Here is a 57,671-nt window from a genome sequence, read left to right as displayed (position 1 = left end):
TCCTGAACAAGCTAAAGAATTAGGAATCACTGAAGAACAAGTCATTAAGAATGTTATGCTTAAGGATACAGTGGATGGAGAGTTCACTACCACGGACGACGTAGCGCAAACTGCTTTATTTTTTGCTTCTTTCGAATCAAATGCCCTTACAGGTCAATCGTTAATTGTTAGTCATGGGTGGTTCATGGAGTAAATTCTATGGCTCGGACGAATAAAGCTAAACCCCAAAAACAGCGGCATCACCATATTGCCTGCTGTTTTCAAGGCGGAGGCGCTTTAGGCGCCTATCAAGTAGGTGTTTTGCATGCTCTTGATGAAGCAGGTTATGATCCAACTTGGTTTGCTGGCACCTCAATAGGCGCGATTAATGCTGCAATTGCAGCTGGAAATCCACCTAAAGAACGTGTTGAAAAAATGTATCAATTTTGGGAGAGCATTGCCACACCTTCTTTTATCGAGAGTACCCTTCTTCCCAACGATGATGAGAGTCGAAAGGTTGAACATTTCTTATCCGCACAATTCGCATTGCTTTTTGGCCAGCCAGGTTTCTTTGCACCTCGCTTTCCTCCTCTTCTTATGGGGTATTATGATGCTCCCGATAGCTTAAGTTTTTACGATACTAGAAATTTAAAATCTACTTTAGAACAATTTATCGATTTTGATCGCCTCAATTCTAAAGAAACCCGGATAAGCGTTGGCGCTGTTGAAATCTGTTCGGGAGAAATGGTGTATTTTGATTCACAAGAGACAAAAATAAGGCCAGAGCATATTATGGCAAGTGGTGCATTGCCTCCTGGTTTTCCCGCTGTTGAAATTGATGGAGAATATTATTGGGATGGCGGGATTTCCAGTAATTCCCCAGCAACTTACGTATTATCGGTAAATCGATGTCCCCGAAACTTACTGTGTTTCGCGATTCATTTATTTGACTCTTATGGTTTGTATCCTACTTCATTAGATGCGGTAATGAAACGCAAAAAAGATATAGAATATTCAAGTCGTTTTGCCCAGGCAGTTGAAATGTATCAACAGATTCATGCGTTAAAAAATACCATTCATATTCTTTCACGCTATGTTCCTAAAGAGGAACGAGATAATCCAGAGCTAAAACTTTGTATTGCGCGTGGGCATCAATCTACGATTTCTTTGGTGCGCTTTTTATATGAACACGATGAAACCGAGTTTTCTTCAAAAGATTATGAGTTTTCCAGAAAAAGTATTTCGGAACGCATAAAAAATGGCTATCTTGATGGACAAAAAGCCATAAAAAAATCCCCTTGGGACCAGCGCGTATCACAAACAACGGGTATTGCTGTATACGACATGGCTCCCAATAAACATTTAAAAGAGGAGTCTGCAAATGAATGAAGCAGAGGTAATAACGAATGCTTTTGCCATGCCACTCATCAGTCCATCTTATGTTGAATATTCTCTTGAACAGGTTGACATTAAAGGGGCGTGGCAAGGACCAGCTCAGTTGCAATTAGCACATTATGCCTTGGCTCCGGTAGCTAATCTGCCCATACGACGTAGAGTAAGCGGTATACATTTATTAACGGCTCTCACCTTATGGTCGTGTTGTTCACGATTATCTTAAATAAAGAATTTGAACGATTTAAAAGGACTTGGAGATCGAATATAAATGTTAATTCTAATAGGCTATATAATTATATTACTCTGTGTTTTTGGCGGGTTCGCGCTCGCTGGGGGTCATCTTGCGGCGGTTTTTCAACCCATAGAATTGCTTATCATTGCCGGAGCAGCAATCGGATCGCTTATTGTTGCCAACAGTGCTACGGTGTTAAAATCATTGTTAAAAGCATTACCTAAAGTTTTTCGAGGTGAAAAATCAGTTAAGGAAAATTCCAGTGATCTATTAGGCTTATTATACAATCTGTTGAATAAGTCGCGGCAACAAGGACTGATGTCCTTAGAAACAGATATCGAAAACCCCGAAGAAAGTCCTATTTTTAATGCTTATCCTGCGCTCATGAAAAAGCATCATATCATTGAGTTCATTTGCGATTACTTAAGATTGATCATTACTTCGAACATACAACCTTTTCAGCTCGAAGCGTTAATTGATATGGAAATTGAAACGCATCATGAAGAAGAAATGATCCCGGCAAATGCCTTAGCAAAACTCGCTGATGCCATGCCTGCTTTCGGTATTGTTGCTGCAGTCCTTGGCGTGGTGCATACGATGGAATCGATCAATTTACCGCCGCCCGAACTAGGAGTACTCATTGCTCATGCTCTTGTAGGAACCTTTTTAGGTATTTTAATTGGTTATGGATTTGTCGGTCCTGTAGCTTCAGCAATGGAACATCATGCCAATCAGACTCAATTGATGCTGCATTGTGTAAAAGCCACAATATTAGCGAGTCTGCACAATAATCCACCTATTATTGCTGTTGAATTTGGCCGTAAAGTTTTGTTTTCTGCCCAACGCCCTTCCTTCACCCAACTCAATGAAGAAATTAAAAACTCCAAACCAGCAGCATCCTCATCCAGTTCTGGAGAAAATTCTGCTGCTGAAGCTACACCGAGCTAATGAGGTTAGAGTATGAATGAAAACAGCGGTAAAGGAAAAACTGGTCCAACCCCTATAATTCGAAAAATAAAAAGGAATAAGCACAAACTGCATGGGGGATCATGGAAAATTGCTTTTGCAGATTTTGTTACCGCAATGATGGCTTTCTTTTTGTTGATGTGGTTGATTGCTTCACTAAATAAAGCACAAAAAGATGGAATTTCCGAGTATTTTAAACAACCCATGAAAATAACTTTTTTTGGTGGTGAAAATGTGGGTAATCAGCAAATTAATCTTAAGGGCGGTGGGCCTAATCTCAAAGATACCAATGGGCAAGTTTCTAAAACCGAGCTCTCATCTGCACCAAATAAAAAACCGCAAAACATTCAGGTAATTCAATCCACTGAAAATGAGACGCAAAAACTCGAAGAATTAAAATCAAAAATTAATTTAAGTATCCAACAAGATCCTTCTCTTTCTGGTTTAAAAAATCAATTAATCATGGAAGTAGTAAAAAATGGGTTACGCATTCAATTAATCGATAATCAGAAAAAACCCATGTTCGACGTGGGTTCAGACATACTTAACCCGGGGATGGAACCGATGTTTACACAGATCGCCAATCTACTTAAGACAGTTCCCAATAAAATTACCATTGAAGGACATACCGATGCCCACCCTTACCATAACCCAGATGAATTAGAATATACCAACTGGGAACTCTCCACCCAGAGAGCCAATGCCGCCCGTCGTGCTTTGATTAAAGCAGGCTTGGATCCCGATAAAGTGATTCGTGTATCCGGTTTCGGATCAACTTTGCTTCTGAATACCAAAGACCCTTTCAGTCCAGAAAATCGACGAATCAGCATCATCGTCATTAAAAAAGGAGCTGAAAAAGAAATGATGAAGACGAAATAACCGCAGCAATGTAGCCTGGGTGAAGCGAAGCGGAACCCGGGTTACGGCTTCGCCTGCACCCGGGCTATATGTATCGATGTGCAACGAACTCTAAGCAACGGAGGCGTTCAGCATCCATCGCGCTTTTTCATGAGCAGCAATACGCTCACTAAGTAACGCTACCGTTCCTTCATCATCATGTTCCTGAGCAAGTTTTACTGCTTTGTTTAAATCTTTAACCAAAATCCCATGATCCTGAGCCAACTCGCTCACCATTTGATTCGCATTAATATTGGAATTGCCGTCTTCAATTGTTTTTAATTGATTCAATACAGTAAAGGTAGCAGGCGCCTTATGTCCCAAAATTAAAATTCGCTCTGCAATTTCATCCACCGCTTCTGCCAATGCTCTATATTGCATTTCAAACAATTCATGCAAGCTTTTAAACTGAGCTCCCTTAACATGCCAGTGATAATTTTGTGTTTTAAGATATAAGGCATAGGTATCGGCCAAAACCACTTCCAACTTTTTAATTATTGCTTCCATCATTACTCCTGACTTTATAATTCCCCATCATTGTGGACGATACATTGCAAAAATTCCAGGGCTTGTTCCCATTTCCGCTAGTCAATTGAATTTTTAATCAACGAATTAGGATTTATAATTAGTTTTTTATTCGGCAATTCTTCTGTGCTATACAACACTACCCCAATTGCCTGAAGGGCTTCATAATTCTTAACGACATTGCTTATTGTGTTAAAAGTTATTTTTTGTAACTATAAAGTTGGGGGTTCGTTAACTTATCGTTTGCTTGAGCCATCTTGCATCTAACTGATGAATTTCATCTTACAACGGAGTGTCTGGTATGCATCTTAGGTTAAAAAAAGTCGCGATCTTTTGTTTTTCGGCAGCAATACTCCCTGCTTACTCAGGTGATATGGGGCCTGTAACTTATAAAAAGAAGCAGGGTTTTTATGGAGTGGGACTTGCCACCTACAATGCATTTGATTTTAACCGAGCAGAGACTGCTTCCTTTTTTTCTCCAAATGCAATTACTCCACCAGCGGCTTCTATAGGCGATAATTGGGGATACTCCTTAGGAGTTGGTTATCGTTTCAATCCTTTTTTCCGAACAGATTTTCGAGTGCAAGGACTGCCAGACATTCATTTCTCAGTTACAGATGATGGAAATGAAACAGCTCATGGACGTATTAACACCTACACCTATATGATCAATGGCTATTTATCTTACCCCCTGAATCAACGAGTTGAGCCTTATCTCGGTGGCGGCGTAGGTGCAGCAACCTCAAAAACTAATACCATTTTTTGGCCCCTGGCGGTTCAACATGAATTTGGACGTACTATCACCCGCTTTGCATGGCAAGTTGGTGCAGGCAGTCTTTTTCGAGTGACGGAGCACTTAGACGTCGATATCAATTACAGTTATTTAACCATAGGTCAAACCACTAATAGCGGACAATACGATACCATAGCTTCAAACGGTGTCCCAGCCAATGGCGCTCCCACCAGGTTTTTGCGAGTCTACAGTAATCAATTGAGCTTTGGACTGAATTATCGCGTTTAGATTAATTGCTACTAATAACTCGTAATTAGACAAATCTAAGCTGCGTATATCCCATATATAAATCAGAAATCCAGTAATAAAAAACCCGCCATCAAGGCGGGTTTTTAAAGGAATAGGAACGAGAGAGGCTTACATCATGCCGCCCATGCCTCCCATACCGCCCATTCCGCCCATGCCGCCCATATCACCAGCAGCTTCATCTTTCTTTGGTAAATCAGCAATCATGCACTCAGTAGTCAGCATCAAACTTGCTACAGAAGCAGCATTTTGTAATGCCATGCGAGTTACTTTAGTAGGATCCAAAATACCCATGTCAACCATGTCACCAAACTCACCAGTGGCAGCATTGAAACCATAGTTGTCTTTGTTTTCAGATACTTTGTTTACAATGACAGAAGCTTCATAACCTGCGTTTGATACGATCTGGCGCATTGGCGCTTCAATAGCACGACGCAGAATGTTGATACCCATGTTTTGGTCGTCATTGTCGCCTTTCAAAGAATCCAGAGCTTTTTGTGCACGAATTAAAGCAACACCACCACCCGCTACAATACCTTCTTCTACTGCAGCACGAGTAGCATGTAATGCATCTTCAACACGAGCTTTCTTCTCTTTCATTTCCACTTCAGTAGCAGCACCCACTTTGATAACCGCAACACCGCCAGAAAGTTTAGCAACACGCTCTTGTAATTTCTCACGATCGTAATCAGAAGTAGTTTCTTCGATTTGAGCACGAATCTGAGCAATACGGCCATTGATTTCAGCAGCTTTACCTTCACCATCAATAATCGTGGTGTTTTCTTTGGTTACTACGATACGTTTTGCAGTACCCAAATCTTCTAAAGTAGCAGCTTCTAAGCTCTTACCAATTTCCTCAGAAATTACTTCGCCACGAGTCAGAATTGCGATGTCTTGCAACATTGCTTTACGACGATCACCAAAACCAGGAGCTTTAACAGCGCATACTTTAACGATACCACGCATGTTGTTTACAACCAGAGTTGCTAAAGCTTCACCTTCAACATCTTCAGCAATAATCAATAATGGACGGCCTGATTTTGCAACGCCTTCCAATACAGACAACATGTCACGAATGCTGGAGATTTTCTTGTCAACCAATAGAATATATGGATGCTCAAGCTCGCAAGTCATGTTTTGTTGGTTGTTGATGAAGTATGGAGAAATATAACCACGATCAAACTGCATCCCTTCAACAACAGATAATTCATTTTCAAGACCATTACCGTCTTCAACAGTAATAACGCCTTCTTTACCTACTTTATCCATTGCACTGGCAATAATAGAACCAATTGCTTCATCAGAGTTAGCAGAAATAGTACCTACTTGAGCAATTGCTTTATTGTCTTTGCAAGGCTTAGACATTGATTGTAATTTTTTGGTGATTGCAGTTACCGCTTTGTCAATACCGCGTTTCAAATCCATAGGATTCATGCCAGCAGCAATTGCTTTATAACCTTCAACCACAATCGCACGAGCCAATACAGTAGCGGTAGTAGTACCATCTCCAGCAGTATCAGAAGTTTTAGAAGCAACTTCTTTAACCATTTGAGCGCCCATATTCATGAAGCGTTGGTCAAATTCGATTTCTTTAGCTACAGACACACCGTCTTTAGTTACAGTAGGTGCACCATAAGCTTTTTCTAATACTACATTTCGTCCACGTGGACCCATGGTTACTTGTACTGCATCCGCTAATGCATTAACACCAGCTAACATTTGTAGACGCGCATCGTCACCAAAACGTAATTCTTTAGCCATTATCTCTCTCTCCTAATGAAACGATTACTTCTCAATTACACCCATGATGTCGTCTTCACGCATCACAACCACTTCTTTACCGTCGATTTTCACTTCGGTACCTGAGTATTTACCAAACAGAACGATATCACCCACTTTTACTGCCAAAGCACGAACGTCACCATTGTCTAATATCTTACCCGCACCAATAGCAATGATTTCACCGCGCATTGGTTTTTCAGTAGCGCTATCTGGAATAACAATACCACCCGCTGTGGTACGCTCTTCTTCCATACGACGAACAACAACTCGATCGTGTAAAGGACGAATTTTCATACTTTTATCTCCTGATTAATTAAACTTTAAAGTCAATTTGCAATGTTACTGACTGTCATATGGGGACAAGACAAAGAGTTTCAAGGGTAAAAATAAAAAAAAATTTTAGTTTTAATTTTATTCATACCCCATGATGTTCTGATATAGTTACATATATAAATTTACTCCTCTGTATTATAAAGGTTTTCAGAATGAGAAAATGGTTTTTACTATTATTTTGTTATATAACTACATTTGCTCTACATGCAAACCCACTTCCTGCTGCAGAAGTATTTCGTGTTAATGTAAACAAAATTGATCCCAATACTTTTACCATCAATTTCGAGGTAAAACCTAATTACTTTCTTTATAGTGATCGCATTAAATTAACAACAAATACAAACGGTACAATTCACTTAGGCCCTTTGCGTTTCCCACCGACAGAACACAAAGTTGACAAACAAGGACATAAGTATACTGTTTATCGCAACCAAGTTTCCATTCCTGTTGGAATTTTAGGGAATAATCCAGGACAAGCCTTAATTGATTTGCATTACCAGGGATGTTCTGATGATGGTTTTTGCTATGCCCCAGAAACGAAAACAATTCAGCTCACCATAGATGAAGGTTTGGCTTTAGCGGAAGTAAGTCTGGAGGGACCTTCAAGCACCCAGACAGCAGACACTGAAGAATCACAAAATGACAGCGTCACTAAAATCTTTTTAAGCCACAATTGGTTCCTGATTCTGCTTACCTTTTATGGTTTTGGTTTGCTTTTATCATTCACCCCATGCATTTTGCCCATGGTCCCTGTTTTATCCGGGATTATTATTGGGCATGGTAAGGAAATTACCACAAGCAAAGCCTTTTTTCTCTCATTAAGTTATGTACTGAGCATGTCCATTACCTATTCAATCATCGGTGCAGTAGTGGCCTTGCTTGGAGCCAATCTGCAAATTAGTATGCAATCTCCCTGGTCCATTGGGATATTTAGTCTAATTTTTATTCTATTAGGCTTATCCATGTTTGGATTTTATGAATTCAAATTACCGCATTCTTGGCAGGCGAAAATACACGGTTCCAGTAATCGACGAGGCGGCCACTATCTTGGGGCTGCAGTCATGGGCTGCTTATCTACTTTAATCCTTTCACCTTGTGTTACTGCTCCATTAATTGGAGTATTAACCTATATTGCCCAAAGTGGAAATGTTCTTTTAGGATGCCTGACTTTGTTCGTTTTAGGTTTGGGGATGGGCACACCATTACTTCTCATCGGTACTTCCGCAGGTAGATGGTTGCCGGAGACAGGCAGCTGGATGAATACCATCAAGGCACTGTTTGGCATTTTTTTTATTGCTGCTGCCATTGAGCTTATTTCTCGAATAGCCCCTCCATTAGTCAGCATGATCTTATGGGCATGCTTACTTATTTTTTCAGGAATTTACAGTGGTGCTCTTACGTATTCTGCAACGCATCGCGAAAAATTCAACCAAGGAGTGGGACTTATTCTACTCGTCTATGGATTCTTGATTTTGGTAGGTGCCAGCATGGGTGCAACAAATCCCTTGCAACCCTTAACAATCCAATCAGCAAACGCTGCCCCGGCTAAAACACAGAAAGAACAAAATTTAAGCACTATAAAGCAAGCAATCGCTAATGCTCAGGGCAAACCGGTAATGCTTGATTTTTATGCCGATTGGTGTACATCCTGCAAGGTGATGGATGCAACTACATTTAAAGATCCTCGTGTACAAGAGGCCTTAGCACGTTTTAGCGTAATTAAAATTGATGTCACAAAAAATAATGCTGACGATAAAGCGCTACTTAATTATTTCCATGTTGTAGCCCCACCCACTTTTATATTTTTAGATGCTCAAGGCAATGAGATCAAGGGGCTCAAACTGGTTGGTGAAATTTCTGCAAGTAAATTTTTAAACACTTTAAAAAAGATAGACTAGAAGTGAATCCATAGACTAAATTTTTTTTATGTTCTTAGATACGTTATGTTAAATTACTGGAACGCCACATATATAGTTCCATATTTTTTACTGCAAGAATATCAACGTAGAGTCCAAATGCGATAGAGCAGTATTGCCACATTGGGGGATCAATAGAATATTCTGACTAAGTTTAGATGTACATTGTCGATGGATTCCTGCTGCGCAGGGATGACAGTCTTTTAAGCAGCAGTCTAGACTGTAGAACAATTTTTTCCTGTTTAGGTTATGAGAAAAACTCTTAGGCATAAAACGCGGGTTGCAGGCACCCCCGGGCGAATTGTTCACCGTCTCTAAGATGATAAATATTGATTACTCTTGTAATGTGAATTATCCATAAATGAAAAAAATTACATCATTTCAAAGCTATTTTGCTTTAAGTTGTGTCATTCTTTTACTTGCCGGTCTCCAAACTGGCATCAGCCCTTTTCTAACAATTTATCTAAAAGCAGAATTGCAATGGGACCCTGGTCAGATTGGTATTACTCTAGGAATAATGAATTTTGCAAATATGCTCAATCAAATCCCTAGTGGATTACTTATTGATGCATACAAAATAAAACGCCTCTTATTGGTAGGAAGTTGTTTAATCTTTGCAATAAGTTGTTTTCTCATTGCCCAATTTCCTTATTTTCCAGCAATAATAAGCGCTCAAATTTTGATTGGTTTGGCAACGGCAATTATGCCCAAAGCAATCGTAGCCATAACACTTGGTTTAGTTGGAACAAGAAAATTTCCACAAAGAGAAAGCATTAATGAAACATTAGGTCATGCTGGCAATATAATTCTCGCCCTAATTGTTGGCGTATGCTCTTATTACAGCGGAAATATTTGGATTATCTACTCATATGGCCTTTTTTCCATTTTAGGCATCTTGCCAATTTTCCTGATTAAAGAAAAGGATATTGATCATGATATTGCACGCCAATTAGCACCTGTAGATTTGGATACTGAAAAAAAGGAAATTGTATCTCTTAAACAAATCTTACTCTCGCGCACCAATATTATTTTCCTAATTTCTGTTTTTTTATTTCATTTTTCTAGTGCAGCACAATTGACACTGATTGGCTTGATTTTTGTGCAAGTCAGCACAAAAGCATGCTCCATTTTTATGGCAAATAGTATAATAATATCCCATATAGTCATGATGTTCGTTTCAATTCTCTTAGTATATTTCATTAAAAATATTCCGCGTAAGCCTTTATTTTTACTTGCATTTCTGTGTGTTTTTATACGGGCAATTTTGTTTACCTTTTCCCACAACCCCTATTTTATTATTGCACTACAGATTTTGGATGGGATAAGTGGCGGTATTTTTGGTGTAATTGGCATTGTAATGGTTTCAGAACTTGCGACACATTCCGGCCGGTTTAATTTTATGCTTGGATTGATGGTTCTTTGCCAAGGTTTGGCCTATGCAATTAGTAATTTTGCCAGCGGATACATTGTAAAATTATATAATTATAATATGGGCTTTTATACTTTGGCTTTCTTTGCACTGATTGGCCTGATTCTTTTTTTATCTTTGATGCCCGAAACTTTAAAAAGAAATTAATTTAGAGCCTGGAGACAATATCCTGAAAATACAACAAACAATGTTGACCATCCCATGGTTCTATTTGTTCGGTATAAAAGCCGCCATTTTAGCCTCACATTCAGAGGCGATGGCTTGGAGATTGAATTAAAAAATAATGCATTTCACGTTTGGTGTATCGTCACTTGTATTGACGGTCTGTAGGTATTCCCGTACTTCAGATAATTGCTCCGCCCAATCAAGATAGGCTCTTAGGGGAGCATAGAGGCTTTTTGTGGATCCAAATGGTTGGTTGGGATCGACAAGTTCATCGGGTTTGCGCAAATCAGCTACCCTCGTATTATCATTAATCACTTGCTTGCTTTCTAAGAATTTGATGAGCAAATAAAACGAAAGCGAGCTTGGCCTGTAATGTCCGCTGCTATTGCTTATGTGTGTAATAATTCCATCGTTTACTACCCACATACCTGCGCATCGGACACTTTTCCCCGCACTCAATGAAGAATGATGGAATTTCCCAGCTTGATGAGGATGGGTAAGAAACTGATTTTCATTATCAATGCACCATACAAATGCTGTTGATCCATATGCCGTACCCATTTTAAAGCTGTAATTTTTCATTTGTCTTGAATTTAATTTCTCAGTTTCTTCATCGCTATTTTGGGGATTTGAAACAATATAATTTTGCCCATCAATATTTTTAAATGTCGCAATATGTGCAGCCTTCAAATTATAATCAATCAAACTAATTTCGTACTTTTCTTTAGAAACTCGATTTTGGGTTAATACCTCATGATCTTCCAGCCATAGAAAGAATGAAGTAGTCTCATTGCTTTCTACCCAGTCTAAAAATGCAGAATTTAGTCCGAATTTTTTATTAGGTAATCTATTCATATTAAATTCAAATTGACGATGTAATGGATCAATTTTTTCGAGATAGGTCCCACTAAATAATTTTAATCGCGAGTGTGTGTTCGATTTGTTGCGTACTTTTAGATGTTCAATCATTTCATTGCGATTAATATGATGCGATTTAGCATTAGCTAAGAACGATTCTAGTTTGTTAAGGTATTGTGACTTATGATTAGACTTTTTTTGCAATGACAAAATCCAGTAATCGATACTGCTTTCTAGTTTTTTGGGGGACCCCTTTGGTTTTTGGCATAAAGCGTCTCCACGCCCTGCAATATAAAGCTCACACAATTTTTCTATGCGACATAACGCTTCTTTGCGGCCAATGATGTTGTCTGCTTTTTTCTTTTCAATTTGGTGGTATTTTGTTATCGCATCCGTTATTTCAATAATAATTCTATTTTCTTTATTATAACTTGAAGAAAGCAAAATAGTTTGCCATTCATTAAGTGAGTAAATATCTCGGCCAGTTATCTGGGACATTTTAGCGACTCCATATTTTTACATTCATTTATTGCTTTTTTTATAGTTTTAGATAATTTATTTTCAGGTAGTATAATTATTGGGCATTAAGAAAGAATTATGGCTTGTGGGGGATTTTGCGAAGTATATAAACTACAGAGGCTGCAGCATTGTTTTAACTCCCTGTCATGTAATTGCTTTGGCCTTCTGACCCAGGTTTTTCTTAGGTTTGACTATTTTATAATTTCTTTGAATAAAATTTGACCCATAATTTTAATGAACTATAGTTATAAAGGCACTGAAAAACATAAGAGTCGGAGATTCCGTCTAAGGATTTGATTATGGATAATCAACTCATTGTAAAAAAAGAAGTTTCTGCTGCAATTCCTTCAAAATATGGTTCTTTTGAACTTTCATTATTTACTACGAATCAAGATGATAAAGAACATCTTTTGCTCACCTTTGGAGCAGTGCACCATGCAGATGATATTTTAGTGCGAATTCATTCAGAATGCATGACTGGCGATATCCTGGGCTCTTTGCGCTGTGATTGCGGGGAACAACTGCAAATGAGCATGAGTCAAATTGCTATTGAAGGACGCGGCATTATTATTTACCTCCGACAAGAGGGAAGAGGGATTGGCTTAATTAACAAATTGCATACTTACAATTTGCAGGATCAAGGAAAAGACACAGTTGACGCCAACCTCGCGCTAGGTCATGAGGAAGATGAACGATCTTATGAGGTAGCTGCTCATATTTTAAAAGAGTTACAAATTAAATCGCTGCGGTTGCTTACTAATAATCCTCAAAAAATAGAAGCGCTGAATCAGTATAATTTGAATGTTACTTCAAGAGTTCCTATTAAAGGTTCTGTTCATCCTCAAAATGCTTTTTACTTGTTAACTAAAAAACAAAAAATGAATCATTTTTTTGAAGAGAATGATCTTAAAGAATTGTATGAAAAATGTTCCTCTTTCTTTAAAAAAAGAAAACCTGTAGTGACCTTGGCTTATGCACAAAGCCTGGATGGGTCTATTTCATTTCACCGAAAAAAAAGACTGATGCTCAGTTCTCAAGAATCGCTGGTAATGACCCATAAATTACGCTCTGAAAATGATGCAATATTGGTTGGAGTAGGTACGGTTATTGCGGATGATCCTCTTCTCACCGTACGCCATTATAAAGGAAAGAATCCACAAGTGGTCATTTTAGACAGTAAGCTCCGCACTCCTTTAACTGCGCGAGTTTTAAAAAACTCCAATCCCCCCATCATTTTTACAACAAAGCAAGCCAATCCTGAAAAACAAAAACTTCTTACAGAAATGAATGCTAAAATTGTGGTAGTGGATGCAACTGCAGATGGTCGTATTGATTTAAGTCAAACTCTGGAGAAATTATTTATTTTTGGTATTAAAACAGTAATGGTTGAAGGGGGAAGAGCCATTATTACTAATTTCATTAATGAAAATCATGTGGATAAAGTAATCATTACCGTGGCTCCAATTTTTGTCGGCGGAGTTTCTGTTTTATCCAAAGAAATTAAGGAAAATTTGGGGTTTCCTGAATTAAAAAATGTACTTCAGTATAAATTAGGCAAAGACATTATCATCATGGCTGATATAGAAAGGAATCCAACTTGAAAAATCATGTGCTCTATTTTAATCAACCCAAGCAAGTATCTGTCTTAGAAGAATCTATTCCAAGACCGAAAACGGATGAAGTGTTGATTCAAAACATTATTTCAGGAATAAGTTCGGGTACAGAAATGCTTTTTTATCGCGGCTTAATGCCCACTGAGCTGTGCCTGGATGAAACAATTCCTTCTCTGAAACATAAACTAAGTTACCCATTCAAGTACGGTTATTGTTCTATTGGGAAAGTAATTGAAGCAGGTAATAGAAAATTAAACCATTTACTCAATCAATGGGTGTTTGTATTTAATCCACACGAAAGTTATTTTTGTGCCAAGGAAACACAAATTATTGTGTTACCGGAGCACATATCTCCTTATGACGCATTATTTATACCCAATATGGAAACAGCAATAAACCTGGTATTGGATGGTTCCCCTTTAATCGGAGAAAACGTACTTATTTTGGGGCTTGGAATTGTGGGCCTTCTTACTGCTGCTTTATTGCAACAATTCCCGTTAACCAGTCTTCTTGGGATTGATTTACATGCCAAAAGAAGAAATCTTTGTATGCAGTTAGGAGCTGAACGTACTTTTGATGCATCCCAATCTGATCTTCATTCGCAGGTAACCAATTACCTTAAAAACGTAAAATCAAACACGATCGATCTTATTTATGAATTGACAGGTAATCCTGATGCACTCAATAGCGCTATCTCATTTGCTGCTTATGAAGGGCGCATCATTCTGGGATCTTGGTATGGAAGAAAACCATGTGCTATTGATTTAGGGGGGCGTTTTCATCGAAATCGTATTAAAGTCATTGCAAGTCAGGTCAGTACGATTGCCTCTGAACTCCAAGGGAGATGGACAAAAGATCGACGATTCGAAGTTGTTTTTAAAATGTTGGAGAAAATAAAGCCGGAACGGTTCATTTCTCATAAATTTCATATTACTGATGCGAATAAAGCCTATCAATTATTGGATTCTAATCCACATGATACTTTATTTATCACTTTAACCTATGGGGAGTAAAATGATGCATCATTTAATGTTAAGAAAAAATTTCATTGCACAACACTTCTTGATTGGGAAAGATTTTGGAGCAGAAAATTTAAGACACTCCCACCACTATAGTTTTGAATTGGAAATTGCAAATACAGAGCTTGACGAGTTCAATTTTCTGATTGATATCGTTGAAGTCAGGGCGCATATCGATCAATTAATATCTTATTTTCAGGATAAGATATTAAATGAGCTTCCTGAATTTAAAAACCAAAATCCGAGTCTCGAACTGTTTTCTAAAATTCTCTGGCAAAAATTTAATAATCACATTGACCTCCCGGTTGACAGTCAAATTACGATTAGATTATGGGAGGATGATATTGCTCAAGCCAGTTATAGAGAAACCAAATGCGCGTAGGATTAATTCTTTATGGGTCTATCACTACCACTACCGGTGGATATATTTATGATTATAAGTTAGTTGAATATTTACGTTCACAAGGTGTGGTTGTTAAGATTTTTTCGCAAGAGAAAAAGAATTTTTGGGGATTAATCAGAAATAATTTTTCGAAAAAACTAATCCATGAAATTATTGAATTTTCTCCTGATGTCCTTTTAGAAGATGAGATGAATTTTAATTCATTATTTATTCTAAATAAAAAACTAAAAAAAATAGCAAATTTTCCCATTATAAGTATTGTTCATCTTTTACAGGCAAATGCATTGCAAAATTCTTTAAGGAAATGGCTCACTAAAAAAATAGAGAGTATCTACCTTAAATCGGTAAACGGTTTTATTTTCAATAGCATTTCCACAGAAAAATCCATTTCGAAAATTATTGGGAAAAACCATAACTCCTTAATTGCCTATCCTGGAAAAGATCGCCTGCAACTGGATATTTTAAGGGATAACATCAAGCTTAAATGCCAAGACAATAAGCTCATGATTATTTTTATTGGCAACCTCTTGTATAACAAGGGGCTGCATGTCCTGCTCCAGGCTCTATCACAAATAGATTACAACTCTTGGCAATTATCAATTGTTGGCGATCTTCATTTTGATTTGAGGTATACAAGAAAAATATTCAAGATGATTACTTATTTAAAACTTGAGGATAATATAAAAATTCATGGCTTACTTGATATTGAAAATTTAAAAAAAGAACTCCTTTCGCAGCACCTACTCATTGTTCCTTCTTATTTCGAAAGCTACGGAATTGTTTATACGGAAGCAATGGGAGCAGGCATTCCAGTCATTGCGACGAATACTGGCGGCGTGCCTGAGATTGTAAATGATGCAATTAACGGGTTCTTGATAACTCCTGGCGACAGTACCATGCTCAGGGAGTACATTATAAAATTAATTAAAAACCGGGGATTATTACAAGAGATGAGTTTTTCTTCGCTTGCTGCTTATCACAATTTCCCCTCGTGGAACGAAACCATGGCCAAAGTACATGCATTTTTAAATCAAAATAATCCAATAGACACAATAATAAAAAGACAAAGATGATTGCTAGGGAGGTAGTCGCAAACTTAAAGAATAGGTTACTGTCATATAATTTCCCCTAGGTACCGCGCTTTATGCGCGGTATCCAGAAAGATACCAAGATATATTTGAGTTCAGTTTCAAAAGAGATCGATCTCCTGGATACCGCGCATAAAGCGTGGTACGTAGGAAGGAGCGTGAAACGGGATGAAAAAATTTTAAGAAAAGCCTCATAAGTACCATAAAAACCGCAACTTAAAATAACTTAAATTTACCATAATCCTGTCGACAAAAAGGCGCATTAAGAGGTATAATTCGTTCACTTTTTTTACAGTTAGAGTTTTATGAATCATAAAGTAGGTTTTGTTAGCCTGGGTTGTCCCAAAGCTCTGGTAGATTCAGAACGCATCATCACCCAATTGCGTGCTCAGGGATATGAATTAGTGTCCAGTTATCAAGATGCAGGTGTAGTAGTTATCAATACCTGTGGATTTATTGATAGCGCCGTTAAAGAATCGCTAGATACGATTAAAGAAGCAATGGCAGAAAACGGGCGTGTTATTGTCACGGGTTGCCTAGGTGCTAAAGCAGAGATTATTAAAGAAGCATGCCCAGATGTTCTGCACATTAGTGGTGCACACGCCTATGAAGAAGTGGTCAATGCGGTTCATCAGCATTTACCCCCGCCTGCAGATCCTTTTACCCAACTTATTCCCCCTCAGGGAATTAAACTAACTCCACGTCATTATGCGTACTTGAAAATCTCTGAGGGATGCAATCAAAAATGTACTTTTTGCATTATTCCTAGCATGCGTGGAAAATTGCAAAGTTACCCAATGGCTCAAGTCCTAACGGAAGCCCAAAAATTAAAAGATGCAGGTGTTAACGAAATCTTAGTGATTTCTCAGGATACGAGTGCCTATGGTGTGGATACACGCTATCAACCAGTAAGCTGGAAAGGAAAAACCGTTAACACCCGTTTTTATGATTTATGCGAGCAATTAGGGGCCCTTGGCATTTGGATTCGTCTGCATTATGTTTACCCCTATCCCCATGTAGACGAAATTATACCTTTAATGCGAGACGGCCTTATCCTCCCGTATTTGGATATTCCATTACAACATGCCAATTCGCGAATACTCAAAGCAATGAAGCGCCCCGCAAGCAGTGAAAATACTTTATTGCGCATTGCTTCTTGGCGAGAAATTTGCCCGACGATTACCCTGCGGTCGACTTTTATTGTTGGCTTTCCCGGAGAAACCGAAGAAGAATTTGAAGAGCTGCTCGACTTCCTCGAGGAAGCTCAGCTAGATCGAGTAGGTTGTTTCAAATACTCTCCAGTTGAAGGCGCCAAAGCAAATGAGTTAAGCGACCCAGTACCGGAAGAAATTAAAGAAGAACGTTATCATCGCTTCATGCAATTACAAGCAGAAATTAGCCGCGATAAGCTCGAAAATAAAATTGGCAGTATGCAAACCGTATTAATTGATGAAGTCAATCAGGAACAAATCATTGCACGAAGCCAAAGTGATGCTCCGGAAATTGATGGTGTCGTTATTTTACCGCCAACCCCCGGGGTCAAAGTGGGGTCTTTTGCAGAGGTCTTGATTACGGATAGTGATGAGTACGATCTTTACGCTGAATTCAAATAATAACTAATCCCTCCTATTTTTGGCCAAAGAAACCATCAGGAAGGTTCTCTTTGGCAGCAAGAGAGATTAGGAGATACACCCTAATCTCTTATACAAAAGCTGTGTTAAAAAGCGCTTTACATACAGCCAGTATTTCATCCTGCATGTTTTTGTACTCTCCAATCCCTGGGCGCAATAAATTTTGATGCAATAATTGATGGTGTTTTTTATAGGCTTTCTTTAACAAAGAGTAATGTTTTTTATTTAAGACCCCTGCTAAAAATAAATGATGAAGTTGGGTTAATGTATTTGTATATCGGGCTAAGGAAGGATCTCCTAAATGAAGCATTAAAAACTGTACTAAAAATTCCAAATCCAATAGACCACCAGAAATAGGATTTCGATCGTGATGCTGCTCCATTTTGGATCGCATCGCCACCACATCATGCAGTAATGTAGGTTTATCGCGCGCCAATAACAATACGGACTTTTTCAACTGCAAAAAAGCATGCCTAATCCTTGCGTTTCCTGTCAAAATACGCGCTTTTAATAAAGCTTGGTGCTCCCAAGTCCATGCCTGATTCTTTTGATATTCAACAAAAGCATCAACATGGCTCACCAATAACCCCGCTGCTCCGGATGGTCTAAGACGTGTATCTACTGTATAAAGCACCCCAGATTGGGAGCGAGTAGTCAACATATGCAAAATTTTTTGAGTTAAACGAGTAATTAAGGCTTCTTCTGATAGTTTTGCCGAATGTAAAAACACTAAATCCAAATCAGAAGCGTAATTCATTTCACGACTACCTAACTTTCCATAAGCAATGATCGCAAAATGTGATTTTGTGTGTTCCATTTCTGGATATCGGGAACATAACTGTTCGCTGGCAATAACTAAAACCTGGCTTACAATGACTTGAGCCACATCCGACAAAAATTGTCCAATACGCACAGCATTGCAGAATCCATAAAGTTCCGCGCGTGCAGCCATTAACCAATTGGTTAGCTTAAATTGACGTAAGATTTCCTCTTGCACTTCAACATCATGATGATGCGCTAATTTTTCAGTTAATAGTCTTTGTAATTGATGCAACGACTGAGGCCGCCATTCTTGCCCCTGATCCAGCAATACTTCCAATAAAAAGGGTTGATTTACTAGCAAGGAAGTAATAAATGGACTTTGAGCGAACCAAAACAATAATTCGGTTAAAACCTGTGGATTCTCTGTTAATAGAGCAAGGTACGCGCTCCGTCCCACAATATTTTCGAGCAAATGCATCACGTGCAATAAAACCTCGGCCGTTTTTTCAACCTGAGTCAATTCAACCAGCAACATCACCATGAATCGATCCAAACGCATTCGTGCGCCTTGTGTTAAACGTCGACAACGAGGACTATGACGAAAGGAATGAATCATTTGATAACAATGAGGGGCATTGGCAAAACCTAAGCTGGCTAATAAATTAATTGCCATCGTGGTCTCAACATGCCCTTGCCAAAGGCTAGCTAACTGATTCGTTAGTAATCTTTTTTCATCTTCATAGTCTTTGACTTTGCCCAGCACTGAATGAAAAGCATAACTAACAATCCGTTGATATTTATGCAATTTGTTAATTAAATCGTCCCAGGAACGATACCCCATCGTCAAAGTAATTTGTACCTGTTTCACTGGATCTTCTGGCAAAGAGTGAGTCTGCTGATCATTTAAACTCTGGAGTGTGTTTTCGAGTTTGCGTAAAAAAAGATAAGCCTGTTTTAAAGCATCAGTATGCGGTAACAATTTTTCATGCTTTAAAACAGCAAGAGCCGACAAAGCATTTTGCTCTTGTAATTGCGGTAAACGTCCCCCGCGGATTAGCTGAAAATTCTGAATAACAAACTCTACTTCTCTGATTCCGCCTTTGCCTCGCTTGATATCATCCAGCCGAGGGTTTATTTGCACCTCTCGCTCTATCATCGCCTTCATACTTCGCAACGATTCAATTACGCTAAAATCTACGTAACGGCGATATACAAAAGGCACAATCAATCGCTGAAACCATGGCTGTATCTCATCCACCTTCTCAGTAATTACCCGTGTCTTAACCATAGCATAGCGTTCCCAATCACGACCTTGTTCTTGGTAATAAGTTTCCATGGCAGCCAAGCTTGAAACCAGTGGGCCGCTGTCTCCATTAGGCCGTAATCTTAAATCGACTCGAAATACAAACCCATCCGGGGTTACATTTTGTAAGGTCTGTACAAATTGCTGTACTAATCTACTGAAATAGTGTTGATTATCGATGCGCTCTTCACCATCAGTTTCTCCTACCACCGTATAAGCAAAAATAAGATCTACATCAGAAGAGTAATTCAACTCTCTGCCCCCTAGTTTCCCCATGGCCAGAGTAAATAACTCTACTTCATTTCCCTCTGCATCACGTGGAATACCATAACGTAAGGACAAACCTTGTTTACAATACTCTAGCGCATGCAAAATAAGCGCATCAGCACAATCAGACCAGGCACGCAGAATCTGCTCTGTATTGGCAATAGCGGATATTTCAAGAAGAAGCAACCGCAAAAAATGCGTATTGCGGAAATGACGTAATGCACGCAAATAAGCTGCTTGCGGCACATTAAATGACACATTTTTCAAAGTACGAAAATAATCTTCCCGTGCCATCAAAGAAGAACACTTATCCTCAATGAGTAATGCTTTTAATATTTGAATTTGCCTGCATGCATAACCACTGATGAGGAGTAATTTGATGACACTTTCACGCAAGGGATGGTGCAAATCGGACAGATGCTTTTCAATGAACCATGCTTTTGATTGCAATAACTCAGGAATTTCGATTTGCATAAATTTTATTTTTTTCATTCCAAAATGAATACTGCCGTTATAATATAACCTATAAAAATCAATAACAATTCTATAATATAAAATGATCCGTTTAATTCTGATTGCATTTATTTGTTTCACTTCTTCACTTTTTGCTCAAGGTGAACCTTTAAATGTAGGTGTCGAAAGCTTTGATCCTCCGTTCGTCATGCAAGGAAATCATAATCAACTCTTTGGTTTTGATGTGGATATGATAAACAGTCTATGCAAAATCATGAATAGGACTTGTGTCTTCCATGTGATGCGTTTCAATCAATTACTTGATGCAGTGGCTAGTCAAAAAGTAGATGTCGCACTCAGCTCGATAACTATAACTACTGAACGCGCAAAAATAGTCAATTTCAGCCTACCCTATCTGCAAAGCTTCTCTCGATTTCTAGAAAGAATGTCTAATACAAAAGAATCGTTTAGCCTGGATCTCTTAAATACTAAAAAAATAGGATTGGAAACTGGCACGGTATTTTTCGACCAAATTAAGGAGATGGGGGTAAAAAATCCCACTGTGAAGTATTATGGCGGCATTCAAGAGCAACTCGCAGCTTTAAGTGCAGGAAATGTAGATATTATTCTTCTGGATAACCCGACGGCGACTTACTGGGCGTCCAATTCAGCAAACACATTTAGATTAATAGGCCCACGCTATATGTACGGTTATGGCTATGGGATAGCTGTTAATCCTGCTAATTCTGATTTATTAACAAAACTAAACCAAGCCTTGGTCCAATATCAAAATTCCGATGAGTTCAAACAAAATTATAATAAATACCTGTATCAATTCTAAGAGTAGATGAGGAAAGTGCCATAAACCCGGGAAGTTAAATGCTTAGCACCTGTCCGAGTTATTTGAGGCATCATGCGAAGAAATTTTCTCACTATCTGCAGTCACATCAAATCAATATTAATTAGAGGACCCTAGGCTAGGGTCTGCGTTTAATGTAATGTGTGTCCTTGAGTCAGACAACGTGTAATGACTTGCCGTGTTATAAAATCACCCTGGCTCACGCCATACGTTGAATTAAAATGTTTTGCTAAAATGACAACCCATCCTGATAAACGGAAACTCATTTTTTTTTCCGCTTGATCTACAACAATTTCAAAAAGACCTAATGTATCACTTTCACGCTCACTAGCGTATTCTTCCATAATCACACGGGCGGTTTGTAAATCTTTGTCTCTGGTAGGCCAGTTTTGACTCATATTATTCTCCCTAAAAAGCATGATTAGGTCTCTGTAATTTCCCAAGGGTCTGTTTACATTTCTACTACCTGTAGCTGCTTCGGTACTCGAGAACCAGACCATTTTAGCTCAGGCTAGCGAAAGGCTTAACAACCCCTGATCTTGAGATAAATTTCAAAATTACAAGAGCAGAAATAGAACCATATTGTCTCATATTTTGACCAAATTCTCAAGTGCAAGAACTCGGCGAAGCACTCATATGAGTGTATCAAAAACAATTAAATACCACACTCATTGCTTAACATCGTAGAATGTTTTTTCAAGACAGCATATGATATACCTACTTATTCAAATTAAAAAAAATACTGTATGACTTATCATATTTTACCCTCCATTTTATCTGCAGATCTTACGTGTCTGGGTGATGAAGTAGAAGCAGTTATGAATGCAGGCGCAGATTTTATTCATTTTGATGTTATGGATAATCATTATGTCCCCAATTTAACGTTTGGCCCTGCGTTCTGTGAAGCCTTACTCAAACGGTTCCCGAAGCTCCCTATTGATGTCCATCTCATGATCAACCCCGTTGATACATTGATTGAAGCATTCGCAAAAGCTGGAGCAAAACGAATTAGTATTCATCCTGATGCAACCATTCATCTGGACCGCAGTTTAAAGCTTATCAAAGATTCAGGTTGTGAAGCAGGTCTTGTATTAAACCCGGCAACACCAATTGAAGTATTAACCTGGTGCGCTCATAAACTTGACTTTGTCCTAATCATGACCGTGAATCCTGGCTTTGGAGGACAAAAAATTATCACTGAAATTATTGATAAAATACCCCAAGTCCGCGAACGCTATCCTCAACTCGACCTTTGTGTCGATGGTGGCGTGACCATAGATAATATTGCTACTTTGGCGCGCGCAGGTGCAAACCAATTTGTGGCTGGTGCTGCAGTATTCAAGAGCAACAATTACAAAGAAACAATTGATGCCATGCGAAAACAATTAGCAACCATCAAAGGACATTAATTAAGAAAAGTTATGAAAAAATTTATTTTATTCTTATGCGTATTTATTAATTTCCAGAGTTGTCTCGCTCTTTCGGGAGAACAATATATGGAGCGTTTTAATAACTACTTGTCCTTTAGTCAAAAGTTACCGACTACGACACCCAGTGCGCCATTCTTGGAGTTCATTAGTGGAACCACACCTTTATCGACCAAATTACGTGAAAAATGGCTGTATGAGTTAGCCAAAAGCAAGGACTGGACTCAATTTAGCCAATATTATCAACCCTCTAACGACCTCAATCTCATTTGTTATGAACAGATTGCAAATTACAATACAGGCAAGCAACAGGAAGCATTAAAAGCATCCATTCCACTGTGGCTAAATGGTGATTCAAGGCCCCCCTCCTGCAACAGTTTGTTTGACTTGCTTCTGAAAGATAATAATTTTGATCAAAACTTAATTACCCAACGAATTGCCCTGGCTTTGGATCGACGCAATATCCAATTAGCCCGCTATTTATTAACGAAATACAAAAAACCTCATCCACTAGAACTGAATACTTTAAATGCTGTTTATCAAAATCCTGAGAACATCAGTAAACTAAACCCAGGGGAATTAAATGATGACATCTATCTCTACGGCTTGAAGCGTATGGTTTCGATTAATATGGATAAAGCGCTTAAGCTATGGCAACAAAGCAAAACCCAAAAAATGCTTACCCAAGCACAACAACAAGCTTTTTTAGCTCATGTAGCTCTTTATAAAGCCATGCGTAATCATGAAGATGCATTACAATGGTTTGCCCAAGTAAAACCACAATACTACAATGATGTGTTATTGGACTGGCAAATACGCTTTGCTTTAAAACGAAAAAACTGGGCACAAGTCACTGCATTAATTAATGATTCAAAACATAAAGATGAACCCTGTTGGCAATATTGGCTAGCACGTTCTTTAGAAGCACAAGGGGAAAAAGCACAAGCACAGGTTCTTTACGAAACTCTTGCAAAAAATAGGCAGTATTATGGGTTTCTTGCAAGCCTTCGTCTTAATAAAACGCCCAGTTTTGCCAATGAAGTTCCTACAAAAAATCTGGATGTATTGAAACCCTATCAAGCGTTTATTGATCAAATTCAAACACTCTACATGACCAAGCAAACCTTGCAGGCATCACGCCTACTCAATGATTTCATCAGTGAATTACCTAAAGACGAGGCAAGCGCTTTGGTTTATTGGATAGATAAGCAATTGCAATGGCATGGTAAATCGGTTTACTTAAGCAATAATGAGACCCTGAATAATCAACTTTCGTTAAGATTTCCTCTGGCATATAAAGACAGTGTCTCGCTTTATTCTAAAAAATATGCGGTTGCTCCAGAATTTATTTATGCCATCATTCGTCAGGAAAGCGGATTCAGAGACGATGCGACTTCTTCGGTAGGTGCTCGGGGCTTAATGCAAGTTATGCCTTATACCGCGAGAGTAGTCTCAAAAGCAGATAAGATTCCTTATAACGATCAAAAGCAATTGTTCTTGTCTCAAAAGAACATCAATATCGGAGTGGCTTATTTAAAACAACTTGCAAAACGCTTTGGCAACCATCCAATACTCATTGCAGCAGCATATAATGCAGGACCCAAACAGGTGGTTTTTTGGTTAAAAACGCATCCCCCTAAAGAAATTGATGTATGGATAGAGACCCTTCCCTGGCAAGAAACGCGTAACTATTTAAAAAATATTATGGCTTTCTATATAGTCTATCAATACCGTTTGGGTCAAAAGCCTAATCTAGGAAATTTCCTCGAGCCTTTATAACGCTTAACCGCAAGCCTGGGTACAGAACAATGACGCCCAGGTTTTTCCAACATAATTAAATACATCCAGGTTTCATCAAATTGTTAAAATAATGCTCTTTCTGTTCTATAATTATACAAATTAACCAAAAAGGTAATAGGGTTGATTTCCTGTATGCCTTAAAGGCGATTTTTATGATAAAAGTTACCTATTTTATTAGCTTGGGAATGATACTTATTCTAACCGGCTGTGGACAACCATCAGCTTATGTAGTTGGTACCACATATCAACCAATCCATTACACTTATGCTCCTGGATATAATCCTCCACAAGTGGCTTATCCCGATGTGCCAACAGATGCAAATACATCTCTAGACAGTGAAGCTGTCATTGAGCAAGAACATGCGATTAATGCAATAAATGATTCGATTGCCATTCGACAGCAAAAGGAGGAGGCGGAAAAGCAAGTAATTATGCAGCAGATTAGGATACAACAGCTTAAGATGCAACAGCTTAAGGAACCACCAAGCCCTTAAAAAAATTGGATGCATCTTTTAAGTTCGACATAATGGGCATGGAAATGTCCTTTCATGGAAAGAAAAGCAAGCAAGTTTCATTGCTTGCTTATTGATTAACGCGCTGTGCCTTGACGTGGACCCAACTGTTTACTCATATGAAATTGATGTTCCTCTAGGACATCATTAAATCGACCCACATCGCTCTGGGTAATGGAAATTGCAGGCTTAGACACTAAAGCCAACATTTTCTCTAATTCTTCTTTCGTGAATTGAGTCATTAAAGGAAGACCAGTTAATGTCGGAGCGACGTCTTCCCTTTCTAAAAAGCGATTATGTTCATAAATTTTTTGATAATTTTCAGCATTCAGCATGCCGGCTTGCTGCAAGTAGTTCATGAAATGAAATGCCCCGACACCCAATTGACTTACCTTTAAAAAGTCTTCCTTTGATGAACACCGACTAATAAGTGAGACACTGTGTAATAACAAAAGATTTTTCGCAAAAATATTAGCATTTTCGGGATTTCTTTCTAGTAAGTCAAAATAGTTATTTAACAATTCGGGCACTGCTGAAAGCTTTTTAGCACCTTCATAAATTCTATCGATGAATCGTTCTTGTCTTAAAAGAATATCAACGACCCCCAGATCATAAATGTCTTTTGTTAATAATAGATTAAGCAGACTCAGCGTTGTATTCATGTGCGGTGTTGAAATCAAACTTGCACGAAGTTTATCTATTAAAGAGTCGGGGTTGTATGCATGTTCCTGCAGTTCAATAAGTAATTGGGAAATATTGGTTGATTCATCAGGATAAGCAAGGATTAAATTAAAACTCGATTTATCAAGGAGACGTGCATCATGTAGCGTTCGTGCGCTTTGTGCCACCGTTGAATCGGAGCGTGCAGCCTTAAACAACAGTTCCATTGGAACAGAATTAGGATTGATATCGAGTTCATTCATCACGCTCAATAAATTAACCGCTCCACCAATATTGGAAATATTTTGGGTAATAATGTTCTCGAGTGGATCAGACAGAGAAATTTTGAGATCTTTCAATGTCTTAAATACGGAAATCAGCCGGTTACCACAGTCAGGATATCTTGTAATAAGATTGAGCATTCGAGGATCATCTCCCAGACCCAATTTATTCAAGCGCTTAAGAAAAGCATTACTTATAGAAGTTTTTTCTTCTTTATCATTTCCAGAAGAAGAGGGTTTCACTACTTTTTGGATAACTCCAGGATTTAAACCTTGAATCATAGTTTGGGTGCTCATGCTCGGTATTTCTAAGCTTTTGGTGTCATTATGTCCAGCCATACCTCTGTCCGTAAATTGTTCTCAAAGGAGGAAAATATAACACAAATGCTTATCTTAAAGCAAATTTCATTTATTTAAAACTTGGTTTTTAATTAATTGATGCTTTTCAATCATTTCAATAAATTCACCTACATGGGACTCACCAGGTTCGGCAATTAAACGAAGCATTTCTTCTAATTCGACTTTATCGAATGCTTCAAATAAAGGAAGACTACTGAATAACTCCATGACCTCTTTCTGAGTGAGGATTGAAGTATCTCGACACACTTTGTTATAACTTTCAGAATTTAACATACCTGCTTGCTGCAGGTGACTCAAGAAATGGAATGCTCCAACTTCCAATTTGCTTACCGTTAATAAATCTTCTGTTTTTCTATAATCAATGAGTGACTCTTTATGTAATAGCAAAATAAGATTAGCTAGGACATTGGCATTCTTTGGATTATTCTCAATGACACTGAAGTAACTTGCTGCGAGTTTATTTTTTGCAGTAAGTTTCGCCGTGCCCTCATAAATTTTATCGATATACTCCTGGTGCTTTGCAAGAACATCGAAACATTCAAAATAATAGAGATTTTTATTTAAAAGGAGGGTAAGCAGTCTTATAGCCGTATCCATATTTTTTGCAGAAAACTTATGGAGTTTTTCGACTATTTTCTCTGTAGGATAAGCGTGCTGTTGAAAATTAATGATTAAATCAGCAAGCAATAAAGAGTGCGCAGGATAGGCAAAGAAAAGTTTTAAAGTAGTCAAATCAAGGGGGGTACGCGTTTTGAGCAGCTGCATTCCCTGTATTAACGCTGTGTCTGATTGTGCAGCAGCAAATAAACGCTCTAGAGGAAAAAGAGTTACATCTATTTTTTCATTGTGCATAAAATCTAATAAATTGCTTAGACTTCCTGCATAAGAAACGTTACTTGCAATGAGGCTATGAAGGGTATCATTCAGCTTAATGTTGCATTTTTTTAAGCGCATGAATAAGGAGGCAAGCCGATTAATATACTCAGGATTCTCTTCAAGGGTTTTCAACATTCGATCATCAGGATCCAAACCTAATTTTTTTAAGAGAGTCATAATCTTACCTTCTGCCGCAGTTATTTGATTAATCTTAAGATATGTCATTACCGCCTCACTGTCCTGTGCCATTTTCTCTTTAGTATCTCAAATAAATATCAATGAATTTTATTTATTATTTGGCGTATATCACCAAAAAAAGAGTCATTGAGATCAAGATAGTAACAAAGAAAGTATATTTTAAATATAGTAAATAATAAAAATACAGCCTCTTTCTCTTATTATTTTAATCCCTCAATAATGAACATTTTATTTTCAATGAAATCACTTAATGGTCACTTAAGATTCATTTTATATAATGGCTACCATTAGGTAAATTGTGGCCTACCTACTCAAATAAAATCCACAATGACCTAACTTAATAATTAATGTCAAAAAAATATATTTAAGGGGAAATTTAAGATGGGCGCAAGTCGAGAAATTGTTGAACAACAAATTAAAGATCTAAAAGATTATACAGATACCGTTGCAGCGGTTCATTTGTTAAAAGAAGTCGTAACCAATGGTGCGGTAGTAACAATAGGAAGTGCGAAGGAAAGTATTGATATAGAAAACAATAAAAAAGACCCTAAGATCGGAAATGTCGTAAAAGCGATTTTAGCAAAAGCAGGTAAGCCAGGGGAAAGCACTAAATGGGAAGATAAAGGCGACGGAAAACCACATCTTGAAGCTGCTATTACTATTGGCGGCGCAGTTTATACAATTGATTTGGTCTTTGAAGGCAATGATCACACGGTAAGTACGACACAAAATTATACTGTAAATATTACAAGTAAGTTAAATTCTGAAGTGAGCAGAGGAAAATTATTCTTCGATCATGACCATACAGCTACTGTGAAACTTACCTATGATAAAGATGGTGATCTTCGTGCGGTAACCAAAAAAGGATTATCCGTTGATACTAAATCGTTTGTTCCATACGCATATCAGAATGAAATTTTATCTAAATTTCATGACAGTTTAAAAGATCATAAAGAACAACGATTAGCAATTATGGGAACCGGTTCGGGTAAAAGTATTGTTATGGCTGGTATTGCTCAAGCGGTTGGGCGCACAGTCATGATTGTTCCTGATCAAACATTAGTGAACCAACAATCAAAAGAAACATCTGACCTGCTTGGTGCCGGATTGGTTAATGGTGTTAAAGCAACTCCACGAGTTTTCACTTTGGATACTCTTAAAGGTAAAGTGGATGTTCTTTGGGAAGCTTTGGAAAAGGATTTAAGTGATATAGAGGAAGAAGATGTACTAAAAATCAAAGCATATTTTCGCAAGGTAATTGCAGGTACTGAGCCTTTTGATCAAATTGTTTTACAAGCTGAGCATCCCTTATTCAAGATCATTGCAAGCGAAATAAAAGATTCTATGGTCTTAATTGATGAAAGTCATCGCCATACATTTAAACCAGAAGATGCAGAAATTTTGAAAGGAATAAAGGATCGTAATTCAATCCTGGCATTAACTGCCACTCCAACTTCTGAATTATATGATCTCTTTAAGGGTACTCCTTTAGATGACTTAAGTCTTGGTGCTGCAATTGAACTTGGGACTATTCGCCCAATTAAGGATGAAGTCGCTTATGTGAATGAAAAAAGTTTAATTGATCAAGCGGTAGCCCACTACTTTGATGATTATTATCTTGAAGAAGGGATGAGTGGTTATATTGATCCTGTTGAATTAAAGAAACAGATCATACAAGCGGAAACAGGAATCGAAGATTCTGTGGCACAAGAAAGAGCTATTAATCAGGCTTTAGCATTAAACCGCATCCGTTGCCAACGTAACATGGGTTTTTCTGACGATAAAGTAACTCGTGAAAAATTGGCTGAGATCTATCAAAAGATCGCCAATGGAGATAGAGAGACTATTGAAAAATACCAAGGTGAAGTTGCAAAACACAGACAAAAATCTGAATGTGACGCACGATTGCAATTGGTTCAGAAATTTGGCGCCGTAGATGAAGTAGAGTTCCGAAAAACTGTAGGTCTACCGGTAGTGAATTTACAACAGGATATCGCTACAGAACAACAAAAAGATATTCAAAGAGCAATCAATAGCTATGCTCTTGCTCTTGTCTTCAATGAAAAGCATACAGATATCGCGGAAAAGGACAGAACTCACAAACTTGAGGACTATTTGAAAGAATGGGATCAGCATATTGCGAAATATAAAACGAAAAATGATGAAATACCTAAACCATTTCTTACCAAGCTTGAATCATGTGAAACAAAAAACAGGGAAACACTAAAAGAAGCTTTAGAAAAGTTAGGTGCACCTATTTCCAAATTGCCTACTGCACAAAAGGAAGCCATTACCAAATTGATATTGGACAGAGCAGAGACAATGGTAACTAAGGTCAAAGCATCACAACCCGTATCTGAAGTGATAACAGGAGCACCTCAGCCTAATTTAGTCGCTCTGCAAGCAACTGAGAATTATTCTGGTGCAATTGATATGAGTACGCCACAATCTACAATTGATGAGCAACTTGCTCAAATCGAAGTAGGTTTGAGAACCCATATCGTAGCGGATCAGGTGATTGCAACAGGGGTAAGTATCAGAGATATCTTGAACGTGCAAATTATCAATACTAATTCGCCCGTTATTGAATCAGATATCAATGTGATTAACGGAATCCTGTCAGGACCACAGGCAGCTGGCCGTTGCGTAAGAAATAAAGATACCGAAGCTCGTGTTCAACAATACATTGATCAACGATATGAAGGCAAAGGTCTAATTCTTACCGTAGATGCGATCATTGATCCTAAAAACTCAGCAGAAAGAACAAGAGAAGTTATGAAGAACAGGGAAGAACAAGCTCAAAAAGAACGGGAAGCAATTATTCTCTTGCAAAGCGTGATCAGAGGCTTCCAAACTTTTGGATTGTTCCAACAATGTGTACCTTTACATCAAAAAATTGAGGCACTCACCGAGAAATTGGAGTTACAAAAAGTACATTTAGAGGACCAACAGAAAACTTTAGGAACCAAAAAACTCGAACTGGGTAAACTTGAGGAAGTAGAAAAGCTTGAAAGCGAGTTAAGGGATATCGTTCCTGGAATGAGCAAAAAACCAATAGGAAGCCCGCTTCCAACTGATTATGCTCGTAATCCAACTCTTTATTGCATGTGGGCAAAAACGACTCTTATAAGAGCGTCACTTAAAATGGAAACAAGAGAAGTGAGACAAACTATTGAAGAAGTCAGAGAAGAAATAACCAATCTGGCAGACTCTATAGAACGCCTCCAGAAAGAAATCCAAACTGGAACCATATCTTTGGAGAGAATGAAAGTTGAAGAAGAGCGTTTGCTCCAACAAATGGAAGAAATCAACAGTAAATTAACTATGTAATATGGATTAAATCTCTCTCTACCCCTCCGCCCTCTGCGGGGGGGGTTTTATAATCAGGTTCCGAACTCAGATACCCAATTCAAACTTCAGCTTACGAAGTGATATCGAGTTTTAATATCCTGAATTCAATGGATAAAAAAAAGATTTTCGCAAAAATTTTCGGATTTTCTCAAGCTTTGTCGCAGTTATTTGATTGATCTTAAGATAGGTCATTCCCCCTCATCATCCCCCTAAAAATTTTTATTTGTGTGATCAATTAACCACCAACAGAATCACTTAATAGTCACTTAATATTTTTTTTGTATAATCCTCGCCAGGTAAATTGTGACCTAACTATTTAGCCAAATATCACAATGACCTAACTTAAAAACAAATCTCTAAAAAGTATTCGAGGGGAAACTAAAGATGGGCGCTAGTAAAGATATAGTCCGTAAGCAGATTGACGATCTTAAAAATTATACAGATACTGTTGCAGCGGTACATTTATTAAAAGAGGTGGTAACTAGTGGGGCTGTAGTTACAATAGGTCGAGCTCAAGAAATTATTGCTATAGAAAATAAAGAAAAAGATCCAAAGATTGGAAATGTCGTTAAAGCGATTTTACAAAGTGCAGGTAATCCTGGAGAAAGCACTAAATGGGTCAAAAAAGATGACGAAAAGCAACATCTTGAAGCTGCAATTACTATTGGTGGCGCAGTTTATACAATTGACTTAGTATTTGATGGATATGATTCTGTTGTAGATACGACACAAAATTATACTGTAAATATTACCAGTAAGTTAAATTCTGAAGTAAGCAGAGGAAAATTATTCTTCGATCATGACCATACAGCTACTGTGAAACTCACCTATGATAAAGATGGTGATCTTCGTGCAGTAACTCATAAAGGGCTAGCTGTTGATACCAAATCGTTTGTTCCATACGCATATCAAAATGAAATTTTAGCTAAATTTCATGATAGTTTAAAGGCAGGACAAGAACAACGACTTGCAGTTATGGGTACCGGTTCAGGCAAAAGTATTGTTATGGCTGGTATAGCACAAGCCGTTGGACGCACAGTCATGATTGTTCCTGATGAAACATTGGTAAAGCAACAAATAAAAGAAACAACTGACCTGCTTAGTGCCGGAGTAGTCAATGGTGTTAAAGTAGCTCCACGAATATTCACTTTAGATTCTATTAAAGGAAAAGTGGACGTTCTCTGGGACGCTTTGAAGAAGGATTTAAGTGATATAGAGGAAGAAGACATACTAAAAATCAAAGCATATTTTCGCAAAGTGATTGCAGGTACTGAACCTTTTGATCAACTTATTTTACAAGCTGAGCATCCCTTATTCAAGATTATCGCAAGTGAAATAAGCGATTCCATGGTCTTAATAGATGAAAGCCATAAACATACTTTTAAACCAGAAGATACAGAGATTTTGAAAGGGATACAAAAAAATAACACAGTTCTGGCATTAACAGCCACTCCAACTTCTGAATTATATGATCTCTTTAAGGGTGCTCCTTTAGACGATTTAAGTCTTGGTGCTGCAATTGAACTAGGAACTATTCGACCGATTAAACCTGAATTGGCTTATTTGGAAGAAGGTGATTTGGTTGACCAAGCCGTGGTTCACTACTTTGATGATTATTATCTCGAAGCAGGAATGATGGGTTATGTTGATCCTGTTGCATTAAAGAAACAGATCATACAAGCGGAAATAGGAATTGAAGACTCTGTCGCACAAGAAAGAGCTATTAATCAGGCTTTAGTATTGAACCGAATCCGTTGCCAACGCAATATGAGTTTTTCTGACGACAAAGAAACACGCGAAAAATTAGCTGGAATCTATCAAAAAATCGCCAATGGAGATAGAGAAACTATTGAAAAATATCAAGGTGAGGTTGCAAAACTTAGACAAAAATCTGAATGTGACGCACGATTGCAATTGGCACAGAAGTTTGGCGCCGTAGATGAAATAGAGTTCCGAAAAACTGTAGTTCTACCGGTAGTAAATTTAAAGCAAGATATCGATACAGAACAACAAAAAGATATTCAAAGAGCAATCAATAGCTTTGCTCTTGCTCTTGTCTTCAATGAAAAGCAAACAGATATCGCGGAAAAAGACAGAACTCACAAATTTGATAACTATTTATCTGAATACGATCAGCATATTGTGAAATATAAAAAGGAAGTGTTACCTGAACCCTATGCTACCAAGCTTGAATCATGTGAAACAAAAAACAGGGAAACACTAAAAGAAGCCTTAGAAAAGTTAGGCGTACCTATTTCCAATTTGCCTGCAGCACAAAAGGAGGCCATTACTAAATTGATATTGGATAGAGCAGAAGCAATAGTAACCAAGATCAAAGGATCTGAACCCATATCTGAAGTGATAAAAGGGGCTCCTCTGCCTAATTTAGTCACTTTGCAAGCAACTGAGAATTATTCCGGTGCTATTGATATGAGTACGAATCAAACTACAAAAGATGAGCAAATTGCTCAAATCGAAGTAGGATTGAGAACTCATATTGTAGCGGATCAGGTGATTGCAACAGGGGTTAGTATCAGAGATATCTTGAACGTGCAAATTATCAATACTAATTCGCCCGTCATTGAATCAGATATCAATGTGATTAACGGAATCCTGTCAGGACCACAGGCAACTGGCCGTTGCGTAAGAAATAAAGACACCGAAGCTCGTGTTCAACAATACATTGATCAACGATATGAAGGCAAAGGTCTAATTCTTACTGTACATGACGTGATTGATGTTAAAAACTCGGCAGTGAAAGCAAGAGAGGTTTTAGAAAGCAGGGAGAAACAAGCTCAAAAAGAAGCGGCTGTTGTTCGCCTCCTGAAGACTGAGTTAAAAGGTTTCGACGCATTTACCTTGTTTCAACAATGTGTACCTTTACATGATAGAATTGAGGGACTTGTTAAAAAATTGGACGTTCTCGATAATCTTTTAAAAGACAAAGAGAAAAGCGTGGTTACTTACAAGTTAACAAGGGATAGAACCGAAAAGCAATATGAGTCTCAGAAAGAATATCTTGAACGAGATATAACAACTCTTGCGAAAGAGTTAGAAATTATCCCTGGAAGAAAAGGTAAGGCTCCTGAAACCAGACTTCCATCTGAGTATGCTCGAAATGCATCACTTTATTTAATGTGGGTAAAAATAACTCTTAAGCAAGCAACACTGAATGCTACAACAGAAAAAGTACGCTTTACTCTTGAGCAAATAAACCACGAGATAGAAAAACTGGAAGACGCTATCAAAGAAATTCAAGTTACGTACGAAGAAGGAAGTTTAGAACTGCAGAAACTGAGAGTCCAAGAAGAGCGTATGATACAAGAAATAGAAGAAGCCAATAAGCGATTTACTTCGGTGCAATAATGGAATAAATATTCTTCATAGTTCATTAAACCCTCCGCTTGCGGAGGGTTTTTTATTATGTACTGGCAATGGGATCCCCAAGCTAACCTTTACTCGTCTTTAATAATTAAGTAGATCAGAAGAACTAAAAAAGTAATAAATATTTGGAAGGAAGTTGTCAGAGCACCGCTTAACAATGAGGACATCCATAGGCCAAACCATTCACCTGCTACTGACATAAATAGCACGTGCCAGGTTAAAAATCCTAAAGTAAGGCCTGCTACAGCCCAACGCTTGGCACCATTAAATACCAATGCGCTTGCATGTCGCACTTTAAATAACTTCCATGCGCCTACACCACAAATTACCGTGGTTAACAATTCAAAACCAATGATAACCAGATATATTGCATGATGCAGTATGGGATTGGTAACGGCTCGATAACCAATTAAAGAATCCGGAAATATATCGCTCATCATGAGTGTGCGCTTGACCGCAGAAAAATTGACATAATAATCAGAAACATTCCCAAAAACATCCAGGAAACAGTAAAACGCAATTGCTAAAATACAAATTATTTTTGATTTTCTTATCATTATTTTCCCGTAGTATTTCTTACAAAACGCAATAATATATGATCGGTCCGCGCTGCAGATTCCTGAATGGCCATACTTGGACTTAGAAAACCAGCAAACATCGCTTCCAAAACCTCATCATTGATGCTACGAATCTGATTTTGTGGACCAAAACGTTGTAATGGCTTTTCGGGTAACTCAGCTGCCAAATCAGCACGTGCTGTCAGTAAGGTAGGATGGCGACTGCTGCGCAAGATATCTGCATAGACACCGTGTAACCCTATAGGAAGATAACCTGTATGTTCATGCCAACGTTTTTGTGTTTCAGGTTTGGCAATAAATGCAAAGAATAGGGCTATTCCTCTGTAATGTTTCTTAGTTTGTCCGGCCACTGCCCATAATGCAGCGCCTCCAGCAACATTCGCATGTCTTAGCTTACTTACTTCTGTATCCAAAGGCATGCTGGCAATGCCTAAATGAAAAGGAACCAAGGCGGATAAACTATTGTATGCCCCAGAAGATTGGCTAAATAAAGGACAAATACCGCTGGTAAATAAAATAGTGGCATCATCAACCCGGCCTGCATATCGAAAATAATGCAGTGAATGCCAACGTTTTAAACGTTCAAAATGATGGAGTAATTGCGGTGTGGCATAAACAGCCCGTACAGGATTATTCTGAGTTAAAGGCAATCCATGGATTGCCAAAAACGATTCAAAAAGCACCCATCCCGGATAAGCTGTGGTATAGGTACAATCATAACCCGCTTTTTTTAATCTCTCTGCCAATACTTCCATCTCGGCCCAAGTCCGTGGGAAATTGGCTTGGGAATAACCTACTTTGGCAAGTATATCCAGATTGTAATACAAAGTGGCAACTGAGAGATTAAAGGGCAAGGCCATTAATTGACCGTTATTGCTATAAAACTCACGCACCGATTGAATAAAATCTTCTTGGGGTAAGCTCATCCCTTGCTCTTGCATCAGCTCGTCTATTGGCTTGATGACACCCTTTGGCGACTCCATAATGGCGGTCCCTACCTCAAAAATTTGCACAATTGCCGGAGGATGATGCGCTCTGAATGCAGCAGCAAAACTTGTTAATGTCTCTACATAATTTCCTTTATAAACAGGTTTAATAAAATATTCATTTTGACTTTGATTAAAGTCGTCCGCGAGTAATCTGACTTCATCTCCAAGATGTCCGGCCATTCCATGCCAAAAGACCAGTTCAACTCGCTTTGCCTGGACAGAAAGAGTAGAAAAGAGAATGAATAAGAAAAGCAATAATTTTTTCATGCCAGTAAATCAGGATAATCACTAAAAACCGCATCAACTCCCCAGCCAAATAACTTATTAGCCAAACGTCTGCGATTCACCGTATAAGTACAAAGTACATAGCCCGCTGCTTTAATTGCTTTAACCCGCTCCTCGGTTAAAACCCTCCGATTCAAATGAATGGAAAAACACTCTAGCTGTTTTGCTTTTTGCAACCATTGCTCATCCCAAGCATGCAGTAGTAAACCTAAGGGCATTTCTGGAGCAATACTGCGACATAAAACTAAAGCATCCCAAGAAAAACTGGAAACTAAAGGCAGATCTTTATCCTGTGGCCAATAACGCTGAATGTGGCTCATTACTGCTACTGCAGTTTGTTCTTCTGTACCAGGATAAGGTTTAATTTCCACATTTGCCTGAACGCCTGAAAAAGACAACCATTTCAGTACTTCTTTAAAATGAGGAATAGGTTCGCCTTTAAATTGCCGTGAAAACCAAGAGCCTGCATCCAATGAGCGCAAATAGCTGGACTCCACCATGCCGACTTCACCGCGTCCATTTGTTGTTCTTTTTAAATTGTCGTCATGAATTACAAAAGGTTCTCCATCAGCACTACACATCACATCAAATTCAATAAAACGACATCCTAAAGCCAAAGCCTTGTCAAAAGCAGCCAAAGTATTCTCGGGAGTATAAGCAGACGCCCCTCGATGCCCAATAATTTTTTCAACAACCAACAAAATGGATTCCCCTTGTGAAAGTGCTGTTTTTTTGTACAAGACTGCGATTCATTGCTCCCCCTACTCTAATCATCTCAACCTATTATACCCTACGTACTACGCGCATAAAGCGCGGTACGAGGAAAACTATTGCTTACGATTCGAAGCAACCTCAACAATTGCAGTTAGTATTAATTCATTGCTGACCGTCAAAGCCGGAGCCGCGGCGGCTGCTTCTCCTACCATCATGGTATTCATCGTCTTAGCTTGATAAGGTCTTGGCAGAGGGGGATTAGTTCCGTCAACAAAAACCAAATTACTGACGCTGTAATTTTGTCCTGGGTATGCCTTATTAATACGAGCAAGCTCATCATTCACTTGTTGATACAGGCGTTGTCGAATTTGTCCTAAAACAGCCTGAGTTTCATCGAAACTTGGTTTGAAATCAACACTGGATATCTCATATTTAGCACCAGGTAAACTCACCTCTTTGGCATTTTTATAAATATCAGTCAACACTTCCTGACTTACTCGTGCTTGTGCTTGTACATATAACTTTTCAAGACCAGAACTATCCTGTGATCGATTGAATTCGATCAAATGCCATTCTCCTTTTGCGATTTTGGTTAATCGCTCCATAATATCAGCACGTGCCTTTACTAAATCAGCGCTGGTTAAAGTCACATTAATATTGACTCCCAATAAAGCAGTTTGAGTTGTCACCCATTGTTTTGCTGAAAGTTGAAAATCAATTTTATCAAGAACTAACTGAGGAGGAAAAGAAGGCGGTAAGGCATTTTCAGCAAAAACAAACGGCGTGACTAACATTAAAGCCAACATTCTGACAGCTACTTGGCGCATGACTCTCTCCAACATGATGAATAATGAATTTAAGTGTATACCAGCATACCTTAAGACACCAAATTATTAACCTTTACCATTGATTTAATCAAAAAATAGGAATATAACTTCTGCAAAATATTTGCAAGAGGAGCAGAAACAATGATGTCAGTGGACAATATATCAAGTAATAACCCAATAATAGCTGAAGATGATTTCCTCGATTACGCCCTCTCTCATGGTTTTGGTGACTTACATTTTAAAGTAGATCCTGCAACTGGAATGAAAGCAATAATCGCCATTCACAATACCAAATTAGGTCCTGCTTTAGGTGGTTGTCGGTTCATTGAATATCCGAGTACGTATGCTGCGATCCAAGATGCCATGCGTCTTGCCCGAGGAATGAGTTTCAAGGCGGCATCGGTGAACTTGCCTTTGGGAGGCGGTAAATCCGTTATTATCAAACCCAATGGCCCATTTGATCGCGCCCAATACATGCATCAATTTGGTCGATTTGTTAATGAATTAAATGGACGTTACATCACGGCACTTGACAGCGGAACTGAATTGCCAGACATGGATATTATTGGGGAACATACCCCCTATGTAGCTAGTTTATCCAAGTACCATGGTGATCCTTCACCTTCTACAGCCAGAGGTATTCTACGAGGCATTCAAGCAGCTGTCGCCTTCAAACTAGGAAAAGAAAGCCTAAAAGACATTCATGTGGCCATTCAAGGTTTAGGTCATGTTGGATTTTTGCTCGCCAGACATTTGCATGAATTAGGAGCTTCTCTGACTGTGGCTGACATTTCTCCCACTGCAGTAGATCGTGCTGTTACCGAATTTGGCGCTAAAGCAGTAAGTACCGATCAAATTCACAAAGTACCCTGTGACGTTTTCTCACCTTGTGCTTTAGGTGCAATTATCAATGACATTACTATTTCCCAACTGCAAACTACAATTATCGCCGGTGCAGCAAATAACCAGCTGGCTCATACGTATCATGGTAAAAAATTGCACGACAAAGGCATTTTATTTGCTGTAGACTATGTCATTAATGCTGGTGGATTAATTTTTGCGGCATCTAAATATCTTCATACTCCCGAAGAAAAAATTAACGAACAGATCGATGCAATTTATGGCCATTTAACTGAAATTTTTGCTCTGTCTGTAAAAGAAAATTTACCTACTAGTGAAATTGCGGATAATTTGGCAAAAGAAAAATTATCTTAGAGGTTTGTTGACACTATGAAACATTTAAGCCTAACTCCAAATCTTTATGAATACATGATAGATAAATCTTTGCGAGAACACCCTTCTCTGACTGGCCTACGCAAAGTAACCTCTACTATGGAGTTGGCGAACATGCAAGTCGCGCCGGAGCAAGCACAATTTATGCAATTGCTCTTGCGTTTGATTCATGCAAAAAATGTTTTAGAGTTAGGTACATTTACTGGTTATAGTGCTTTAGCAATGTCTTTAATGCTGCCTGATGACGGTAAGCTCATTACCTGTGACATCAATGCAGAATGGACAAGTAAAGCACATCCTTTCTGGAAAGAGGCAAAACAAGACCATAAAATTGAATTACGACTTGGTCGTGCTTTAGACACGTTACACGCATTAATCGCTGAAGGTTGGGAGCAAAAATTTGATTTCATTTTTATCGATGCCGACAAAACCAACTATGTAAATTACTATGAATTGGCATTAAAACTAATTCAACCTCAAGGGCTAATTGCTATAGATAATATATTCTGGGATGGTAAAGTAATCGATGAGAATGAAACAGGTGGACAAACCAGAGAGATCAGGAAACTTAACGAATTGATTAAAAATGATCAGCGTGTGTTTATTAGTTTATTGCCCATAGCAGATGGATTATTTCTAGTACAACCATCTTAGGGACCGAATGCAGCCAGGGTGAAGCGCCACATCTCTGCCTATACCCCACAGCTTGTCCGCGGGGTCCAGTGTTTTAGTGCAGAGCTTCTGGATCCCGCGGACAAACCGCGGGACGTAGGAGAGCAGAACAGGACAGCACGTCACCCAAGCTACGGAGACTGGCTTCCCACATCTTCTGTAGTGTAAGGAATTGTTATATAAGTACCGAATAATTTTAAAGGAGTAAATAGACAATGCAAACAAACAACAACCCCTGTGGATTAGATGGTTTTGCTTTTCTAGAATTTTCAGGTCCAGATAAAAAACGCCTGCATCAACAATTCACTGACATGGGTTTCCAAGCTACTGCACGTCATAAAAACCAAGACATCACTTTATTTCAACAAGGTGAAATTCAATTTATAGTAAATGCAGCCGAACATTGCCAAGCTGAAGATCATGCCAAGATTCATGGAGCAGGTGCCTGCGCCATGGGATTTAAAGTCAAAAATGCCCAAGCAGCGTTTGAGCATGCAATCAAGCATGGAGCAACTGCTTTTGAAGAGTGTACCCATGCTCATCATGGTTTACTTGGTATCCAGGCTATAGGTGGAAGTGTCATTTATTTTGTTGATGATCAACATCAACCCTTTTCTGCTCATTGGGAACATCAACCCAATAAAAATGTAGAAGGAAATGGTTTAATCATGATCGATCATTTAACCCATAACGTATTTCGCGGCAACATGGATAAATGGGCTCAGTTTTACGAGTCCATTTTTAACTTCCAGGAAATTCGTTATTTTAATATTAAAGGAAAAATGACTGGCTTATTAAGCCGTGCTCTGGGCAGTCCTTGTGGGAAAATCAAAATCCCTTTAAATGAGTCCAAAGATGATTTATCGCAAATTGAAGAATTTCTTCACGAATATAAAGGTGAAGGCATCCAACATATCGCACTAACTACTAACAATATTTATCGTACGGTGCACACATTAAGAGAACAGGGCGTTAAATTCCTTGATGTTCCAGATACCTATTACGAAATGTTGCACGATCGTCTTCCCTGGCATCAAGAGCAAGTCGATCGACTTCAAGAAGAGAAAATTCTAATTGATGGTGAGAGTGACCCGAAACATGGTTTATTACTGCAAATTTTTACTGAAAATATCTTTGGCCCTGTGTTTTTTGAAATTATCCAACGCAAGGGCAATCAGGGATTTGGTGAAGGTAACTTTCAGGCTTTATTCGAAGCCATTGAACGAGATCAGATCAGACGTGGTACTTTGAAAGAAGAATCTTTTTAAAGAATGTGGTCTGAAATATTTTGTAACCTGGGTACAGCGCAGCGAAACCTGGGTTTTATGAACATAAATCACTTCTCAATCCCGGGTTCCGCTGCGCTGCACCCAGGCTACAACTATTAATGAGGGACTTATGAAACTTGCCAGTTTAAAATCAACATCACGAGATGGGGAATTATGCGTAGTCAATCAATCATTGACTCTTGCCATACGCGTACCCCAGATTGCTGCCAATTTGCAATACGCTCTAGAACATTGGGACACGGTAAAAGATCAGTTACAAAAGGTCTATCAACAACTTAATGAGGGGCATTTGGCAAATGCCATCAACTTTGACCCACAACACTGTACGTCCCCCTTACCACGAGCGTATCAATGGGCTGATGGCAGCGCCTACGTCAATCATGTTGAGCTTGTGCGTAAAGCCCGTGGTGCTGAACTGCCAGCTAATTTTTGGACTGATCCTTTGATGTACCAAGGAGGTTCGGATTCTTTCCTTGGCCCCAGAGACCCCATTTTAGTTGCCGATGAAGCATACGGCATAGATTTTGAAGCAGAAGTTGCAGTGGTAACTGATGATGTCCCTATGGGCATGAGCTCTAAAGATGCAGGTCAACATATAAAATTATTGATGCTGGTTAATGATGTTTCATTGCGGAATTTAATTCCAGATGAACTGGCAAAAGGTTTTGGTTTTTTCCATTCCAAACCTTCCAGCAGTTTTTCTCCTGTTGCCATTACCCCTGATGAATTAGGCAATGATTGGGACGGTCAGCGTCTGCACCTCCCTTTATTGAGCCATCTAAATGGACAATTATTTGGCGAACCCAATGCTGGAATTGACATGACCTTTTCTTTTCCAGAACTCATTCAACATGCGGCAAAAACCAGAGTCCTTGGTGCTGGAACGATTATTGGTTCAGGGACTGTTTCGAATATTGACCGCAGCAAAGGATCCTCATGCATTGCTGAAAAAAGAATGCTGGAACTCATAGAACAAGGCCAGGCTAAAACATCTTTTATGCATTTTGGGGATCACATTCGAATTGAAATGCTCGATCAACAAGGAAGAAGCCTGTTTGGCGCAATCGATCAAGTCGTAGAACGGATATAAACAATGAAACTTTATGACTATTTTCGTTCAACGGCCTGTTATCGCGTTCGTATTGCCCTGAACTTGAAAAATATCGCTTACGAAAAAATTGATATTCATTTAGTGAATCATGGTGGGGAGCAACATAGTCCTGAATATCGAAAGATAAATCCTCAAGAATTGGTTCCCAGCCTGGAAGTCAATGGAAACGTTATTAGTCAATCGCTTGCCATTATCGACTATCTGGAGGAGGCTTACCCAGCCCCTGCCCTATTACCTCAGAATCCTCTGGATAGAGCTACTGTAAGATCTCTTGCTTTGATTGTTGCTTGTGATATGCATCCTCTGAATAATTTAAGGGTATTAAATCGATTAAAAGAGCAATTTCAAGCGAATGAAACACAAGTTACAGAATGGTACCATCATTGGCTTAAAGCAGGATTTGACGCTTTTGAAGCGAAATTGCAGCATATTGAGCGCAGTCAATCTTTTTGCTTCGGTGATGCGATTACTTTGGCTGATCTCAGCCTTATTCCCCAGGTCTACAATGCAAACCGTTTTCATTTCGCAATGGATAACTATCCGCTGATCAATGAAATCAATACTCATTGTTTAACCCTGGCACCATTCCAAAAAGCAACTCCTGAAGCAACGCATCAGATGTAGTATGTGTTTGCCTCAGTGAAGCATAGAATAACCGAAGTTTTATGATGCCTAACCCGGATGATGCTGCGCTTCACCCAGACTACAGTTTCGAGAAACTTAAAACGCCGAGACTTCCTGATTTGTTACGACATTCAATAAAAATTTATTTTCGATCAATAGTCAAATCGGAAAATGATTTTTCCTCAATATTCTGTTTAGAACCATGCTTTACTTAGTTCTACAGTCACAACACCTTTTGGGGTTTTTTTAAGCATACTCCATACTGTTTTACATCGTTGTAAATGACCAACCAGGTAATTTTTTTTGCTGCATTGGTAACGCACTGGCAATTGATCGTAGATTTTTCCTGAATCAATTGCTTTACAACGCTCTCCAGTGGTTAACTCGACACCCCAAGGATAAGCGCGAGACATATCCAAAGTTTTATTGAGATCATTATCCAAAGGCTGCTTCACATTAATCTGCACACTATCTCCACTCCAGGGAGATTGAGGACATATAGCCTGTGTTCTGTTTGGACCTGCTTTAACAAAGCACGGATCATAAGTTTTGCCATTTGCACTACAACGCCAGGCATCTTCGCGGACGATGAGTTGCGATTGAGAATAGCACTCTCCCTCGACTATCTTTTTCACTTCAGGGGATGCCTGCTCTGTCGCATCGCCATAAGGTCTGTATAGTTTTAATATCGTATCATTTGCTGCAGCCATAAAAGAACAAAAGAATAATGAAATACAGAGTACTATTCGCAACATAATGTTTCCTCAATGATTCTAGTGGCCTGCTTATAATTCTGCGAATTGAAAACAGATTCGACTTAAGCACTTTCATTTTTGCTAAGATAAAATTTAAAATTTTGTTTTAGAAGTACCGCAGTGGAGCAGAAAATCCATGCCTTTTGTACCAAGACAGTAGAAATGCGGATAACCCCAGTGTATCATCTCATTTTTAGTTAAAGGTATCTATACTTCATGAGGTCACAAATTGCGATTTTTTGGCGTATCCAGCCTTGCTAACCTAATGAGTTCTTCAATCGAAAATGTATAAGAATGATAGAATTTAAAAAATACTCAGGCATATTTCCATGTCGCTCGCTTGAGTGAAAATGACCTGATTTTCGAGCACCGAAGGGCATGTACCCAAAGTATGTCATAACCCGGAAATCAGGATAGTTTGGCCAAGAGAATGAAATGGAAACAAGCCCTAAAAATGCTTTGTGACCAAGCAAAAATATATACAGAGTGAGGAGTAAAAAATGACCAAAGTTTTTACCATAAAACAGTGTTTAGATGGTGAAATCAGCATTGATGAACACGTTACTGTTAGAGGTTGGGTAAAGACCCGACGTGATTCCAAAATGGGCTTATCTTTTATTAGCCTGCATGATGGCTCCTGTTTTGCTCCTATTCAAATCGTAGCTACGGATGGTTTATCTAATTATAATGAAGAAGTCAGCAAACTTAATGCCGGATGCTCTCTGATTGCCTCAGGGAAATTAGTCGCTTCACAAGGAAAAGGCCAAGCTTTTGAAATTCAGGCTGACTCGATTACAGTCGTAGGTTGGGTAGAGAATCCAGACACTTACCCTATTCAGGCGAAACGTCATACACTGGAATTTCTACGCGAGGTAGCCCATCTGCGACCTCGTACAAATACAATTAGTGCGGTTACGCGAATCCGCCATTGCCTATCACAAGCAATCCATCGTTTTTTCCATGAGCAAGGTTTTTTCTGGGTACATACTCCCATTATCACTTCAAGCGATTGTGAGGGTGCGGGTGAAATGTTTCGCGTATCCACTTTAGATCTTTTAAATGTACCTAAAAATGAATACGGCCAAATTGACTTTAGCAAAGACTTTTTTGGTAAAGAGACTTTTCTTACTGTTTCAGGACAGTTAAACCTAGAAGCCTATTGTATGGCTATGTCCAAAGTATATACTTTTGGACCAACTTTCCGCGCTGAAAACTCAAATACAAGCCGCCATCTGGCTGAATTCTGGATGATCGAACCTGAAGTTGCTTTTGCAACTTTGCAAGATATTTGTGATTTAAGTCAAAGTATGTTGCGCTATTTATGTAAAGCTGTTCTTGACGAGCGTGCGGATGATATGGGCTTTTTCAATCAATTCGTTGCCCCCGGATGTATTGAACGCCTAGAACATATTGTGGATTCGGATTTTGAAATCATGACTTACACCGATGCCATTAAAATTTTGGAAAAAAGCGGTCAGTCTTTTGAATTTCCTGTGAGTTGGGGATTGGATTTACAGTCTGAACATGAACGCTATCTGGCAGAAATTCATTGTAAAAAACCCGTGATACTTACTAACTATCCTCAAGAAATTAAAGGTTTTTACATGCGTCTCAATGATGATGGAAACACAGTTGCCGCTATGGATGTTTTAGCACCGGGAATCGGTGAAATCATCGGAGGCAGTCAGCGCGAAGAACGCCTGGATATTCTGGATAGGCGCATCGAGGAATGCAATCTAAATAAAGAAAGCTATCAGTGGTATCGAGATTTGCGTCGTTATGGCACAGTACCTCATGCGGGATTTGGTTTAGGTTTCGAACGATTGGTAAGCTATGTTACTGGTTTAGCCAACGTACGTGATGTTATTCCTTTCCCACGCACACCAGGACATGCCGATTATTAAGAATAAGTCTATCTTCTTGGAATATGAAGCAGAGTTCGATACGAACTCTGCTTCTTCCAATTCATTAAAATATTGTAGGCCAATAGGTTAGAAGCGAATCAATTCACTCTTAGAAGATTCTTCTTCATTGGGATCTTCGAGTATTGTTTCTAGTTTCTCGATATTAGACGATTGCATATCTTTTTCTTTTAAGGGATTACGGTTTTTTGGGGGAGACAAGAAACCTTGGGAAGTTAATGGGGATCCAGCATCTGCGAGCACATATTGATTTTTGTCTGTCGTGATCTTATTTATTAAACTTTGAGAGTTACTCAAGGGGATATTTCGAGGCAAATCATCGGCATCGGTTGATTGCTTTTTAGCCGCCTTTTCAGTTTTTTTAAACATCTTATTATTTCCTATTTTATCATTCTAAACAATTCCGGTTGGATCTTAACTAATAGCCCAAATCTACTTAAAGTCAGATAAAATACCCTCTCCCAGCACTAAAACCCTATCCATTTGATTGGCTAATTGATGATCATGCGTCACAATAACCAAAGCAGTATTCATTTTTCTATTCAATCCCAGCATTAAATCAAATACTTTTGTTGCGGTTGTCTGATCCAGATTTCCCGTAGGTTCATCTGCCAATACACAATAAGGCTGGTGCACTAAAGCTCGAGCTATCGCAACCCGTTGTCGTTCTCCACCTGAAAGCTGTGCAGGTTTATGTGTTTTTCTTTCTTTTAGACCAACATCATCCAACATTTTACTTGCTTCAGCCTCTGCAGCCTTCACTGAAATATTTGCTAATAATAAAGGCATACAAACATTTTCAAGTGCTGTAAACTCGGGTAACAAGTGATGAAACTGGTAGATAAATCCCAAACCCTGATTACGTAGTTTACATCGTTGTTTTTCATTTATTGTTTGCCAATTTACATCCTTAATCCGTACATCTCCGCTTGTTGGCCTATCCAATCCCCCCAACAAATGCAATAAAGTGCTTTTCCCAGACCCTGAAGGCCCAATAATTGCTAAGCGCTCACCTTGAGCTATGGACAAATCAATCCCTCGCAATACTTCAACTTTAGAAGTACCGTCGTTGTATGACTTGCATAGTTTTTCCGCATTTAAAATAATCTCACTCATAATGCAAAGCCTCCGCAATCACTGTTTTTGAGGCCCGCCAGGCAGGATAAATTGTTGCGAGAAAACTCATTAATAATGCCATTACACACACCTTCCATAGATCGCTAAACAGAATCTCGGAAGGCAAATAATCAACAAAATAAATACTGGACGATAAAACTTTAACATGAAACCAGCTTTGCAGATGATTCACAATTGTGGTCGCATTTTTTGCCAATACTAATCCACCAAGTAAACCAAACAAGGTGCCTACAATTCCTACCATCATTCCTTGCACGATAAAAGTCCATAATATGGTAGAAGGAGTCGCACCAATAGTTCTTAAAATTGCGATCTCTGCTTGTTTGTCATTAACAACCATCACCAGGGAAGATACCAGATTAAATGCAGCCACAGCGATAATCAGTAATAAGATCAGAAACATCATTGTTTTTTCCATTTTAACCGCTTGGAAAAATGCACCATATTGTTGCGTCCAATTGCCCACCTGATATTCGCCACCCAATAAATGAGATAATTGAGCAGATAATTCCGGTGCCTGGTAAACATTATCTATTTTCATTTTGATACCAGTTACCTCATCTCCCATTTGCAATAATTTTTGCGCATCACCCATATTGATAAATGCTAATTTAGTATCAAAATTAAACCCGCTTCCAGCAGAAAAAACCCCAACTACTGTGAATCGCTTAAAACGAGGAATCATTCCGGCAGGGGTAACTGTTGCTTGGGGAATCATAACGGTGACCTTATCCCCAATCATCATTCCCAGGCTGTCTGCAAGTCCCCTACCCAAGATAATGCCAAAATCTTTTAAATTATTTAGACTCCCAGCAAGCAATTTATCTTTTAAGTGGCTCATCTGTTGTTCTTTTTCGGGTAAAATTCCCGTCAAGACAATAGGTAAAACCTGTCCATCATTAACCATTAATCCCTGTCCCCCAACATAGGGCGCGAGTGCTTTAATTTCAGGAATTGTTTGGATTTTTTTTGCCACTTCAGGCCAATTACTCAGTCGTTCACTAGGCCCGGAAACCGTAATTTCAGGGGCCATCCCGAAAAATCGATTATGGATTTGCTGGTCAAATCCATTCATTACCGATAAGACCGTAATGAGAACCATCACTCCTAAGCCTATGCCTAACATCGAACTTAACGAAATAAAAGAAACAAAATGATTCTTTTTTCTGGAACGCGTATAGCGCAACCCCATAAAAAGGGCTAATGGTTTATACATATTTGCTTTGATTTTGGTTAAAGTCTTATTGTAGAGAAAAAATCATCCAAGAGATATACCTTATACCCAGTTCCGATTTATTATTTTCTTCATCAGATAACCCACAAACTTATCCACAGAATTTGTGGATATCTCTTTATGCAGGACGGTTGCCTTCTCTTATACCTTATATTTCTATAAAAATCATTAATTTTACAAATTGTGAATTTAATTTATTTAAAGTAAGATGTTTTATCAATAAAACCAGTATTTGACTTAAGAGGAGGACGATTATGGCTTCATCGCAAGTAGAAATAAAAAAAATTATTCTCAGTGATAAGATTATTGCCTTAATCAATAAACCTGATGTTCCTTTTGATGAACTGGATGCTCTGGTGGGTGAAGAACTTCAGGTAGTTCAAGGTGGCGAAGCACTTGACCAGTTAACTGATTTCATTCATCTCGTTTCCTTCATTAAAGCAAAACAGTTTTCAAACCCTGTTTCGGCCTTGCGCCTGTTTATTAATGAAAATACAAGCCAGGAATCACGTAAAGCGCTGATTAAAGCAATTATGATGACTCCTGCACGCGATGATAAAATTTATGAGCTCATCTGTTTTTTAGCCCAAAAAAATAAACTTGCTCGATATGCGCAAATAACTCATGTGACCCCATTTCGTTTTAGCAGGCATGAGGGTGACCTGCAATATACGGAGGAATATAGCGAGTGGTATTTAATTTTTGATCTATTTGGGCTCTGTAAAAACCTGCCTTCTGAATTAATTCCTTTAATGGCAGAATTATTAACTACGGTGAATTACTCCGGGGAAGATCTGCGAACACTTGAACAATTTCTTAAGTTCGTAGGCAAGCTCGATCTGTTGCGAAAAGATATAATAGAAGAAATGCTCCCTCAATTAAGGTATAAAAAAAGTATAGAAAAACTTCAATCGTTCCTGGGCTATTTACAAAGTAATGATTTGTTGCACCCCACTGTTTTAAAACACATTCTGCCCTTATTACATCATTTAGACGCACTGAATATTTTTTTCAATGTCTACCTGCACGAACTGCAATCTGTTGGATCATGCGAAGAAACATTAGAAAGACTCAATCTATTTTGCCGACTTTCTCTCCCTGCGAAAGGAAGTTATGATGATGTAGTACCAACCAATACCCCGTTACATCAAGCCATTATCGATCGCAACTTTTTTAATCTGAATCAAGCATTGGACTTGGCAAACCCGAAACTGCTCTTAGCAACCTCGTATGACAATACAGCCCTGCTCTTAGCCTGCAAACTAGCCGATAAAGAGGCTGCAACGCATATTTTGGAAAAAATGCGCGCGTTAAAATGTAGTGTAAATCAAACAGACAATCATGGGATGACTGCGCTTCATTGGGCAAGATTTTATCATTTTGATGATTTAAGTAGGGCACTTATTGAAGCAGGTGCCCATGAAGAATTAAAAGCAACAAATGGTAAAAACTGTACCTACTTCGCAAAACATCAATTTACGCTTACTGATTTTAAAATAGAAGGTCGTGAAATTGTCGAGGATTTCTTCAAATTAAAAAATTGTGCCTTGACTGACATTGCCTTTCATGCAGATAAAGTTGCCTTGAATTTAAAATTAACCACATCAAAAGAAGTAATGGATTTGTATCAAAATGATGAAATGGCTCAAGTGCGCTCATCCAATCGTTTCTGCTTATTTTTTAAAACGTTTCGTACTCGATTAATTGAATGGTTAGGTAAACAAAGAGAACTGGATTATCAATCCAACTCGCCAGCAGCGGAACAAAGAGTAGTTCCTAGCTAAGTGCAAATATGACTGGGTGGAGTGATCCAGGAATCAAGAAAGGATACTCGGTAGTGTATTTTTTAAATCAACGAGCGGTTATCCTATATAACTAATATGTAAAACCTGGTATCAGGTAAGGTAATGTGTATGAATCCTAGCTCTTGGTATTATCCTTCCTTCATAGCTTTGTGTCTTTATGGTGTCTGGGGCTATTGGGGCACAAGAGCATCAAGTTTTATTAATCCCCTGTCCATCACTTTTTATTCAAGCATAGGTGTATTAATTTCCGGCATCATCGCATTGGTATTACTTGATTTCAAACTGGATCTTTGCCCTAAAGGGAGTGCATACGGACTATTGAACGGTTTAGCAAGTGGGGTTGCCTGCATTTTTTTCATTGCTGCGCTACGTAATGGACCTACAATGCCCGTAGTGCTTGTCACATCAATGTATCCTATGATTACTCTATTGTTAAGCGTTGTGTTTCTGAAACAAGGACTAACATTCAAACATGGATTGGGTATGGTCTTTGCAATTCTTGCTTTAATCTTATTTGCTACAGAATAAGTTGATTGGTGCCCAGGGCCGGAATCGAACCGGCATGGTGTTACCACCGAGGGATTTTAAGTCCCTTGCGTCTACCTGTTTCGCCACCTGGGCAATCGATTATGGAGGCTGAGGCCGGAATCGAACCGGCGTACACGGCTTTGCAGGCCGCTGCATGACCACTCTGCCACACAGCCCCAATTAATACTTCTGTATCTTCTTCGTAGCTCTAAAAAAAAAAGCGACTTTTTTGTCGCTTTAATTTGGAGCGGGAAACGAGACTCGAACTCGCGACCCCAACCTTGGCAAGGTTGTGCTCTACCAACTGAGCTATTCCCGCGTCTCTACGGGGTGTGATTCTACCGAAATTTAACACCCTGTCAATAATAAAATTAATTTTTTTTCGTTAATTCTGGCCAAGCAATTACCAGGTAAATAATCATCGACCAAATCGTTAAAATTGCAGCCACATAAAGTAAGACAAAACCAAAGATACCACCCCAAGTATCAACCGGATTAAAAGCGAGCAATAAAAATAAAGCAATCATTTGTAAAAACGTTTTTATCTTACCCACATAACCTACGGTAACACTCGCCCTTCGGCCAATCTCAGCCATCCATTCACGTAATGCGGAAATAACAATTTCACGTCCAACAATGACAATAGCAGGAATAGTAATGTAATTAATTTCCTTAGCTCCTACCAATAACAGCAAACTGGTGGAAACCAATAGCTTATCTGCCACAGGATCAAGAAAAGCACCAAAAGGAGACATCATCTTGAGTTTACGTGCCAAATAGCCATCTAACCAATCAGTAAAACTTGCTGCAGCAAAAATACTTGCTGCCAACATATGCGCAAATGAAAAAGGCAAATAAAATATAATAACAAATACTGGAATCAGCATAATCCGCAGCAATGTTAATAAATTCGGCAAACTGGTTAATGTACTCAACGCTTGATACTCCCTATACATATGACTAAATAAAGCAACCCCCATCCTCTGAGTAAGCCCAAAAATCCAGCCTAAGTAAAATGAAACATAACCAGGAATCCTGGAAGTTACCATGTTTCTTGCCTAGGCAGAACAATTACGTCTGTAGTTAACTACTTTTCGCTAAATTAAGGAAATCGATTACCTGTTTATAATCATCAAATACTACGATCGCACCAGCGACCTTAAGGGCTGCTTCTTCTTGTTGATGATAAATATCTATTCCTACAGCAGTAACTTGAGCACTTTTTGCCATTTCCATATCGGTTAGTGAATCGCCTATCATTAAAGTTGTCGCAGCAGTTCCCCCATACTCCTCAATAATTTCCTCCAACATTTGCGGACAAGGTTTTGCAGGGACCTGCCCCGCAGAGCGCGTTACTTTAAACAGTGTATCAAGGCCCGCAGCCTGCAAGGCACGTAACAAGGATTGATGTCCTTTGTTGGTGGCAATTGCCAGGTTTATCTTAGCCTCGTGCAATTGATAGATCAGTTCACGCACGCCAGGCATCAAACAGACATCGGATGAGCGAGAGTTCAAGGCCAATTGTACGGCCTGTAATAATTGTTGATGTTGAGTTGCTGTCAAGTGAGGATAGGTTTTCCTCAAAGCCTGTACTAAACCCAAATCAACATATTTTCTCGCCTGGTGGGGATCAAAGTTACCAAATCCCAGCACATTCGCCTCTGTAGCAACTACATGTAAAATTATCCCTAAAGTATCCGCAATAGTACCTTCCCAGTCAAATACTACCAAATCATATGGATTGCTCATTGCTCACTACGCTCCTCGCACGTAATTGTTTTAGTGCGGTAGAAAAATGGTTATCTGCATCAGCTTGAAAAAAATGCTTTGTACCATTCAATTCAAATTGAATGGATCGTGCATGTAAAAAAAGACGATGATGCTGATTATCTATCCCTTCGATTTCTCCTGCAAGTGCTCCATATTTTTTATCTCCGACAATGACATGTCCTAAATGAGCACTGTGCACACGAATTTGATGCGTACGCCCCGTTTTGGGACTGGCTTCAACCCAACATGCCTGTTGATAATTTTCAAGAAGCCTAAATTCTGTTTCAGAAGCTTTTCCTTCTTCTCTAACCGATACAATACGTTCACCTGATTTTAAAGTATTTTTTTCAAGGGCTGCACGAACAATTACTTGTTTTTTATTTTCCCAGCGATGTGTTAGTAATGCCCAATAAGTTTTTTGCACCTCACGTGACTCAAGCAACGCATGTATTGCCCTGAGCGTACTTCTTTTTTTGGCTAATAAAAGGCACCCTGAGGTTTCCTTATCAAGACGATGAATTAATTCCAAATAATGCAAATCATTCCTGGTTTTTCTCAACGCTTCGATTACCCCAAGACTCAAACCACTACCTCCATGAACGGCAATACCTGCTGGCTTGTTAATTACCAAAAAACAAGAATCTTCGAAGATGATGCTTTCCTTCAGCCGTTTTGCCAAATTATCACTGACAAATACCTCTTTTGATTCTGACAGGCGGATTGGAGGAATCCGTACACTGTCTCCAGCATGCAATCTTGAGTTGATTTGCGCTCTTTTTTTGTTAACCCGGACTTCTCCGCCACGTATAATCCTATAGATATGGCTTTTGGGAACACCTTTTAAAATACGAATTAAGTAATTATCCAGACGTTGCCCTTCTTCTTCATTACTGATTTCTTTATAACTAACTTCACTCATTGTCAATAAACCTGTTTGCTGGGCGTGATTTTTTTGATATGATCGCCTATAGCGTGGGAAAATTTCCATGCAACCGAATTATAACGCATTTAAATAAAAAGCGTGACTATTTACTTTAAAGTATACGCTAGTCATTGAGGAAATGGGGGTTTAACCCAACCTAAATGAATAATTACGTGTTAAAATAAAAAATAGCGCTTCCATTTAAGCTTAAAGATATAAGGAAGCGACCCAATGCCAGAGATAAATTGAGCATATTTTTGACAGAAACCTACGCATGCCAGACATGCTTTATACCGATTATGAATTACTTCAGGGTTTTCGCACGCCTTTGGCTTCATATTTCAACCCGTTTGATTTGTAACCAGTATATTTCACAGTGTGCACCTCTCATTGAAAAGGGAACATGCGTAAAGTCTGTTTTTATGGCTATGGGTTCGCCTAAAGTTCACATCGCTTATTGTTCAATTCCAGATTCTACTGACCTACTACCTACTTGCGGTGAAACACCCGGGGTTCCAAACATTGCTACAAAGCATACTGAAGTGTGCAACGAAGCACAAAAAATCCCGACATCAGCCAAAAGCGTAGAAATACCAGTAAATCTTAGGACTTGTTTACAATTCGCTAGATTGAGTCGCAAGGCTTTGATTTTCGAGCACTGAAGCGCAGCGCATACATCAGTATGCGAGCCTCGGAGCACAGAAAAGCAATGCATTCCTACTCAAGATAGTAGAGTTGTAGACAGGCTAATTGAACCTCTAAGGTATTTTGAGCCTTATACTATCTCAACTTAAATGACTGCGCCCTAATTATGGGGTAATAGATGGAAAAAATGTTAATCAATGCAATACAAACCGAAGAAGTTCGTGTTGCACTTGTGAAAGACCGTTATTTGTTTGACCTGGATATTGAATGTCCTGGTGAAGTGAAAAAAAAGGGGAATATCTATAAAGCAACCGTTACCAGACGAGAACCAAGCCTTGATGCTGTTTTTGTAGAGTACGGTTCCAAACGACAAGGTTTCTTGCCTCTTAAAGAAATTGCCCCTGAATATCTAAGCAAAAATCTTGAAGAATTTGGGGATGAAAAACCACCAATTACTTCGTTAATCCGTGAAGGTCAGGAATTACTGGTCCAAGTAGATAAAGAAGAACGAGGCAGCAAAGGTGCTGCGCTGACTACCTACATTACCTTAGCAGGTTGCTACCTGGTTCTGATGCCTAATAACCCACGTTCTGGGGGAATCTCACGACGTATCGAAGGGGACGAGCGTGATGAACTGCGTGAAACACTCAACGCACTGACTTTACCCGAAGATATGGGACTTATTATCCGCACAGCCGGTGTAGGTAAAAGCCAAGAAGAATTGCAAGATGACCTGGATATGCTGTGCAATCAATGGCAATCAATCAAACAAGCGTATAATACAGAACTTGCCCCCTGTTTGATTCATCAAGAAGGTGACGTCATCATCCGTTCTATTCGCGATAACTTACGCAAATCAATCAGCGAAATCATCATTGACGATCAAATTTCTTACATTAAAGCCAAACAATACATTGAGCGGGTAAAACCTGAATTTTTACCAAACCTGAAGCTCTATAACAGCAGCATTCCCTTATTTAACTTTTATCAGATTGAAAGCCAAATAGAGACTGCATACCAACGACAAGTTATGTTGCCGTCTGGAGGCGCTTTGGTGATCGACAGAACCGAGGCTCTGGTGTCAATTGATGTCAACTCAGCTAAAGCAACTGGTGGGGCAGATATTGAAGCAACAGCCTTCAATACAAATATCGAAGCAGCTGATGAAATTGCACGTCAGTTACGTCTACGCGATTTGGGTGGTTTGGTCGTTATCGATTTTATCGATATGAGTTCCAGTAAGAATCAACGTGATGTAGAAAATCGCTTGAAAGAAGCCTTACAGGCAGATAGAGCCCGTATCCAGATTGGACGTATCTCGCGTTTTGGTCTTTTGGAAATGTCTCGTCAACGCCTCAGATTATCATTGGGTGAAAGCGCTCAGGAAGTTTGCCCACGATGTGAAGGACGGGGGACGGTACGTAATATTCAGTCTCATGGGCTAGCTATTACGCGTCTTATTGAAGAAGAAGCATTAAAGGAAAAGACCGCTGAAATACAAGTACAACTTCCTGCGGAAATGGCAACCTTCATCATCAATGAAAAACGCAGTTTCATTAGAGACATTGAAAAAAGACATAGTGTCACAGTGATGATTATCGCTAATCCCTTCATGCACTTACCTCAGTATTCAATCACGCGGCTAAAAGAAGATAACGTAGGTAAATCTAAAAAGCCCAGTTATACTTTAATTCAACAACCTGAATTACAGGTTACCAGTAGTGATGCTGAAGCTTCTTTACGTGATGAACCTGCAGTCAAATCCTTTACAGAACATCCGCCTGCAAAAAGTGCCCAAACCAGTTTTATCAAACGTTTATGGTCAAGTTTATTTGGTGGTGGGAATACAGACTCTTTAAGTCCGGCACCACAAAGCCAATCTAAAAGAATGCATGGCCGTAATCAGCCTCAAGCAAAAACTTCTAAAGGTTCTGGGGACAGAAGATCACAAAACCGACGACGCCGGCCCAGTGGTAATCAACAACAACGAACCAATACAAATACAAATACAAATACAAATACGAGCCAAGCTTCAGGTCAAAACCGTAGAAAAGGAAGTCAGCAGCAAGGGAATGTCAAATCCTCGGCTCCTAGAGGGGAAAGCAATAAAAAAAGAGAACCTGCAATAAAAGAATAAAGTTGAAAGAATTGTAGCCTGGGTGGAGGCGCAAGCCGCAACCCAGGGCCTCAGATAAAAATCACTGTTTATCACCCGGGTTCCGTTGCGCTCCACCCAGGCTACAGTTTAAATTAAAAGTTTATTCGCTTTACAAATTGAATCCAAGATTTTTAGTTTTCCTCATTCCACAACAAGAAAATTTTTCCATAAAACAAGGAGAGTTTTAAATGATACCTGCAAAAGGCTATGCCGCTCAAAGCGCAAAAGCGCTACTCACCCCTTTTTCATTTGATCGGCGCGACGTTGGGAAAAATGATGTACTGATTGACATCCATTACTGCGGCATTTGTCATTCAGACATTCATCAAGTGAAAGATGAATGGGGCGGCTCCTTATTTCCAATGGTTCCAGGACATGAAATTGTTGGTGTAGTCAGTCAGGTAGGTTCATCCGTTACTCAGTTTAAAGTGGGTGATCCTGTTGGAGTTGGTTGTTTTGTTGATTCTTGCCGACAATGCGAAAACTGCCATGAAGGAATGGAGCAGTTTTGCGAGAACGGAATGACTTTAACCTATAACAATACTGAGCGACATAGCGGTAATCTTACTCAAGGTGGCTACTCTACCAAAATTGTAGTGGATGAAAATTATGTCCTAAGAATTCCTAAAAATTTACCTATGGATGCAGCAGCACCGCTTCTTTGTGCGGGAATCACACTTTATTCCCCTCTAAGACATTGGCATGCTGGTCCTGGAAAACGTGTGGGTATTTTAGGTTTGGGGGGGCTTGGACATATGGGAGTCAAATTAGCCCATGCAATGGGGGCAGAAGTAACTGTATTGAGCCATTCACTGAATAAAGAAGCAGATGGCAAACGTATGGGCGCTGATCATTTCTTTGCTACTTCGGATCCTGATACCTTTCATAAATTAACTAATTATTTTGATCTTATTATTTGTACTGTTTCCGCTAAAATCGATTGGAATGAATACATCAAATTACTTAAACGTGATGGAACCATGGTCGTAGTTGGCATTCCAGAAGAATCCATCCCAGTTAATCCATTTTCCATGATATCCAGACGAAGAAGCTTGGCTGGATCAATGATTGGAGGCATTAAAGAAACTCAGGAAATGCTTGATTTTTGCGGCAAACACAACATCGCATCGGATATTGAATTAATCCCCATACACCAAGTCAACGAAGCATATGAACGTGTCGTGAAAAGTGATGTTCGCTATCGTTTTGTTATTGATATGGCTTCTCTGTCCTAAAAAATTCTATTGGCAACTACTCTCGTACAAGACGTTGGATTGAAATCTTGTTTTGACATTGTAGTCTGTCAGAGATTTTTAGAGCGATTTTCGTTCCTGGTTTCGCTTCGCATCACCCAGGTTACGGCACAGCACTAAGTGTTGCAGTTCCAAATAAACTCAAAATTAATAATGACAGGAAAATAATAATAAACAAAAAGAAGAGCACTTTGGCGATACTTGTAGCCGTAGACGCAATCCCACGAAAACCAAATAAACCTGCAACAATGGCGACAACTAAAAAGATGAGCGCCCACTTTAACATAATGATCTCCCTATCTATAAATAAGAGAATTCTTACCTTTTGATTATAGCTGAAAAAATAAGTGTAATAGGCTTTGTAACTCCAATGCCGCTAGCTGCACCTACCTCTTGATTACCTCTCTGCCTACGCCCCGCGGCTTGTCCGCGGGGGCCAGTGTTTTAGCGCAGATCTTCTGGATCCCGCGGACAAGCCGCGGGATGTAGGAATAAAGCTGGACTGGTTTTTCAACGATGTATAGAAGATTCCGGCTTGTCCGCAAGATCCATTGTTTGCGCAGATTTCCTGGATCCCTCGGACAAGCCGGTGTCTCTTGCTCACATCTGTGCCCTACGCCCCGCGGACAAGCCCTGAACGATCGTCAGTTTTTTAAATTTATCATGTACCACTTAAGTTTCTCTACGTACCGCTTAAATTTCTCTACGTACTGCTTAAATTTCTCTACGTACTGCTTTCCTACGTACCGCGCTTTATGCGCGGTATCCAGGGGGATATTGTAAGATGCCGCTGAGCATTTCTATAGCAACATCCCCTGGATACCGCGCATAAAGCGCGGTACGTAGACGAAGAAATTAAGCGCGGTAGGTAGGCGAAAAATTTAGTGGAGGTTTCTCAAAACTGACGATACCTCAGGTAAACAGACCCTGAACGATCG

Annotated in this window: 49 protein-coding genes and 3 tRNA genes (1 of these 52 running past the window's edge); 29 read left to right on the top strand and 23 right to left on the bottom strand. The window is 39.0% G+C overall.

The features are described 5' to 3' along the window. The 5 genes in view from LXO92_RS05735 to motB are tightly spaced (at most 45 nt apart) and all read left to right on the top strand, a layout consistent with a single transcriptional unit that may run on beyond the window. Positions 1 to 193 carry the 3' end of a 3-hydroxybutyrate dehydrogenase gene (locus tag LXO92_RS05735; RefSeq protein WP_232890551.1) on the top strand. 590 nt of this gene lie to the left of the window's left edge, so the window shows 193 of its 783 coding nt (coding positions 591-783); its start codon lies beyond the left edge, outside the window; the stop codon is at positions 191 to 193. Positions 194 to 198: 5 nt separating this feature from the next. Then, entirely contained in the window at positions 199 to 1,368 is a 1,170-nt protein-coding gene (locus tag LXO92_RS05730; protein ID WP_182351774.1) for a patatin-like phospholipase family protein, read from the top strand. Beyond that, positions 1,361 to 1,597: an acetoacetate decarboxylase family protein gene (locus LXO92_RS05725; protein ID WP_232890550.1), complete on the top strand. Its 237-nt coding sequence runs from the start codon at positions 1,361 to 1,363 to the stop codon at positions 1,595 to 1,597. Before LXO92_RS05730 ends, LXO92_RS05725 begins: the two co-directional genes overlap by 8 nt. Positions 1,598 to 1,642: 45 nt before the next feature. Beyond that, on the top strand, positions 1,643 to 2,554 hold the full coding sequence (gene motA / locus LXO92_RS05720) for a flagellar motor stator protein MotA (RefSeq protein WP_182351773.1): 912 nt from the start codon (positions 1,643 to 1,645) through the stop codon (positions 2,552 to 2,554). Positions 2,555 to 2,566: 12 nt separating this feature from the next. Then, positions 2,567 to 3,451: a flagellar motor protein MotB gene (gene motB / locus LXO92_RS05715; protein ID WP_182351772.1), complete on the top strand. Its 885-nt coding sequence runs from the start codon at positions 2,567 to 2,569 to the stop codon at positions 3,449 to 3,451. A 90-nt stretch (positions 3,452 to 3,541) separates the two neighbouring features. Here the strand turns inward: motB and LXO92_RS05710 are convergent, their stop codons facing one another. Then, positions 3,542 to 3,976 (bottom strand): Dps family protein, encoded by a 435-nt coding sequence (locus tag LXO92_RS05710; RefSeq protein ID WP_182352748.1) that lies wholly within the window; start codon positions 3,974 to 3,976, stop codon positions 3,542 to 3,544. Between the two features lie 319 nt (positions 3,977 to 4,295). Between LXO92_RS05710 and LXO92_RS05705 the strand changes: the two genes are divergently transcribed. Continuing rightward, positions 4,296 to 5,015: an outer membrane protein gene (locus LXO92_RS05705; protein ID WP_232890549.1), complete on the top strand. Its 720-nt coding sequence runs from the start codon at positions 4,296 to 4,298 to the stop codon at positions 5,013 to 5,015. 129 nt (positions 5,016 to 5,144) lie between these two features. On the opposite strand, the gene groL is transcribed toward LXO92_RS05705, so the two are convergent. Beyond that, positions 5,145 to 6,794 (bottom strand): chaperonin GroEL, encoded by a 1,650-nt coding sequence (gene groL / locus LXO92_RS05700; protein ID WP_182351770.1) that lies wholly within the window; start codon positions 6,792 to 6,794, stop codon positions 5,145 to 5,147. Between the two features lie 24 nt (positions 6,795 to 6,818). Further along, positions 6,819 to 7,109, bottom strand: a complete 291-nt coding sequence (gene groES, locus LXO92_RS05695) for a co-chaperone GroES (RefSeq protein WP_019234809.1) — start codon at positions 7,107 to 7,109, stop codon at positions 6,819 to 6,821. 191 nt (positions 7,110 to 7,300) lie between these two features. On the opposite strand from groES, the gene dsbD reads away from it, so the two are divergent. Both dsbD and LXO92_RS05685 read left to right on the top strand, forming a co-directional pair. After that, complete coding sequence (dsbD, locus tag LXO92_RS05690; RefSeq protein WP_232890548.1) at positions 7,301 to 9,046, top strand: protein-disulfide reductase DsbD; 1,746 nt, start codon at positions 7,301 to 7,303, stop codon at positions 9,044 to 9,046. A 379-nt stretch (positions 9,047 to 9,425) separates the two neighbouring features. Further along, positions 9,426 to 10,640 (top strand): MFS transporter, encoded by a 1,215-nt coding sequence (locus LXO92_RS05685; RefSeq protein WP_182351768.1) that lies wholly within the window; start codon positions 9,426 to 9,428, stop codon positions 10,638 to 10,640. Positions 10,641 to 10,766: 126 nt separating this feature from the next. On the opposite strand, the gene LXO92_RS05680 is transcribed toward LXO92_RS05685, so the two are convergent. Further along, on the bottom strand, positions 10,767 to 12,014 hold the full coding sequence (locus tag LXO92_RS05680) for a hypothetical protein (protein ID WP_232890547.1): 1,248 nt from the start codon (positions 12,012 to 12,014) through the stop codon (positions 10,767 to 10,769). Between the two features lie 320 nt (positions 12,015 to 12,334). Between LXO92_RS05680 and ribA the strand changes: the two genes are divergently transcribed. The 5 genes from ribA to rimO all read left to right on the top strand — a co-directional run bounded on the left by ribA (position 12,335) and on the right by rimO (position 17,771). Next, complete coding sequence (gene ribA / locus LXO92_RS05675) at positions 12,335 to 13,636, top strand: GTP cyclohydrolase II (RefSeq protein ID WP_182351766.1); 1,302 nt, start codon at positions 12,335 to 12,337, stop codon at positions 13,634 to 13,636. Beyond that, positions 13,633 to 14,661: a zinc-dependent alcohol dehydrogenase gene (locus tag LXO92_RS05670; RefSeq protein WP_182351765.1), complete on the top strand. Its 1,029-nt coding sequence runs from the start codon at positions 13,633 to 13,635 to the stop codon at positions 14,659 to 14,661. The genes ribA and LXO92_RS05670 overlap by 4 nt, the downstream gene beginning before the upstream one ends. Position 14,662: 1 nt before the next feature. Next, positions 14,663 to 15,049 carry a 6-pyruvoyl trahydropterin synthase family protein gene (locus tag LXO92_RS05665; RefSeq protein ID WP_232890546.1) on the top strand — a complete coding sequence of 129 codons (387 nt, stop codon included), beginning with the start codon at positions 14,663 to 14,665 and terminating at the stop codon, positions 15,047 to 15,049. Then, entirely contained in the window at positions 15,040 to 16,143 is a 1,104-nt protein-coding gene (locus tag LXO92_RS05660) for a glycosyltransferase family 4 protein (protein ID WP_182351764.1), read from the top strand. Before LXO92_RS05665 ends, LXO92_RS05660 begins: the two co-directional genes overlap by 10 nt. Before the next feature lie 320 nt (positions 16,144 to 16,463). After that, entirely contained in the window at positions 16,464 to 17,771 is a 1,308-nt protein-coding gene (rimO, locus tag LXO92_RS05655; RefSeq protein WP_182351763.1) for a 30S ribosomal protein S12 methylthiotransferase RimO, read from the top strand. A gap of 88 nt (positions 17,772 to 17,859) precedes the next feature. On the opposite strand, the gene glnE is transcribed toward rimO, so the two are convergent. Continuing rightward, on the bottom strand, positions 17,860 to 20,613 hold the full coding sequence (glnE, locus tag LXO92_RS05650) for a bifunctional [glutamate--ammonia ligase]-adenylyl-L-tyrosine phosphorylase/[glutamate--ammonia-ligase] adenylyltransferase (protein WP_232890545.1): 2,754 nt from the start codon (positions 20,611 to 20,613) through the stop codon (positions 17,860 to 17,862). Between the two features lie 64 nt (positions 20,614 to 20,677). Here glnE and LXO92_RS05645 point away from each other — a divergent pair, with 64 nt between their 5' ends. After that, positions 20,678 to 21,415, top strand: coding sequence for a transporter substrate-binding domain-containing protein (locus LXO92_RS05645; RefSeq protein WP_232890544.1), 738 nt, complete (start codon positions 20,678 to 20,680; stop codon positions 21,413 to 21,415). 149 nt (positions 21,416 to 21,564) lie between these two features. Here LXO92_RS05645 and LXO92_RS05640 read toward each other — a convergent pair whose 3' ends face one another. Further along, on the bottom strand, positions 21,565 to 21,831 hold the full coding sequence (locus tag LXO92_RS05640) for a hypothetical protein (RefSeq protein WP_058388603.1): 267 nt from the start codon (positions 21,829 to 21,831) through the stop codon (positions 21,565 to 21,567). Positions 21,832 to 22,179: 348 nt separating this feature from the next. On the opposite strand from LXO92_RS05640, the gene rpe reads away from it, so the two are divergent. The 3 genes from rpe to LXO92_RS05625 all read left to right on the top strand — a co-directional run bounded on the left by rpe (position 22,180) and on the right by LXO92_RS05625 (position 25,154). Beyond that, positions 22,180 to 22,842, top strand: a complete 663-nt coding sequence (rpe, locus tag LXO92_RS05635) for a ribulose-phosphate 3-epimerase (RefSeq protein ID WP_182351761.1) — start codon at positions 22,180 to 22,182, stop codon at positions 22,840 to 22,842. A 12-nt stretch (positions 22,843 to 22,854) separates the two neighbouring features. After that, positions 22,855 to 24,639, top strand: a complete 1,785-nt coding sequence (locus LXO92_RS05630) for a transglycosylase SLT domain-containing protein (protein ID WP_232890543.1) — start codon at positions 22,855 to 22,857, stop codon at positions 24,637 to 24,639. A gap of 173 nt (positions 24,640 to 24,812) precedes the next feature. Beyond that, on the top strand, positions 24,813 to 25,154 hold the full coding sequence (locus tag LXO92_RS05625; protein WP_182351759.1) for a hypothetical protein: 342 nt from the start codon (positions 24,813 to 24,815) through the stop codon (positions 25,152 to 25,154). A gap of 95 nt (positions 25,155 to 25,249) precedes the next feature. On the opposite strand, the gene LXO92_RS05620 is transcribed toward LXO92_RS05625, so the two are convergent. Continuing rightward, on the bottom strand, positions 25,250 to 26,452 hold the full coding sequence (locus tag LXO92_RS05620) for a hypothetical protein (RefSeq protein WP_182351758.1): 1,203 nt from the start codon (positions 26,450 to 26,452) through the stop codon (positions 25,250 to 25,252). A 66-nt stretch (positions 26,453 to 26,518) separates the two neighbouring features. After that, positions 26,519 to 27,574: a hypothetical protein gene (locus LXO92_RS05615; RefSeq protein WP_182351757.1), complete on the bottom strand. Its 1,056-nt coding sequence runs from the start codon at positions 27,572 to 27,574 to the stop codon at positions 26,519 to 26,521. A 354-nt stretch (positions 27,575 to 27,928) separates the two neighbouring features. Between LXO92_RS05615 and LXO92_RS05610 the strand changes: the two genes are divergently transcribed. Together LXO92_RS05610 and LXO92_RS05605 are read left to right on the top strand one after the other, a co-directional pair. Continuing rightward, on the top strand, positions 27,929 to 30,877 hold the full coding sequence (locus LXO92_RS05610; protein WP_182351756.1) for a DEAD/DEAH box helicase family protein: 2,949 nt from the start codon (positions 27,929 to 27,931) through the stop codon (positions 30,875 to 30,877). A 405-nt stretch (positions 30,878 to 31,282) separates the two neighbouring features. After that, on the top strand, positions 31,283 to 34,264 hold the full coding sequence (locus tag LXO92_RS05605; RefSeq protein WP_232890542.1) for a DEAD/DEAH box helicase family protein: 2,982 nt from the start codon (positions 31,283 to 31,285) through the stop codon (positions 34,262 to 34,264). 89 nt (positions 34,265 to 34,353) lie between these two features. On the opposite strand, the gene LXO92_RS05600 is transcribed toward LXO92_RS05605, so the two are convergent. The 4 genes from LXO92_RS05600 to LXO92_RS05585 all read right to left on the bottom strand — a co-directional run bounded on the left by LXO92_RS05600 (position 34,354) and on the right by LXO92_RS05585 (position 37,675). Further along, complete coding sequence (locus LXO92_RS05600; RefSeq protein WP_232890541.1) at positions 34,354 to 34,839, bottom strand: DUF2165 family protein; 486 nt, start codon at positions 34,837 to 34,839, stop codon at positions 34,354 to 34,356. Next, complete coding sequence (locus LXO92_RS05595) at positions 34,839 to 36,116, bottom strand: extracellular solute-binding protein (protein WP_182351754.1); 1,278 nt, start codon at positions 36,114 to 36,116, stop codon at positions 34,839 to 34,841. The genes LXO92_RS05600 and LXO92_RS05595 overlap by 1 nt, the downstream gene beginning before the upstream one ends. Then, positions 36,113 to 36,832 (bottom strand): glycerophosphodiester phosphodiesterase, encoded by a 720-nt coding sequence (gene ugpQ, locus LXO92_RS05590; protein WP_232890904.1) that lies wholly within the window; start codon positions 36,830 to 36,832, stop codon positions 36,113 to 36,115. The genes LXO92_RS05595 and ugpQ overlap by 4 nt, the downstream gene beginning before the upstream one ends. A gap of 129 nt (positions 36,833 to 36,961) precedes the next feature. Beyond that, positions 36,962 to 37,675, bottom strand: coding sequence for a hypothetical protein (locus tag LXO92_RS05585; protein WP_232890540.1), 714 nt, complete (start codon positions 37,673 to 37,675; stop codon positions 36,962 to 36,964). A gap of 141 nt (positions 37,676 to 37,816) precedes the next feature. On the opposite strand from LXO92_RS05585, the gene LXO92_RS05580 reads away from it, so the two are divergent. The 5 genes from LXO92_RS05580 to maiA all read left to right on the top strand — a co-directional run bounded on the left by LXO92_RS05580 (position 37,817) and on the right by maiA (position 42,604). Further along, on the top strand, positions 37,817 to 38,890 hold the full coding sequence (locus tag LXO92_RS05580; protein WP_182351752.1) for a Leu/Phe/Val dehydrogenase: 1,074 nt from the start codon (positions 37,817 to 37,819) through the stop codon (positions 38,888 to 38,890). Between the two features lie 15 nt (positions 38,891 to 38,905). Continuing rightward, positions 38,906 to 39,562 carry a class I SAM-dependent methyltransferase gene (locus LXO92_RS05575; protein WP_182351751.1) on the top strand — a complete coding sequence of 219 codons (657 nt, stop codon included), beginning with the start codon at positions 38,906 to 38,908 and terminating at the stop codon, positions 39,560 to 39,562. Positions 39,563 to 39,795: 233 nt separating this feature from the next. Further along, positions 39,796 to 40,848, top strand: a complete 1,053-nt coding sequence (gene hppD / locus LXO92_RS05570; RefSeq protein ID WP_182351750.1) for a 4-hydroxyphenylpyruvate dioxygenase — start codon at positions 39,796 to 39,798, stop codon at positions 40,846 to 40,848. 130 nt (positions 40,849 to 40,978) lie between these two features. Next, on the top strand, positions 40,979 to 41,959 hold the full coding sequence (locus LXO92_RS05565) for a fumarylacetoacetate hydrolase family protein (protein ID WP_232890539.1): 981 nt from the start codon (positions 40,979 to 40,981) through the stop codon (positions 41,957 to 41,959). A 3-nt stretch (positions 41,960 to 41,962) separates the two neighbouring features. Then, a complete protein-coding gene (maiA, locus tag LXO92_RS05560) occupies positions 41,963 to 42,604 on the top strand; it encodes a maleylacetoacetate isomerase (protein WP_232890538.1) in 642 nt (213 codons plus the stop codon). 194 nt (positions 42,605 to 42,798) lie between these two features. Here the strand turns inward: maiA and LXO92_RS05555 are convergent, their stop codons facing one another. Continuing rightward, positions 42,799 to 43,359 (bottom strand): hypothetical protein, encoded by a 561-nt coding sequence (locus LXO92_RS05555; protein WP_182351747.1) that lies wholly within the window; start codon positions 43,357 to 43,359, stop codon positions 42,799 to 42,801. A 500-nt stretch (positions 43,360 to 43,859) separates the two neighbouring features. Here LXO92_RS05555 and asnS point away from each other — a divergent pair, with 500 nt between their 5' ends. Further along, positions 43,860 to 45,263 carry an asparagine--tRNA ligase gene (gene asnS, locus LXO92_RS05550; protein WP_182351746.1) on the top strand — a complete coding sequence of 468 codons (1,404 nt, stop codon included), beginning with the start codon at positions 43,860 to 43,862 and terminating at the stop codon, positions 45,261 to 45,263. Positions 45,264 to 45,350: 87 nt separating this feature from the next. On the opposite strand, the gene LXO92_RS05545 is transcribed toward asnS, so the two are convergent. From LXO92_RS05545 to LXO92_RS05535, 3 genes are all read right to left on the bottom strand, one after another. Beyond that, a complete protein-coding gene (locus LXO92_RS05545; RefSeq protein WP_232890537.1) occupies positions 45,351 to 45,650 on the bottom strand; it encodes a hypothetical protein in 300 nt (99 codons plus the stop codon). 63 nt (positions 45,651 to 45,713) lie between these two features. After that, complete coding sequence (gene lolD, locus LXO92_RS05540) at positions 45,714 to 46,397, bottom strand: lipoprotein-releasing ABC transporter ATP-binding protein LolD (RefSeq protein WP_182351744.1); 684 nt, start codon at positions 46,395 to 46,397, stop codon at positions 45,714 to 45,716. Then, positions 46,390 to 47,634: a lipoprotein-releasing ABC transporter permease subunit gene (locus LXO92_RS05535; protein ID WP_182351743.1), complete on the bottom strand. Its 1,245-nt coding sequence runs from the start codon at positions 47,632 to 47,634 to the stop codon at positions 46,390 to 46,392. The genes lolD and LXO92_RS05535 overlap by 8 nt, the downstream gene beginning before the upstream one ends. Positions 47,635 to 47,906: 272 nt before the next feature. Here LXO92_RS05535 and ankQ point away from each other — a divergent pair, with 272 nt between their 5' ends. Further along, a complete protein-coding gene (gene ankQ, locus LXO92_RS05530) occupies positions 47,907 to 49,436 on the top strand; it encodes a Dot/Icm T4SS effector AnkQ/LegA10 (protein ID WP_232890536.1) in 1,530 nt (509 codons plus the stop codon). Between the two features lie 129 nt (positions 49,437 to 49,565). Beyond that, positions 49,566 to 49,985: an EamA family transporter gene (locus tag LXO92_RS05525; RefSeq protein ID WP_232890535.1), complete on the top strand. Its 420-nt coding sequence runs from the start codon at positions 49,566 to 49,568 to the stop codon at positions 49,983 to 49,985. A gap of 6 nt (positions 49,986 to 49,991) precedes the next feature. Here LXO92_RS05525 and LXO92_RS05520 read toward each other — a convergent pair. The 6 genes from LXO92_RS05520 to LXO92_RS05495 all read right to left on the bottom strand — a co-directional run bounded on the left by LXO92_RS05520 (position 49,992) and on the right by LXO92_RS05495 (position 52,674). Further along, positions 49,992 to 50,078 (bottom strand) — tRNA-Leu (locus LXO92_RS05520). A 9-nt stretch (positions 50,079 to 50,087) separates the two neighbouring features. Further along, a tRNA-Cys gene (locus LXO92_RS05515) sits at positions 50,088 to 50,161 on the bottom strand. Positions 50,162 to 50,228: 67 nt separating this feature from the next. Then, a tRNA-Gly gene (locus LXO92_RS05510) sits at positions 50,229 to 50,304 on the bottom strand. A 52-nt stretch (positions 50,305 to 50,356) separates the two neighbouring features. Next, entirely contained in the window at positions 50,357 to 50,920 is a 564-nt protein-coding gene (gene pgsA / locus LXO92_RS05505; protein ID WP_182352744.1) for a CDP-diacylglycerol--glycerol-3-phosphate 3-phosphatidyltransferase, read from the bottom strand. Positions 50,921 to 51,068: 148 nt separating this feature from the next. Continuing rightward, on the bottom strand, positions 51,069 to 51,734 hold the full coding sequence (locus LXO92_RS05500) for an HAD family hydrolase (RefSeq protein ID WP_182351740.1): 666 nt from the start codon (positions 51,732 to 51,734) through the stop codon (positions 51,069 to 51,071). Then, positions 51,718 to 52,674, bottom strand: coding sequence for an RluA family pseudouridine synthase (locus LXO92_RS05495; RefSeq protein ID WP_232890534.1), 957 nt, complete (start codon positions 52,672 to 52,674; stop codon positions 51,718 to 51,720). Before LXO92_RS05495 ends, LXO92_RS05500 begins: the two co-directional genes overlap by 17 nt. 826 nt (positions 52,675 to 53,500) lie before the next feature. Here LXO92_RS05495 and LXO92_RS05490 point away from each other — a divergent pair. Then, entirely contained in the window at positions 53,501 to 55,459 is a 1,959-nt protein-coding gene (locus LXO92_RS05490) for an Rne/Rng family ribonuclease (RefSeq protein WP_232890533.1), read from the top strand. Between the two features lie 209 nt (positions 55,460 to 55,668). Beyond that, a complete protein-coding gene (locus LXO92_RS05485; protein ID WP_182351737.1) occupies positions 55,669 to 56,715 on the top strand; it encodes an NAD(P)-dependent alcohol dehydrogenase in 1,047 nt (348 codons plus the stop codon). A gap of 121 nt (positions 56,716 to 56,836) precedes the next feature. On the opposite strand, the gene LXO92_RS05480 is transcribed toward LXO92_RS05485, so the two are convergent. Next, positions 56,837 to 57,019, bottom strand: coding sequence for a DUF1328 domain-containing protein (locus LXO92_RS05480; RefSeq protein ID WP_182351736.1), 183 nt, complete (start codon positions 57,017 to 57,019; stop codon positions 56,837 to 56,839). Positions 57,020 to 57,671: the final 652 nt, after the last annotated feature.

Source organism: Legionella resiliens, assembly GCF_021344005.1.
In the GTDB taxonomy this organism is placed as follows: Bacteria; Pseudomonadota; Gammaproteobacteria; order Legionellales; family Legionellaceae; genus Legionella; species Legionella resiliens.
This window is presented reverse-complemented; position numbering and strand designations above follow the sequence as displayed.

Coding starts and splice junctions, on each gene's coding strand:
- LXO92_RS05730 (WP_182351774.1), top strand. CDS start 199: ATGGCTCGGACGAATAAAGCTAAACCCCAAAAACAGCGGCATCACCAT.
- LXO92_RS05725 (WP_232890550.1), top strand. CDS start 1,361: ATGAATGAAGCAGAGGTAATAACGAATGCTTTTGCCATGCCACTCATC.
- motA (WP_182351773.1), top strand. CDS start 1,643: ATGTTAATTCTAATAGGCTATATAATTATATTACTCTGTGTTTTTGGC.
- motB (WP_182351772.1), top strand. CDS start 2,567: ATGAATGAAAACAGCGGTAAAGGAAAAACTGGTCCAACCCCTATAATT.
- LXO92_RS05710 (WP_182352748.1), bottom strand. CDS start 3,976: ATGGAAGCAATAATTAAAAAGTTGGAAGTGGTTTTGGCCGATACCTAT.
- LXO92_RS05705 (WP_232890549.1), top strand. CDS start 4,296: ATGCATCTTAGGTTAAAAAAAGTCGCGATCTTTTGTTTTTCGGCAGCA.
- groL (WP_182351770.1), bottom strand. CDS start 6,794: ATGGCTAAAGAATTACGTTTTGGTGACGATGCGCGTCTACAAATGTTA.
- groES (WP_019234809.1), bottom strand. CDS start 7,109: ATGAAAATTCGTCCTTTACACGATCGAGTTGTTGTTCGTCGTATGGAA.
- dsbD (WP_232890548.1), top strand. CDS start 7,301: ATGAGAAAATGGTTTTTACTATTATTTTGTTATATAACTACATTTGCT.
- LXO92_RS05685 (WP_182351768.1), top strand. CDS start 9,426: ATGAAAAAAATTACATCATTTCAAAGCTATTTTGCTTTAAGTTGTGTC.
- LXO92_RS05680 (WP_232890547.1), bottom strand. CDS start 12,014: ATGTCCCAGATAACTGGCCGAGATATTTACTCACTTAATGAATGGCAA.
- ribA (WP_182351766.1), top strand. CDS start 12,335: ATGGATAATCAACTCATTGTAAAAAAAGAAGTTTCTGCTGCAATTCCT.
- LXO92_RS05665 (WP_232890546.1), top strand. CDS start 14,663: ATGATGCATCATTTAATGTTAAGAAAAAATTTCATTGCACAACACTTC.
- LXO92_RS05660 (WP_182351764.1), top strand. CDS start 15,040: ATGCGCGTAGGATTAATTCTTTATGGGTCTATCACTACCACTACCGGT.
- rimO (WP_182351763.1), top strand. CDS start 16,464: ATGAATCATAAAGTAGGTTTTGTTAGCCTGGGTTGTCCCAAAGCTCTG.
- glnE (WP_232890545.1), bottom strand. CDS start 20,613: ATGAAAAAAATAAAATTTATGCAAATCGAAATTCCTGAGTTATTGCAA.
- LXO92_RS05645 (WP_232890544.1), top strand. CDS start 20,678: ATGATCCGTTTAATTCTGATTGCATTTATTTGTTTCACTTCTTCACTT.
- LXO92_RS05640 (WP_058388603.1), bottom strand. CDS start 21,831: ATGAGTCAAAACTGGCCTACCAGAGACAAAGATTTACAAACCGCCCGT.
- rpe (WP_182351761.1), top strand. CDS start 22,180: ATGACTTATCATATTTTACCCTCCATTTTATCTGCAGATCTTACGTGT.
- LXO92_RS05630 (WP_232890543.1), top strand. CDS start 22,855: ATGAAAAAATTTATTTTATTCTTATGCGTATTTATTAATTTCCAGAGT.
- LXO92_RS05625 (WP_182351759.1), top strand. CDS start 24,813: ATGATAAAAGTTACCTATTTTATTAGCTTGGGAATGATACTTATTCTA.
- LXO92_RS05620 (WP_182351758.1), bottom strand. CDS start 26,452: ATGGCTGGACATAATGACACCAAAAGCTTAGAAATACCGAGCATGAGC.
- LXO92_RS05615 (WP_182351757.1), bottom strand. CDS start 27,574: ATGACATATCTTAAGATTAATCAAATAACTGCGGCAGAAGGTAAGATT.
- LXO92_RS05610 (WP_182351756.1), top strand. CDS start 27,929: ATGGGCGCAAGTCGAGAAATTGTTGAACAACAAATTAAAGATCTAAAA.
- LXO92_RS05605 (WP_232890542.1), top strand. CDS start 31,283: ATGGGCGCTAGTAAAGATATAGTCCGTAAGCAGATTGACGATCTTAAA.
- LXO92_RS05600 (WP_232890541.1), bottom strand. CDS start 34,839: ATGATAAGAAAATCAAAAATAATTTGTATTTTAGCAATTGCGTTTTAC.
- LXO92_RS05595 (WP_182351754.1), bottom strand. CDS start 36,116: ATGAAAAAATTATTGCTTTTCTTATTCATTCTCTTTTCTACTCTTTCT.
- LXO92_RS05585 (WP_232890540.1), bottom strand. CDS start 37,675: ATGCGCCAAGTAGCTGTCAGAATGTTGGCTTTAATGTTAGTCACGCCG.
- LXO92_RS05580 (WP_182351752.1), top strand. CDS start 37,817: ATGATGTCAGTGGACAATATATCAAGTAATAACCCAATAATAGCTGAA.
- LXO92_RS05575 (WP_182351751.1), top strand. CDS start 38,906: ATGAAACATTTAAGCCTAACTCCAAATCTTTATGAATACATGATAGAT.
- hppD (WP_182351750.1), top strand. CDS start 39,796: ATGCAAACAAACAACAACCCCTGTGGATTAGATGGTTTTGCTTTTCTA.
- LXO92_RS05565 (WP_232890539.1), top strand. CDS start 40,979: ATGAAACTTGCCAGTTTAAAATCAACATCACGAGATGGGGAATTATGC.
- maiA (WP_232890538.1), top strand. CDS start 41,963: ATGAAACTTTATGACTATTTTCGTTCAACGGCCTGTTATCGCGTTCGT.
- LXO92_RS05555 (WP_182351747.1), bottom strand. CDS start 43,359: ATGTTGCGAATAGTACTCTGTATTTCATTATTCTTTTGTTCTTTTATG.
- asnS (WP_182351746.1), top strand. CDS start 43,860: ATGACCAAAGTTTTTACCATAAAACAGTGTTTAGATGGTGAAATCAGC.
- LXO92_RS05545 (WP_232890537.1), bottom strand. CDS start 45,650: ATGTTTAAAAAAACTGAAAAGGCGGCTAAAAAGCAATCAACCGATGCC.
- lolD (WP_182351744.1), bottom strand. CDS start 46,397: ATGAGTGAGATTATTTTAAATGCGGAAAAACTATGCAAGTCATACAAC.
- LXO92_RS05535 (WP_182351743.1), bottom strand. CDS start 47,634: ATGTATAAACCATTAGCCCTTTTTATGGGGTTGCGCTATACGCGTTCC.
- ankQ (WP_232890536.1), top strand. CDS start 47,907: ATGGCTTCATCGCAAGTAGAAATAAAAAAAATTATTCTCAGTGATAAG.
- LXO92_RS05525 (WP_232890535.1), top strand. CDS start 49,566: ATGAATCCTAGCTCTTGGTATTATCCTTCCTTCATAGCTTTGTGTCTT.
- LXO92_RS05500 (WP_182351740.1), bottom strand. CDS start 51,734: ATGAGCAATCCATATGATTTGGTAGTATTTGACTGGGAAGGTACTATT.
- LXO92_RS05495 (WP_232890534.1), bottom strand. CDS start 52,674: ATGAGTGAAGTTAGTTATAAAGAAATCAGTAATGAAGAAGAAGGGCAA.
- LXO92_RS05490 (WP_232890533.1), top strand. CDS start 53,501: ATGGAAAAAATGTTAATCAATGCAATACAAACCGAAGAAGTTCGTGTT.
- LXO92_RS05485 (WP_182351737.1), top strand. CDS start 55,669: ATGATACCTGCAAAAGGCTATGCCGCTCAAAGCGCAAAAGCGCTACTC.
- LXO92_RS05480 (WP_182351736.1), bottom strand. CDS start 57,019: ATGTTAAAGTGGGCGCTCATCTTTTTAGTTGTCGCCATTGTTGCAGGT.